The organism is Solitalea canadensis DSM 3403 (assembly GCF_000242635.2).
Taxonomy (GTDB): domain Bacteria; phylum Bacteroidota; class Bacteroidia; order Sphingobacteriales; family Sphingobacteriaceae; genus Solitalea; species Solitalea canadensis.
The window spans coordinates 3,863,988-3,921,658 of sequence record NC_017770.1; the positions used below are offsets into that span (position 1 = coordinate 3,863,988).

Sequence of the window (57,671 nt, forward strand, 5' to 3'; positions counted from 1 at the left end):
AACCGCAAGATCATTTTGTTATCTGCTTAAAATTATTGTTTACCCAGAGTAGGTATTATTCTGAATATCTGATCGGAATGTTGTCCGGTGTAGTACTTTCTGATTTTCATAAAAAAAGAACGAGATTGCGCTTTATCTGGCCATACTTTATTCTCCAGATCATCAATCTCTTTATCTGCGGCTTCAATATCAGCTAAAGATTTATATTCAATCATTTCTACCCAATCTCTGCTATCGTCGCTGTAATAGTGAACCGCAACTCTGGCACTTACGCAATGGGTTACTTTGGAACCTACTTTTTGCCACCATTCGGTTATCAGGGAATCCAGCTCACTCCTGCGGCCATCTATAGGAAAAGCTAATTTATGCGTCGTAATAACCAGTATGTTTCCGGTTGCCTGTGCAAGCAAAAAAGTAGGACAAAGTTCTACAACTATAGCCATTAACAAGGCTATTCCAAAAAATTTAAACGATTTCATTTTTAACCTCCTTTGGTTTTAGAAAAAAACACTTATAATAAAGCTAGATTGTGTATCCTTTATCAATTGGTTAATTAAAATGGGAGGAATATCGCTTAGTAAGGTGGGAAATGTATGTATACAATAAGTAATTTACGCAATTAATAGGCTAAAAATCAATCAATTAATCACTTTGTTGATTTTAACAAAAAAGCGGAATAGCTTGTAGCCCATTCCGCTTAAAATTATTTTTAAAACCTATTAATCGATATATTCAAATCCCGTATAAGGCACTAACGCCGCCGGAATTTTGATACCTTTTTCAGTTTGATTGTTCTCCAATAACGAAGCAACAATACGTGGCAATGCTAATGCACTTCCGTTTAGTGTATGCGCCAATTGAGGCTTGCCTTCTTTACCACGGAAACGTAATTTCAGACGGTTACTTTGGAACGTTTCGAAGTTAGATGCAGAACTTACTTCTAACCATCTGCCCTGCGCAGCGCTGTATACTTCCATGTCATAAGTTAATGCTGAAGTAAAGCTCATATCACCACCGCATAAACGTAATACGCGGTACGGCAATTCAAGCTTTTGAAGTAAGCTCTGAATATAAGTGCTCATTTCTTCCAGCGTTTCGTATGATTTCTCGGGATGTACAATCTGTACAATTTCCACTTTATCAAACTGGTGCAAACGATTTAGGCCGCGTACATGTGCGCCATAAGAACCGGCTTCTCTGCGGAAACATGGCGTGTAAGCAGTATTTTTAATCGGAAGATCCTCTTCTTTTACAATTTCATCTCTGTACAAGTTTGTAACCGGAACTTCTGCTGTCGGAATTAAATAAAGGTTGTCTTCAGTTACATGGTACATCTGTCCTTCTTTATCCGGTAGTTGCCCGGTACCAAAGCCAGACGCCTCGTTAATTAATACCGGAGGCTGAACTTCCTTATATCCTAACTCATTTGCGTTATCTAAAAAGAAGTTGATCAAAGCACGTTGCAGCTTTGCACCTTTTCCTTTATACACAGGAAAACCGGCGCCAGTTATTTTATTACCTAACTCAAAGTCGATAATATCATATTTAGCAGCAAGCTCCCAATGAGGCAAAGCGCCTTCTGGCAGAGAAGGAATAGCTCCATGGGTAAGCACCACATCATTCTCTTCCGGAGTTGATCCAACTGGAACAGAAGCATGTGGTAAATTTGGTAATTGAACCAATTTATTATGCACCAATTGCTCCAATTCTGCTAACTCTTCGCCAAGGGTTTTAATATCTTCTTTTAATAATGAAGTAGTTTCTTTGATTTTTTCAATTTCTTCTTTACGTCCGGACTTCACTAATTCCCCGATGCTTTTGGCCATAGTGTTGGATTGCGAAAGCACATTATCCAACTGCGCCTGCGTAGAGCGGCGTTTATGGTCCAGGTCTAAAATTTCATCTACCAATTCAAGCTGTTTAAAATTCTTTTTGCTTAAACGGGCTAAAACATCCTCTTTGTTCTCTCTGATGTAATTGATTTGTAGCATCGTTTCTCAAATTTTGTGAGCCAAAGATAGAAAATTAATGCGCTGATGCAGAAATGTAGCTTTAACAAAATGCATGCATTTTAATGTCGCAAAAGAAAAATCAGGCTGTAGTGGATTTATTGCTTAAATCTTACTTTTGTAAAACATGAGCGGAAAATTATACCTGATACCTACGCCCGTTGGCAACCTCGAAGATATTACCTTACGTGCACTGCGTATTTTAAAAGAAGTCGATTTGGTTTTAGCCGAAGACACCCGTAACGGAGGCAATCTTTTAAAACATTATGGCATCGATAAAAAGATGTTTTCTCACCATCAGCATAATGAGCACAAGGCCGTTGCTGAAGTGGTAAAGTTTTTAAAAGCCGGACAAAATATTGCTTTAATTAGTGACGCCGGCACTCCCGGAATTTCTGATCCTGGTTTTTTATTAGTTAGAGAATGTATTAAAGAGGAAATTCCCCTTGAAACATTGCCAGGCGCAACTGCTTTTGTTCCGGCTTTGGTAAATTCAGGATTACCATGCGACCGTTTTTGCTTTGAAGGATTTCTTCCTGTAAAGAAAGGACGCCAAACCCGATTAAAGGAATTAGTTTCTGAAAGCCGAACTATAATCTTTTATGAATCCCCTCATCGACTATTGAAAACCCTGGAAGAATTCACCGAGTATTTTGGCAACGACCGACAAGCCTGTGCATCACGCGAAATAAGTAAACTCTTTGAAGAAAATGTTCGAGGATCGCTAAAAGAAATAATATCACATTTTGAGAACAATGTGTTAAAAGGAGAATTTGTGATTTGTGTTGCCGGAAAAGAAGCCAGAGAAAAAAAGAATAAATATAAAGACAATGATGAAGACGACGAGTAATACTGTTCAACACCATTATTCATCGAAAAAACACTTATATTAAGCATGACGAGATTAAAAAATTTACTTCTACCAACTCTTACAGGAATTTTATTATGGCTGGCATGGCCCCCATTAAAATTCACTCCTTTATTATTCTTTGCTTTCGTTCCATTATTGATCTATGCTGACAAAGTAAAGCATGATAAAAAAGCTGGAGGAAAGATTTTCCGCAACAGCTTTTATGCATTCTTTATTTGGAATACTTTATCCCTTTATTGGATTTATAATGCAGGTCAAGAGTTGGGTGTTGCAGGAGCAATCGGTATTGTTAGCGTTCCATTGTTATTGGGTTCATTATTAATGAGTCTCGCATTTTGGGTTTATTATCGAACCCGAAAAAACTTTGGCGAAAACATTGGAATTTTTGCACTGATATGTTCATGGCTTGGTTACGAATATTTGCATCAGGAATGGCAATTAGCCTTCCCTTGGATGACTCTAGGCAATGGATTGGCGGAATGGCATCAACTGGTGCAGTGGTATGAGTACACGGGTGTTTTTGGAGGTTCTTTATGGATATTACTAGCCAATGTTCTTTTATACCATATTTATCGAAAAGCTTCATTACTAAAAGCAGAAGGGGCGTCATTGAAAGGCCTTATTGGACTTGGAATCCGATTTGTACTACATATATCAATACCTATCGTATTTTCCTTATGGATTTACACAAATTATAAGGAGGCCGGAAATCCAAGTAATGTAGTAGTGGTTCAACCAAATGTTAACCCATTCTCTGAAAAATTTGATGGATTGCCGCCCGAAATGCAATTGGAACGCCTAATCAAACTTTCCGATTCATTAGGACAGCCAAATACTGAGTTTTTCATCTGGCCTGAAACAGCTATCATTCCACTTGTTCATGAAGATGAATTACCTTACGACGGCAGTGTGGAAACCATTCAGCGTTTTCTGTCAAAATATAAAAACGGCAATATACTTACCGGAGCTGTAACAGTTAAATGGTATAATGATAAGAAGACGGGAACAGCAAGATACAGCAAGCAAAGCAGTAAATATTATGATGTTTACAACGCCGGATTATTGATCGAAAACTCTCCAAAAGTTCAGGTATATCATAAAAGTAAACTTGTACCCGGTGTTGAATCCTATCCATACTCATCATTACTCGGCTTTTTAGGAAACATTGTGATTGATTTGGGAGGTACATCAGGAGGCTATGGAAAAGATAACCAGAACCCGGTTTTGTATACGCAGAGTGGTATTGGTATAGCTCCCGCTATCTGTTATGAATCTATTTTCGGAGCTTTCATGGCAGACCATGTGCGGAAAGATGCGCAGCTGATTTGTGTAATAACAAACGATGGTTGGTGGAAAAACACGCCGGGTTATAAACAACATTTGATATATGCTAAATTAAGAGCAATTGAAACAAGACGCAGTGTAGCGCGTTCAGCAAATACCGGAATTTCATGTTTTATTAATCAACGCGGAGATATTATAAAGCAAACAGAATGGTGGAAACCTGCTGTAATAAAAGCAGATCTGAATTTAAATACCACTGTCACTTTTTATAGCAGGCATGGTGATTTTATAGCTGTATTAGCGAGTATTTTTGCAGCCGGATTTATCATATTATCGCTGCTTTGGAGATTTATAGGAAAGGCAAAGAAATAATACAAAAGATTACACCGATTAAAGCAGATTACTTAAATTGATGTAATCACTTTTAATCGGTGTAATCCCTAAAATAAATTAATCAAAACATAACGAAGCAGCACCTAACAAGCCTGCATCATTTCCTAATGAAGCAAGACGAATATCGATTGCTTTCAGATAGTAAGGAGTAAGATAATATTGAAGTTGTTTTTTGATACCAGGCTCAATGAATTGGTATGCAGCAGATAAACCACCACCAATAATAATCGTTTTTATATCCATAATACGGACAAACGACACCAGACCTTCGCCTAAGATCTCTCCTACTTCAAAAAACACCTTTCTCGCAAATTCGTCGCCGGAGTTTGCTGCAAGAACTGTTTTTGTTGCAGAAATGGGCTCTTCGCGTGAAATAAGTGTTGGGCCTGAATACTCATCCAGACGTTGTCCGATAAGGTTGATGATTCCCTGTTTGCCGATATTTTGCTCAAGGGTTTTGTCATTTCGTGAAGGGATATGTCCCAATTCCAAACCGTTACCATCGCCGCCAGTGAAAATACGACGATCTATCACTGCCGCACTACCAATACCTGTACCTAAGGTAATAAAGCCATAGGTACCTGGGATTGTTTTTTTTGCAAAATGCAACTCACCTAAAGCAGCTGCATTCGCATCGTTTTCAAGAAAAATGTCCATATCAGGAAAACGTTTTTGAAACGCCTCCTGAAGTTTTACGCCATTAATTTCAGGAATTGCAGTAATCTCTATAGGCGTAGAGCGGTCTTTGGTAATTGTACCTGGCAAACCGATGCCTATCTTATTAATGCCTTTATGATTGATCAATCGGTAAACGATTCGATCTAATAAATTTTCCACGAAACGGCCATTTTTTCTTAACTCAGCCGTTTCAAAACTTTTGAAGTCCTGAATTTCTCCGTCCTTGTCAACGATTCCGGTTTTTACATGGTTTCCCCCCACATCGATACCAAGATATCTTTCCATAAATTTGTGTTTGTGTGAGCGGTAAATTTAATTATTATTATCGTTTTTGAAAGTTCTTGTTGTAAAAAATACACTTTCTAAAATAGATTTTAAAAACCTGAAAATCAGAGTTTTTGAATAATCAAAGACTCAGGAAAGATATTTTCCTACTATCGGCATGCGCCTTCCGACGCCAAAAGCTTTCGGTGAAACACGTAAAATTGGAGGAGTTTGATGACGCTTGTATTCATTGGTATTCACAAGTTTGAGAATTCGCTTTACTAAGGCTTCGTCAAATCCCAAGGCTATAATTTCATTAGAGCTTTTGCGTAACTCAATATACTGATAAAGTACCTTATCTAATACATCATAATCAGGTAAAGAATCGCTATCTTTTTGATCAGGTCGAAGTTCTGCAGAAGGTGCTTTGGTTATGATATTCTTAGGAATAATCACTCCATTTCTATTGATGTATCTTGCCAACGCAAATACTTGCATTTTATACACATCTCCAATTACCGACAAACCTCCGCACATATCACCGTAAAGCGTTCCATATCCAACGGCATTCTCACTCTTGTTAGATGTATTAAGCAGAATGTATCCAAACTTGTTCGACATTGCCATTAACAATACACCTCGTATACGCGCCTGCATATTTTCTTCGGTAAGATTGAAAGGTAAATCTTTAAATTGCGGTGATAACGTAGTTTGAAATACATCAAAAACATCTTTTATCGGAATAATCTCGTGTTTACACCCCAATATATTTATCATTGTCAACGAATCTTCTACAGAATGTCCTGTTGAATATTGAGAGGGCATCAAAACAGGTAAAACATTGTTTTTTCCTAAGGCCTCACAAGCTAAAGCTAAAACCACCGCTGAGTCAATACCTCCCGACATCCCTAATGTGGCCTTTGTAAAACCTGACTTTTGAAAATAATCTTTTATTCCCAGGACCAATGCATTATAGATCCTTTCAATTTTTGAATGGGCTGAAATATCAATAATCTTATCATTATCTTCATTTTGCCATTCTCCTACAATTGCACTTCCCTTCTGATCAGGCGAAGTAATTTCACTATTAAAGTTTATTATTGAGAAGTCCTCTTCAAAATAATCCAGTTCTTCAACAATTTGGCCTTTACTGTTCAGGGCTAAAGAGCCTCCGTCAAAAATTAACTCGGTTTGTGCACCTGTATGATTTACATAAATCAAGGGCAGATTATATTTTTCACAGTTACTTGAAAGTACTTCCAAACGATCTTCACGGTGATGATAATCAAATGGAGAAGCTGCAATATTGATCATCAAATCGGGTTGCTGATGAATAAGTTCGTCCATCGGAGCATTTACATATAATGGATCTTCATCAACATTCCAAAGATCTTCACAGATAGTTAAGGCTATATTATGGCCTTTAAAATTTATGACCTTAAACTCTGTATTAGGTTCGAAATACCTGTATTCATCAAATACGTCATAGGTTGGCAATAAGGTCTTGTTAACTTTAACTTTAACCTTTCCGTTTTCAATAAAATAGGCAGAATTAAAAAGATTTTTCCCTTCGAGCTTCGGGTTTACTGATGGAGCACCAACAATTACAGCAATATCTTTGGCTTCTTTTGCTATCTTATCTACAGCCAAATCGCAAAGCTTAATAAACTCTGAAAATTCAAGGAAATCACGTACCGGATAACCACAAATTGCCAGTTCAGAAAATACTACCAGATCGGCCTGCTGAGCTTTCGCCTTACGAATTGCCTCTATTATTTTACTTGTATTTGATTCGAAATTACCGATATGATAGTTTAACTGCGCAAGTGCGATTTTCATACTATAATTGTTTTACTTTGATATGGTAAAACAAAGATAAATGTTTTGCATTAAGCTTTAGAAACATCGAAAGGGAATCCGGATATTTTAAATAAACGTTACCATTTATACCCTATCGTAGGGTTTTCATTCAATTAAAAGGGCTAAGATTCTTTATCGAACCTTAGCCCTACTTAAAGATTGTAATTACCCTTTAAAAGAATATCCCCAGATTTATAGCCACATAGGAGTTCTTAGCCTCTCCCGCCGAAAACACATCTGTAAAACCATTATTGAGACTTAAACCTGCGGTGATACGTGTTGAATTATCTATATAATATTCATAGCCTCCTCCTATCAATAAAGAAAGTCTGAAAGGATTAATGTTACTACTTATACTTTCATTATCATAATCTCTGGAAACGCCATTCTCAGTAATTGTGCCACTAATTTTTGCTCCAACTTTTATTCCCGGAACAAACCCAAACTGGCCATATAATTGCCCCTCACCGATTTTATTGGTTTTTAATTTTAACGAAATGGGGATCTCTACATACTTGAGTTTATATTCTGTTTCCTCTCCATTTTGTGAATCGCCTTGCTTTATAGAACCACCCATTGTTGTTAAGGCAAACTCCGTACTGAAAGCATATCGTTCTTTTAGATAAAAATCGCCCATCAAACCGTAAGAAAATCCTGTTGTTGCACCATTGCTTTTTCCTTCTTCAGGAACTAACCATCCAAATAATGGATGAACTTTTAAGCCCAAATCAAAATTCTGTGCTTTTGAAGCTAAACTAAAACATATGAAAGCTGCTATTAAGATAATTTTCTTATTCATGGATTAAAATAAAGTTAATGACGTTTACAATGATAACTTTGCTTTGCATTAGAGCCACATTTTATTATGCCTAAAATCAGACTTAAGCAGATACTCTTTTATTTGCCATTATTCGTAATGGTTAGTTGTATTAACGATAAAAAACATCCCGATGTTGCCGACATTGATTTAAACATCAAAATCGATCGTTTTGAGCAAGATCTTTTTAAGGCAGATACGTCCAACCTTTTAAAGGCTTCACAAAAATTAAGGGCCAAATATCCTGATTTCTATGCTATCTATTTCAGAAATATTTTGCGAAACCCCGATCCTGTTGATACTAACAATCTTCAATTAATTAAAATGATTAAGTCAAATCATGATTTCAACCTATTGAAACATGACGTTGACTCTGTGTATCCTGATCTTAAAGACGTTGAAAAACAGTTAACGGATGCATTTAAATATTATAAATATTATTTCCCTCAGGGAAAAGTACCTCAAGTGGTAAGCTATATAGCAGATTTTCAATTAGGTGCCAGTACGGTAAATAATACTTTAGCAATAGAACTTGATCTTTACATGGGGCAGGGATATCGCTTTTACCAATCTAAAAACGTGAACTTTCCAACGTTTATTCAACGTAAACTAAACAAGGATCACATTACTTCAACAGCGTTGAAGGCTTTTGCTCAACAGTTATTTGAACTTGACGAAACTGATAAAACCTTGTTACATCGCATGATCTATCAAGGCAAATTGTTATATTTTATGGACAGGGTTTTACCTGATTCGCCTGATTCTGTAAAAATTGGCTATTCGCAAAAACAATTAGAGTGGTGTAATACTTATAAAGCTGATGTATGGACAGAATTTTTAGGTCAGGGGTTATTATATTCGACAGATGAGCTTAAATATGCTAAATATTTAAATGATGCTCCTTTTACCTCTGGCTTAAACAATGACTCGGCTCCAATGTTGGGAGTTTGGTTAGGATGGCAAATTGTACGCAAGTACATGGACGAGAATCCGGATGTTACTCTGGCACAGTTAATGAGCGAAGCTGATAGTCAAAAGATACTTAAAGAATCGAAGTATAAACCGAAATAAGGTCATAGTTCATAGATCATGGTTCATAGTGACTATGATCTATGAACTATGACCCATGAACAATATATTATGAAGATCGGATTAGTAATGTCGGGAGGGGGAATTCGGGGAATTGCTCATTTAGGTGTGGTTAAGGCCCTCTATGAAGAGGGTTTGACTTTTTCAAAAATCTCAGGAACCAGTGCTGGGGCAATTGTGGGGGCATTTTTAGCCAATGGTTATCAACCTGATTTCATCCTTAATGCGTTTAAAGTAACCAGTTTATTCAGGTATATAAAACCGGTTATCAAAGGTTTCGGACTTCTTTCCTTACAAAATACCAGTATTCTTTATGATCAATTTCTGCCTGCAACATTTGAAGAATTAAAGATACCATTTGTAGTTGCTGCAACTGATTTAGGCAACGCAAGAATAGCTTATTTCTCTTCTGGAAAATTAATAGCTCCCGTGCAAGCTTCAAGTTGTATTCCTGCGGTTTTTAAACCCATCGAAATGGATGGGAAATTATATGTTGATGGTGGAATACTTGATAATTTTCCGGTGGAAGTTATCATGGATGATTGTGATTTTATTATCGGCTCCTGCTGCAATCATTTGGAAAAAATTGACTCTGTAACAGGCATCAAAAATATTATTGAACGATCTGTTGTCATCAGCCTAAACTCACGAACAGAAAGCAAGAAAAGACTGTGTAATGTTATTATTGAGCCGAAAGGACTTGGATCAATAAGTCTTTTTCATGTAAAGCGAACTGACGACATTTTTGAACAAGGATATAAAGCTGCTAAAGAGGAAATTAAAAACAATCCTGAATTAAAAGAGGCGATTAAAAACTTCAAGGAACTTCAACTGGCAAAATAGCACACTGTAATATTTTTATAACTTTTATTATCAAACAAATCCATAGCCAAATTGGTTTCGTAAGTGTAGCTGAAAACAAATTAGACGGCACAATGAATATCTTTAAATTATCCCTTTGCTTTGCTATAGCTTTCTCCGCAATCAGCTTTACAGCCTGTGCACAGAGTAAAAATACGGATCCTAAAACAGAAAAAAAGATGAGTTATAAAGTTCAGAAAACCGAAGAAGAGTGGAAAAAGGAACTCACTCCTGAGCAATATGCTATTTTACGCCAGAAAGGAACAGAACGTCCATTTACCGGCGAATACAATAATTTTTATAAAAAAGGCACTTATGTTTGTGCGGCGTGTGGAACCAAACTCTTTGAGTCGGGGACTAAGTTTGACGGTCACTGCGGATGGCCAAGCTTTGACAAAGCGATTCCCGGTACTGTAGAATACCATAAGGACTTAAGTCATGGAATGATCAGAACTGAAATTTTATGTGCGAATTGCGGTGGACATCTCGGCCATATTTTTGATGATGGCCCAACAGAAACGGGTGATCGCTATTGCGTAAATTCCATATCACTAAAATTTGTTCCTGAACAACAATAAGCAAAAAAGACCTGCAAAAACAGGTCTTTTTTTTGTAAATAATAAAGAGCTGTCAATAAATGACAGCCCTATCCTAATCAATGTAAAAAGAGTTTATCCAGTTGTACCCAGTGCACTCGCAATCGCGTTAATTGAAGTAAGTAAGGTTATTAATGTATCCTCCGTTTCAACTGTGCTTGCGCCGTTTTGTTTCATCGTTCTCCATTGCTTCAACAAACGAATCTGACTTTGATGTAAAGGTTTCAAAGCAACTGCTCGGAGTTGAGTTGAATAATGACGGCTTTTACGACGTTCTTCAAAAGTTCGATCCTGAAGTTTCGCAAACATTAAACGAGTACGATGCAATTCTTCAAGTAATAATGCAAGAATCTCGTCACGAGCTTCAATATTGGTCATTAAATCCGCATACTCTTTGATGATTTCTTCATCCGTAGAATCAAGCGATGACTCTACATTAGTGAATACGTAACGGACCAAAGCATCGCTGCTCAAGGCATCTTTTAACTTCAAAAACTGATCGAATTTCTCCGTAAATAATTTTTCCAAAGTATAGCCCACACCATACCAACTGGTCATATTACAACGAGTTTGATTCCAACTAAATACCCAAGGAATTGCACGCAAATCAGCTAAAGTTCGCTCACCTGTACGACGTGCAGGGCGCGACCCGATGCGACTAGACTCAATGGCATCTATTGGTGTAGCCTGGCTAAAGAAATGAATGAAATTAGGATTGTGGATAAACTGCCCATAGAATTCACAGCTTTCCGTTGCCATCCACTCAAAAATATCTTGTAAAGGATGAGGCTTACGTTCTGATTGTTGTTGTGCAATACTTGAAGCTGCCGTTCCTGCTAACAATAACTCAAGGTTATAGCTGGCATTCATTTTATTAGCATACTTCTGCTCAATAGTTTCACCTTGTTCCGTTTCTCGCAGGTCTCCTTGTAATGATGAATGAGGCAATGCCTGGATAAACCAATTTGCTGGACCCGCACCGCGGCTTACAGACCCTCCTCTTCCATGGAAGAATCGGATACGAACACCATGCTTACGACCAATCTCAGACAAAGCATACTGAGCTTTATATAAGGCCCACTGTGAAGCAAGAATACCTCCATCCTTGTTACTATCACTATAACCCACCATTACCATCTGTACAAGATCAGTTTCGTCTGATTGGCTGCGTTGGTATTCTAAACTACGTTGAGTTACAGGATGAGCCAGGAATGTGTCCATAATAGCAACGCTATTTTCAAGGTCATCAATGGTTTCAAACAAAGGAACAACTGGTAAATGACAAACCAGTCCTTCTGTGGTGAACTCCGACAAACCGGCCTCACGCTCCAGAAGAAATACAGCCAGTAGATCTGAGACACTACGGGTCATACTTACAATCAATGAACCGATAGCAGCAGGGCCATATTTACCCACATGATTTGCTAATTCATCGTATGTTTTTAAAACAGCACTTGCATTATCCTCCAATTTGATCGAAGGATGTACAAAAGGGCGATTGTATTGAAGCTCACAATTTAAAAACATCAGTTTACGATCTTCCGACCAATCAGCATAGTTATCACCATGCAAAGCACTTGCTTGTAATAACTGATCAATTGCTTTATCATGGAATGCTGAGTTCTGACGAACATCAAGTTTTGCAAGATGGAATCCGAATGTATCAACAACTCTGATCGCATTATTTAAATAACCTAATGCCGCACGTTTCGCCCCATATTTAATCATGGAGTCACGTAAAAGCACTAAGTCTTCTAAAAGTTCAGTCGAATACGTATACCCAACCTCTACATCTTTTAGTTCAATAAGGTGATTACGTTTAACCTTTACAGGTAACATTGCCAGGCAAAGATTAACGAACTGGCGGAAAACTTCTCCAGAATTTCTAAAGAACGCTTCATCACCTTCCTTACCTAAAACAGCACGCATTTCAAGCATACGCTGCTGCAATGCAGGTTCTGCTTCATCAAAAGTATAGGTAAAGCTTAACTTACGTAACAGTTCCAGCAATGATCTACGAATAACAACAAACGCATTTAAACGCAAAGTTTTCAGCGTTTCAGCTGTAACCTGGTCTGTTACTAAAGGGTGACCGTCGCGATCACCACCAACCCAATTACCGAAAGATACTTTTGGGCGATTTCTGATATCTTCGATCATCTCTGGAGCAAAACCTGCATCAACCCAAGCCTGTTCAAGGCGACGGTCAAGAATAGGTAATACCTCCGGAAAAACGTTGGTTAAATAGTGTAGAACATTTCTTAGTTCAGACTCCACATTAGGCTTTTCAAGGTAAATCTCCCCTGTTCTCCATAATGTATCCAAAATAAGCTTTATTTCATCACGAATCTGCTCTTGTTCCTGATCAGAAAACATTGAATTATGACGTTGAACCAATAACAGATATAAATGACGATGATGTTCAAGAACTGTAATCCGCTTAGCCTCTGTTGGGTGTGCAGTTAAAACCGGTTCAATTTTAATAGAATGAAGCTTTTGTGCGATGGTTTTCGCATCAAACCCCTCATCTTTCAGAAAATGCAATTTTTGAGCCCATAAGCCATTAGCGCTTGAAAGCTTATCACTTTCCTTCTTTCTTCTGTGTTGAACAGCTCCATTTACCTCAATAAGATTGAGCATATGGAAAACCATGGAATATAATTGAATATGCTTGGTTGTGAAATCCACTCCCACAGGAGTTTCATCCTGGATCCAGGGAATAAAAGCAGCCAATTCCTTGTCGCCACTTTCTTCGATTACCTCTTTTAAACAGGTCAGAATAAATTCCAGATCATGGAATGAATTACCCATTCGCTCTTTAACAAAATGTAGGTCGTTTAGTAGCGTTTCACTCAAGTGTTCCATCTCGATTGTAAGATTGTATTGCAAACGCAAATTAATAATTATTATTAATTTATCAATACAATATCATGTTTATTGTCATTTTTTCATTAAAACTAATTTTTTATTAAAACAGGGAATTGCTCATATATAGATACTTAGTGTAAAATATACAAAAAGCTATATTTTAGCGATCAACGCCCTATTCTGAAGAGCAAAAATTAGATCATACCTCCCATCAAGGGATCACTATAACTATCATTCCCAGTTTCAACCCGACCTGCATAGCGTTTTTCGAAAACATCAAATCCCTCAATCTTTACACTGAAATCATACCAGTTATAACTTTGAACTAAATCAAGTTTTATATGTGCAATGCTTTCCGGAGTTGCAGCTGCATCAATTACTTTCTTAATCGGTTGATTTTTATATGCATTATCTATAATTAACACGGAGTATTTACGTGTTTTGTCAAGATTTGCAATCTTTAAATCAATGCTTCCCGTTAGCTTTTTATTATTAAATCTGTTTCTGCTATACTCACATTGTATTTCGATACCTGGATCACTTTCATTTCCTTTAAATTCTCTGAAAAAGCCATTCGGACCATACACTCTGAGAAAATACTGGTCCTTTTCAAAATTGTGCAGCGCCCATGAATTATTTATCTCATCTCCTGATTTAACAGCATAAGCCCAGGTTTTCACCGACTCAAAATTTAACTGTTTATTAGAACGATAATTTCCCGGAGCATATACATTAAAAGGAGCACCTGCGGATAACTGACCAAAAATTTCATTCTTTGCAGCAAATGTTACCTCCACACTTTTCTTATCCTTACTTAGTTTTGCATCTGCGTATAATTGATAAGGCAACGCACATGATTGTCGTGTACCTTTCTCCTGACGAGGCATAAATTCAGCTGCTAATGGATTTTGATGAGCTTTTGCAATCTCTTCTGTGCTTAGCTCCCTGAATCCCTTAGGTATTTCTTTAAACTTAGCATTGCTAATACTTTCAATAAACGGAACCTTGTCAACAAATGGTGGTAACGTTATTTTTTCTCCATTATAAGGCCTGAAAATTGAAGTTAAATCACCACAAACAGTTCTCCGCCAATTGCTGATATTAGTTTCTTTAATGCTCTTGCCCGTTTTATGACTTAAAAACTTTTCCAGAAACTGCAAAACCGAAGTATGGTCAAATACTTCTGAATTAACCCATCCTCCTCTGCTCCAGGGAGATGCTACCACAAATGGCACACGGTATCCAAGTCCAACCGGACTCTGACGAGCGTCTTTTTTACTTCTTCCATCTCTGAATTCCTGTTCTAACGTTACATAATCAACACCATTATTAATTCCTTCAGAGGTAAAGCCAGTGTCTCTATCCGTTGGATTTGGAGCTACAAAAGGAGGAATATGATCAAAGCTGCCGTCGTTTTCATCATACGTAAGGATAAATATTGTTTTTTTCCATACGTCCGGATTCTGTGTCAGTATATCTATCACTTCCGAAACGTACCATGCACCATACCACGGTGAACTAGGGTGATCAGAAAAGTGCTGAGGAGCAACTAACCAGGATACCGTTGGTAACTTTCCTGTTTTAACATCTTCTCTAAACTGATGCAAAACGTCTCCCTTGGGAACCTTCACCAATCTCTCCACACCATCTTCATGATAGTTTAATGTTTCTACTTGATGGTAATCCGGATCACCATTATTAGTCGTAAATGCTTTATCGTGCAGGTTCTTTTCATATTGAGAAAGCAACTCATAAGCAGCCTGATTCCATTTGGCGTTAGACGTTCCTATTTTAACAAGAGCCTTTTTCTTTTGCTCCAGCTTTTTCTTTGCTTCAGTTAATTCAACTTCTGACAATGAACTCATCTTGGCCTCCAACGTAGCAATCTCTGCAGGAAGTTGCATCTCGCGTTGTTTTAAATAATCAAGGTGAGCTTTAGAAAACCGAACATTGTATTGCTTAAACCATTCAATAGGATTATCGGTAAAATTTGCCAGCCAAACATCCTGATCTTCACTAAATCCAACTCCTACACTTATTTCATTCTGATAAATTTTCCAAGATATTCCATCTTCCTCCAAGCGCTCAGGAAAAGTCGTCCAGTTGGCTTCATTTTCATATTCCACGTCTGAGTTCCAAACATTGGCTTTCCCTTCAACACTTTGTTTATCTCTTAAAGTGCCTGTCCAAAAATAAAGTCGGTTGGGGGTAGTTCCTGTTAAAGAAGAACAGAAATGCTGATCACATACGGTAAAAGCATCGGCCAATGCATAATAAAAAGGTATATCTTCCCGGGTATAATATCCAAGCGTCATCGGAATATCAGGATAACCACCTGAGCGTTTTACATCCAACCATTTATCATATTTACCTTCATTCCTTGCATCAACCTGATTCTCCCAGGAATGAGGCAGAGAACTCATCCATGTAATCTTTGATTCTTTAATATCCATTCGGAAGGGCACATAGGTTTTGCCGTCTTTGTCGGTTTGGAACCATACAAGATTCTTGTCCGGTAGCGTTATTGCTCTGGGGTCATTAAATCCTCGGACTCCTTTAAGGGTACCAAAACAATGATCGAATGATCTGTTTTCCTGCATTAATAACACGATGTGTTCGGCGTCAAGAAAAGTACTCCCTTCTTGCGGATTAATTGCTAAGGCTTTTTGAATAGATAAAGGTAATACGCTGGTAATCCCGGCCGCACCTGATAGCAATGCAGCTTTCTTAAGAAAATCTCTTCTTGTATCCATTATGTATGAGCAGACTGATTAGAGTTAAACAGCCTAAAGAAACTCAATTTTAAGGCAACAGGCAATCAATTATTGAAAAATAGCTATTACCGTATAGGAAATGTAGTACAAAAAAGCCCCGATTCAATTGAATCAGGGCTAAATATTCTGAATAAATCAGTTGCTTTTGATTAACCTTCCGCTAAGGCATTTGCTCCAGAAACGATCTCAAGGATTTCGTTTGTAATAGCAGCCTGACGAGCTTGGTTATATTGCAATGTTAATGATTTCAACAATTCACCAGCATTTTCGGTCGCTTTATCCATGGCAGTCATACGCGCTCCGTGCTCTGCAGCATGTGAGTCTAACAATGCTTTATAGAATTGTAATTTAATCGATTTAGGAATCAATTCTTCTACAATTTCTTCTTTTGAAGGCTCAAACAAATAATCCACTTTGCTTGTGCTTCCGTCCTGAGGTGCTTTAGGCAATGGCAATAATTGCTCAAGGGTAATAATTTGAACAGCCGCATTTTTAAATTGGTTGTAAATCATTTCTACATGATCAACTTTACCTTCAGCAAAACCTTCCATAATCTGCTCAACGATTTGTGAAGCATTAGCAAAATTCAATTTGTTGAATAACTCATTGTTATTGCCAATTACCTGGAAACCATTTTTAGAATAAAAGTCTTGCGATTTTTTACCTACAGCAACAATAAAAAGTTTACCCTTTGTCTTGTGCTCAGCAAATTTTTCAGCGATAAGTGCATTGGTGGCTTTAATTACGCTATTATTGAAAGCTCCTGCCAAACCACGGTTTGAAGTGATAACTACCAGCAACACATTATTTAACTCGCGTTCCTGAGTATAAACATTATCCATATCAGCAACCGAATCACTAAGGTTGGCCAGCATACCTTTCAGCTTGTTTGCATACGGACGCATCTGAACGATAGCGTCAGTAGCTCTGCGGAATTTTGCCGCCGAAACCATTTTCATGGCTTTGGTGATCTGTTGCGTTGATTTAACAGATGCAATTCTTAGACGTACTTCTTTTAAGTTGGCCATTCTATTATTTATTTCGGGTTTTGTGTTACGAGTTACGAGATTTTAAAACCCGTAACCCGCAACTCTTAACTCGGAATTAATTTTGAATTAGTATTTTGATGAAAGTTCTTTTGCTACAGTTTCTAATACATTAGTCACTTCGTCTGTTAATTGACCTTTTTTCAATTGATCAAGAACACCTTTATGACCTGCGTCTAATAACTGTAAGAACTCAGTTTCAAACTCTTTCACTTTATTTACAGGTACCGCACGTAGTAAACCTTTTGTACCTAAGTAAATAATTGCAATTTGTTTCTCTACAGTAACCGGAGAGTACTGACCTTGTTTAAGGATCTCCACGTTACGAGCACCTTTATCTAACACTGCTTTTGTAGAAGCATCAAGGTCTGAACCGAATTTAGAGAAGGCCTCTAACTCACGATATTGAGCCTGGTCAAGTTTTAAAGTACCAGCAACTTTTTTCATCGACTTGATTTGCGCGTTACCACCTACACGTGATACAGAGATACCAACGTTAATTGCAGGACGGATACCAGCGTTAAATAAGTTCGACTCTAAGAAGATCTGACCATCAGTAATTGAAATTACGTTGGTAGGAATATATGCTGATACGTCACCTGCCTGAGTTTCGATAATTGGAAGTGCAGTTAATGAACCACCACCTTTTACTTTACTCTTCAGCGACTCAGGAAGATCGTTCATTTGACGAGCAATCTCATCACTTGAGTTGATCTTAGCAGCACGCTCTAACAAACGTGAGTGTAAGTAGAATACGTCACCTGGATAAGCCTCACGACCTGGTGGACGACGAAGTAATAATGACACCTCACGGTAAGCCACAGCCTGTTTAGATAGATCATCATAAACGATCAATGCCGGACGACCTGTATCACGGAAATATTCACCGATAGCAGCACCTGCAAATGGAGCGTAAAACTGCATAGGAGCAGGATCAGCAGCAGAAGCAGCCACGATTACAGTATAAGCCATTGCACCGTTTTCTGTTAATGTTTTTACGATGTTTGCTACGGTAGAATTTTTCTGACCACAAGCAACATAAATACAAAATACAGGGTTACCAGCTTCGTAGAATTCTTTTTGGTTGATGATAGTATCGATAGCTACCGCAGTTTTACCAATCTGACGGTCACCGATGATCAACTCACGCTGACCACGACCAATTGGAATCATTGCGTCGATAGCTTTAATACCGGTTTGTAAAGGCTCATTTACCGGTTGACGGTAAATTACACCTGGAGCTTTACGCTCTAAAGGCATTTCAAAAGTTTCACCTTCAATAGGACCCTTGCCATCAATTGGCTGACCAAGTGTGTTAACAACACGGCCCAGCATGCCTTCACCTACTTTAATAGATGCAATGCGGCTGGTACGTTTTAATGTGTCACCTTCTTTGATACCTTCTGAAGGACCCAACAATACCACACCCACGTTATCTTCTTCAAGGTTCAATACAACACCTTGTAATCCATTATTGAACTCAACAAGCTCACCAGATTTAACTTTGGTTAAGCCGTATACGCGAGCGATACCATCACCCACTTGCAACACCGTTCCAATCTCCTCTAATTCAGCTTCTGACTTGAAGCCCGCCAATTGCTGACGTAGAATTGCCGAAACTTCGTCGGGTCTTACTTCTGCCATGATTTATTTAGTTATATTTTTTTAAACTATTTAACAATTACAATTGAGCAACAAAATCATTGCTCATAAAATTCTTTTTAAGCTCGTTAAGTTGCTTAGCAATAGTGGTATCAAATTGTTTATCTCCTACAGTTAAAACAAAACCACCAATTAAATCAGCATTAACTTTAGCATTTAAAATCACTCGTTTGTTCAACTCTTTCTCAAGAGCACTAACCAGTTGCTGCTTATTTCCTTCCGATAAAGCTAATGCAGATACCACTTCAGCCTTAACAATACCATTCAACAGGTTATACAACTCATTGAACTGTTTTGAAGTAGCGTATAAAAAGCTTTCACGGCTTTTATTGATCATAAGATCAAAGAAAGCAATAGTGACTTTATCCATCTTGCTCGCAAATAATCCATGAAGAACTGCTTTTTTATCAGATCCTGAAATGATCGGATTAGCCAACACAGCACGAAGCTGCGGATTAGCTTTTACAGTATCACGAAAAAGCTTAACATCATTATTGATCTCTTCTACATTGTTTTGTTCTTTGGCAAGATCAAGCAATGATTTAGCGTACCGTAAAGCAATTTTAATTTCTGACATATATCTTTTAATTACGGGTTTCTTGTTTCGGATTACGGGTTATTTTGTGCAAAACACCTAACTCGCAACACGGAACTCGTAACTTATTAATTTAATTTCACGTCTTTTAACAATTCAGCAACTAATGCTTCCTGATCATTTGCATTTTCAAACTTCTTACGAAGAACTTTTTCTGCAATATCAATAGAAAGAACTGCAACCTGATTTTTCACCTCAGCTAAAGCAGCGTTTTTCTGTGCATTAATTTCTTCATGAGCTTTTGCGATCATTTTAGCGCCTTCTGCCTGAGCATTGTGCTTAGCATCAGCGATAAGATTGTCACCCATTGTTTTTGCTTCTTTCAGGATTTTATCGCGTTCCAAACGTGCTTCTTTAAGCAATTTATCGCTTTCCTGGTTAAGACGAGTTAACTCTTCTTTAGCTTTATCAGCTGCACTAAGAGCATCTTCGATAGAACGCTCGCGTTCATTTAAAGCTGATACAATTGGTTTCCAGGCAAATTTGCCTAAAAGAATGATAAGAAAAATGAAAGTAATGGTGGTCCAAAAAACCAATCCAATGCTAGGGGTAACTAATTCCATTTATATTATGTTTTATATAAAGTTCTTTTAAAAAGCTGTGATTGTTAAAACTAAGCCTGTTGCCAATCGCCGCAGGCTTAGTTTTATTGCAATAAATTAGCGAGTACCTAATAAAGCTACTACCACACCGAATAAAGCAACACCTTCAACAAGTGCAGCCGCGATGATCATTGCAGTTTGAATTTTAGAGGCAGCTTCTGGTTGACGTGCAATACCTTCCATTGCAGAACCACCAATACGTCCGATACCTATACCAGCACCAATTACAGCTAAACCAGCACCAATTGCAGCAATACTTCCGATCATTTTGTTATAAATTTATTTAGTTAAAAAATAATTACTTGTTTTATATAGACCATTGATTATAGACCATGGTCCATGGTCTTATTTTTAGTGATGATGCTCTTCAACAGCAGTACCGATAAATAATGCAGTAAGCATGGTAAAGATGAACGCTTGTAAGAATGCTACCAATAATTCCAATACATCCATGAATAAGACGAATGCTACTGAAACCGGAGCAATATATAATGTTTTGAAAATGAAGATCAATGAAATCAAACTCAAAACAATAATGTGTCCAGCAGTGATGTTCGCAAACAAACGAATGATAAGAGCAAATGGCTTAGACAATAAACCGATAATCTCTACCACTAGCATAATTGGATATAACCACCATGGAACATCAGGTGCTAATATGTGTTTCCAATAATATTTGTTACCGCTAAAATTGGTAATAAGGAAAGTTATGGTTCCTAATACGAAAGTTACTGCGATATTACCTGTTAAGTTTGCTCCTCCTGGGAAAATTGGAATTAAACCCATTAAGTTATTTACCCAAATGAAGAAGAAAACAGTCAATAAGAAAGGCATATAACCAACATACTTATGACCAATATTTGGACGTGCAATTTCATCACGAATAAATACAATGATAGGCTCAATTAGGCTCTGTAAACCCTTAGGTGCTTTGCCTGCACGTTTTTTATAAGCAGCGGCAACACTGAAGAAAATTAAACAAAGGATAATTGCAGATATGAACATTGAAGCAACATTCTTGGTGATTGAAAAATCAAGAGGTTTTGCATTGGTAGGATGCTCTCCTTCAAAAGTCAGGTACTGACCTTTGTCATTTGCAGATTGTCCGGCTAAATAAATTTTGTTTTCAAAACGAACAAAACGTTGACCGTCTTCTTCTACAACATGAGAACCGGTTTGATCGTGGTGAAACTTGCTGGAGTTAAAAGTAACAATACCTGCGTCAGTTTTTAAAATTACCGGTAATCCAATTGAGGTATGCCCCCATAAATGCCAGTCGTGAGCATCGGAAATGTGCTCCATAATAACTTTGGTAGGCTCAAACGGCTCTTCACCATGAGCTGTTCCATGAGAATCACCGGCATCATGCGCTTCAGCAACATGCGCACTGTCTTTATTTACGGTTTCATTATGCTCTGAATTGGCCATAGCACGAAAAGTTGTTCCCGCTACGAAAGCAAAAATTAGAGATAAAACGAAAAGTTTTTTAAGAAAAAGTGGGTTACAGCGCATTTATTTAACGATTTTCTAATTTTTTTTGGTCGCGCAAGTTATATATTAAATTATAAACTTCAAACACTGTGTACAATAAATATAAAAGAAAGAAGTTAGTGATAAATACCCACTTATCCTCTACCATTTGTTTCATGATAAATACAAGGGCTACACTCATACACAACAACATCTTTACTACTATAGTTACTAACACAGCCAACACAGAGGTTTCACCCCCTTTTTTCAATCCATAAGCTGATAGCGCGAATGTAAACAGCGTTATGAGGTTAAAAAAAATAAAGAACACCCAAATTTGCTTTAACAGCAGATTTTTTTCAGAAAAAAAGTATTGAATTCCTGCTATTACTGCTGCAACAATAAAGGAAAAAAGGAGTGTTTTTTTAATAAATGGTTGTAAACTCTGTATCAAAGCGTTTAAAATATCGGCGCAAAGATGCAATTTTTTTTCGAAGGTTATCCTGTTTAAACTTAATGTTTTAGAATTTAAACACAGATGATGTTTTTTTCTAAGGGAAAGGTATTAACAACAAAAGAAAACAGGTTTATGCCATTCTACCATAAACCTGTTTTCTTACTATTATTCTTTTAATTGTTTGATGACTAAGTAAAATGAAATAGCAATGCCAGATAAACATCCCAGAATAGTAAACCAAGGTGTTTGGGCAGCCATCTTTTCATCTAACTTAACTCCGGCAAAGGCAAAAGCGCCAATAACGCCAATCATTTGGAATCCCATGCCTGAGTAACGGGCGTAACTACGCAGTAACGCTTTCCGCTTGTCGTCCGTTTGTTTTTGCATGATCATCAATTTTTGTTGGTTGCTTGATCACAGTACCCATATTACATTTACCTGTAAATATTGCACCTGATTCAACAACCATCTTATTGGTATAAATGTCACCGTGTATACGGGCAGAGGCTTTTAAAAACAATAATTCACTAATCCGGATATCGCCTTGTAACGCTCCAGAGATATCAGCATTAGTGCATACAATACTACCTTCTACTGAGCCGGTGTTACCGATAACAACTTTTGCAGATGAATTAATATTTCCCTTTACAACTCCATCAATACGGATATCGCCTTTACTCTCGACATCTCCTACTATTGTGGTTCCTGCGCCTATAAGGTTAATAGATCCATAAGCGGTTTCTTCTTCATGCTGGTTTTTGTCTTTTTTGAACATGGTTTAGCTAGTTTGATTTAATAATTGTTGGTTTGTTTGTAAATGTAGAAATTAATCTATTTAGAACAGATCAAAATTTCATGTATTCATTAGGATCTACAGAAAATCCGTTATTCCAAAGCTCAAAAGCAAGTTGCGGGCCGCTAAACTCTTTTCCTTTATCTCCGGCAGTAGCAATAACTTCATCCGCTTTAACATAATTTCCAGTTTTTTTATACAGTATTGAGCAATTCTTATAAACAGTAATGATGTTAGCAGTATGCTGCAATACAACCATATAACCTGCATCAACAGTTAAACCTGCATATAATACAATACCGTCAAGTGTGGCCTTAACAGGAGATTGCGCAACTGTTCCAATAATTTGATACAATCGGTTATTTTTGGTGTCATAGCGAGCTACAACGGTTCCTTTTACCGGACTAATAAAGTCCAGGTCCTTTATTGATGATTTCTTTTTAAGGGTAACATCATCCTTTAAACTTATTTTTTCTTCAGACTCAATATACTCTCTGAAATCCTCAACCACTTTGGGGTGTTTTTTATCCACTTCCACATCTTTAACTGCAACCTGTGGAACGGAATCAGCAATCGTAACTCCCGCTTTGCCGTCGATTATACTTTTAATGTTATTTAAATAAGTTTGATTTGCCTTAAACATCATCTCTAACGAATCAGCTTTCATAGCTGCTTCTGCAACATTTATTTTTAAAGAAACATCAGCATAGCCAGGTATATATTCTTTAAGTGGAGTAAAAACAATCAGGAAAGTGGTAAGAATAATTAAAATGATTGCGCCCATTCCTGCGGCCACAAACACATTCATTAAATTCAGGGTAAATGATATTTTTTCTTCAAAAGTATCATCTTTCAGCACTACCAATTTATACTTGGTCTTAAGTTGAGTTAAGAAATCCTTCTTTTTGGATACCATTTTTTTATTTGGTTTGACAAAATCAGCGTTTTAACGCAGTTAATTTGGGTTTAATTGATATTACAATTCTAACAGTTTAGTAAAAGGAAACAAAAAAACTTATCGTTAAATTCCAATTTTGGTTAACATATGTTTGCGCCAATCGTTTATATTTGCTAACAACAAAAAGTACATTTCATTGCAAAAGCCGTTAAAAAACAAGCTGTTTCCACTATTTTGGTGTTTGGCTCTGATTACTGTCGGTGCCTGCAAGATGCGAGATCCCATGGGCAACAGAATCGGAGTAGTAAAAGGTTCGTATCATAATACTACTGCCCGCTTCAATGCCTATTTTAATGCCAAAGAAATTTTCAGAAAAGATGTATCCAATTTTGAAAGCGGTTACACCATATCCTATTCTAACGTTTTGCCATTGCTAAAGTTACCTGATGAAGGTGCTTCTTCCGGTATGGCTGCGAACATGGATCAGATTATTGAAAAGTGTTCGAAAGTCGTTACCCGCCACAAAGTAAGCAAATGGACTGATGACTCCTATATGTTGGTTGGCAAGGCTTATTTTTACAAAGGTGACTATTTTGATGCGGCACAAACGTTCCAATATATCTATAATACATTTCCAAATAAAGATTTAAAAGAAGAAGCATTGGCTTGGATCGGTTTATCAAAAATGCAGGATAAAATGGCCGAAGATGCTACTGCTGCTTTTGAAATGGCAGAGGCTAATATCGCAGATGCCAAAAAATCAAAACGTTTCGTATATACCGCAATGGCTCAGTATTACATTAACCGTAAAAGCTATGACAAAGCTGCTTCGTCTCTGGAAAATGCAATTAAAGCCATAAAAAAAGATAAGCTCGCCAAAATAAATTATTCCTACGTTTTGGGGCAGATTTATGAGAAACAAGGTGATTATGCTAAAGCGGTAGAATCCTTCAAGAAAGTACAAGGCTTAAGGGCCCCTTATGAAATGGAATTAGCAGCAAAAATAAATGCATTCAGGCTGACTAATTTAACTGAAGGTGGCAATACAAGCGATCTGATAAGAAAACTAAATGACTTATTGGATGATGAGAAAAACAGTGAATATAAAGACCAAATCTATTTTGTTTTAGGAGCTATTGCGCAACGCACCAATCAACCTGATTCAGCTATTTCTTTATATAAGCTTTCAGCTGCCAATACAGGCCGGAATCTTAATCAAAAAGCGTTGTCTTATTCACAAATTGCAGAGATTTACTTTAATCGCAAAGATTATGATAAAGCACACTTGTATTACGATAGTACAAGAGTTTTTGTGCAAAGAGATCACCCTGATTATGAAAAAATAATTGAGCGTGATAATAAATTGGATGACCTGATTGCAAACATAAAAATTATTGACAGGGAGGACAGTTTACAACATGTTGCTGCTTTACCAGAGCCGGAGCGGACAAAAATTATTGATGAACAAGTAGCTAAAATCCAAAGCAAAATACGGGAAAGTAAGGTTGATCAAAGTCAATATTCATCTTCCTATAATACATTAGCTATTAACCGTTTTAACAATGCCGAGAGTGGTGGTTCCAGCTGGTACTTTTATAATAATAATGCTGTAGCATCCGGTTATAATGAATTTATAAGACGTTGGGGAAATAGGCAATTAGCTGATAACTGGCGAATAAGCTCACAAGGAGTTGCTAACACTAAAATATTTGACACAGATCCTGGATTTGATTTAAAAAGCATAGATGCAGCGCAACCTGATAAAATAAAAGCCTTTTTAGTTAAGAACCTGCCATTAACTCCAGCTAAGCTTGATTCTTCGAATCAGATAAAACAAAATGCAGCATTAAAACTTGCCGCTATTTATAGTGATGACCTGGAAGAATATGCGAGTGCCATCAAATATTATGAATTAGCACTTAATACTCCTCCTCCATTACATAATGCCGATGAAATCATCTATAACCTGAGCTATATAAATGAACTTGCGGGAAATAAAGAACAATCTGCCGCCTATAAAAACAGGCTATTAAATCAGTATCCAGGTTCATCTTTTGCAAATGCATTAAGAAATCCTGAAGCGTCTCAGGTTGTTGATATTACGCAGACACAAGCAGAGCAGCAATATGAAATGGCTTATAAAGATTACCTTAACAGAGATTATGAAAAGGTAATTGCATCCAACAAAGATTTTCAATTGTCCAAAGCAAATACTTACTTAAAATCAAAATTCGCCTTTCTGTCTGCTTTGGCTGTTGGTAAAACCCAAAAAGTAGGATCTTTTGAGGCTGAACTTAAAAAAGTTCAACAAGAGTATCCCAATGAAGAAGCAAGTAAGCAGGCTGGCCAGTTTATTGCTTCTATCGATAACAATCGAGCTGAATTCGATTCGAGAGAGATTGCATTAGAGGAACGCTCAATAGCTACGGCAACTGATGCCGCTTCTATAAGTAAACGATATGAAGACCAAAGAAGATTAGAAGATCAAAAAAGAGAACAAGAACTTGCAGAAGCAGAATCAAAAAGTTATTTCAAGAAACCGGCTCCTAATGCATCCTATGTTTTAGTTGTTGCTGTTAATAATGCAACAGCAAATCTAAACCGTATTCGTTTAGGAATCGGACAATTTAACCGGACACTTTTTGCTGATAAAAATTACACCCATAATAGTAAAACGATTAATAACGAAACCCAGTTAATATCTGTTAATCAATTTGCCGACATGGAGACTGCAAAAGCGTATTATAAAAAGTTCATGGAATATAGGAATGATGTAATCGGATTACCTGATGAAAAATATACTGTTTTCTTCATCACAACCGATAACTTTGCAAGACTGATCAACCAAACAACTGTAGAAGAATACAGGGATTACTTTAGAATTAACTTTTAATATCAATAATGACCAAATCGCAGTTAAGCAAAGAAGATTTACGCAGGTACATTAAGAACTTTTGGCTCGTTGTAATAGGAGGAATTGCTTTTGTAAGCTTATTAATTCTTTCCATAGCGCTAGGATTATTTGGCAAAATGCCATCCTTCCGTGATCTTGAAAACCCAAAGAGCAATATTGCATCGGAAGTGATTTCAGGAGATGGAAAAACCATCGGCACGTATTATCTGGAAAACCGTTCTTTTGTTAAATACAATGAACTTTCTCCCAATATTGTAAATGCGCTTATAGCAACTGAAGATGAGCGTTTCTATGAACATTCAGGTATTGATTTCAGCCGTACCTTTACCATTGTTTTTTACAATCTTATTGGTAAAAGACAAGGAGCAAGTACCATTACCCAACAGTTAGCTAAAAAACTATTTGGACGCCAAAAAACCAACATTTTTATCACTAAAATGAAGGAATGGGTAACTGCGGTTAAACTTGAACGCAATTACACCAAACAAGAAATTTTAGCGATGTACCTTAATACCGTTGATTTTGGAAGTAATGCTTACGGTATTAAAACAGCCTCAAGAACATTTTTTAATACAACACCGGATAAATTAACAGTTGAACAAGCTGCTTTATTGATTGGAATTCTTAAAGGTCCTTCTTACTACTCTCCTGTTCGTTACCCTGAGCGTGCTTTGTCTCGTCGTAATACCGTGTTACAACAAATGTACAAAGACGAAGTATTGGATAGTAAAAATTTAGAAATAGCTAAGGCTAAACCAATAAAACTGGATTACAACCCTGAAAGTCATAATGAAGGTTTAGGTGCTTATTTCCGTGAATATTTACGTGGAGAACTAACAAAGTTACTTGACAATGGAACCATAAAATCAAAGGCTGACGGAACACCTTACGACCTTTATCGTGATGGCTTAAAGATTTATTCGACTATTGATTCACGTATGCAGGAGTATGCCGAACAAGCCGAACGTGAACATTTACCTTATTTGCAAAGCCAGTTTAATCAACACTGGAAAGGAATGAGACGTGATCCTTTATCTGATCTCTCTCCCGGAACACTTGAGCAGGCAATGCGTCGTACCGATCGTTACCGTGAACTGAAAGATTTAGGAAAATCTGATGATGAGATTAATAAAGAGTTCAAAACTCCGGTTAAAATGACCATTTTTAGCTGGAAGGGCGAGATTGACACCACAATGAGTCCATTGGATTCAATCAAATACTATAAGCGTTTCTTGCGTTCCGCAATGATGGCAATGGACCCTCACACGGGTTATGTTAAAGCTTGGGTTGGGGGTGACGACTTTAAATATTTTAAATATGACCAAGTAGCACAAGGCGCTCGTCAGGTAGGCTCTACGTTTAAACCATTTGTATATACTGCAGCTATTGACAATGGGTTTTCACCATGTATGAAGGTACCTAATGAACCTGTAGTTTTTGAGGATTTCGACAACTACTCTCCTAAAAACGCAGATGGTAAAACCGGAGGTATGTATACTCTTCGTGAGGGACTAGCTCAATCGAAAAACCTTATCACCATGTACCTGATGAAGCAGCTTGGACCAAAAATAGTGGCTAAGTATGCACATGACATGGGTATTACAGCGAATATTGACCCTTATCCTTCTATCGGTTTAGGTGTAGCGGATGTTACATTATATGAAATGGTGGGAGCCTATAGCACCTTTGCCAATAAAGGAATTTGGACGAAGCCTATCTACTTGCTTCGTGTGGAAGATAAAAACGGCAATATCATTTACGAAAACAAACCTGAAATCAAACAAGCTATTAGCGCTCAAACCGCTTATGTTATGTGTTATATGCTTCAGGGAACAACCACTCTGCCAGGTGGAACTGGCTTAAGATTGAGAGGCAGTAAATATAAATTCGATATGCCGATTGCGGCAAAAACAGGTACAACTCAAAATCAAAGTGACGGTTGGTTTATGGGTGTAACCCCTGATTTAGTTGGAGGTGTATGGACAGGCTGTGAAGACAGAAGTGTACGTTTCCACTCCTTAAATTTAGGAGGAGGTGCTAACATGGCTTTACCTGTATGGGCCTTATTTATGAAGAGAGTGTATGCAGATCCAACTTTAAAAATCTCAAAAGGCAACTTTGAGAAGCCTGCAGACTTAACTATTGAATTGGATTGTTCTGTTTATGTAGGAGATAGTACCGACGTTGATCATGATGAGCATGAACCCCCTCCATCGGATAGTAAGGATAAAGACCGTTTAGGTTTTTAAAAAATATAAATCTACTAATGCAAAAAGCGCAAAACTGAAATTCAGTTTTGCGCTTTTATTATAACTACAGTTGTTAATTACCTAGATTATTTCTTTAAACCTATTTCGCGTAAACGTTCATCAAGGTACTCTCCTGCTGTCATATCAGAGAATTGTTTTGGATGCTGAGCATCGATGCATGAATCTAAACTGGTTAAATCCATAGCTGATTTTGGATGCAGGAAGAATGGAACAGAAAAACGCGAAGTTTTCATTAGCTCTCGAGGTGGGTTTACTACACGGTGTGTTGTAGAAACTAATTTACCATTTGTTAATCGTTGCAACATATCACCAACATTTACTACGATATCCTGTTGTCCAGCTTTGATTGGGAACCATGAGCCATCACGCGTTAAAACCTCTAAACCATCAGCACTTGCTCCAATTAATAACGTAATCAGGTTGATGTCTTCATGGGCCCCTGCTCTAACAGCATCAGCTGGAATGCTATCAGGATCTTCAATAGGAAAATAGTGGATACAACGCAAAATACTGTTGCCATTCCATACTTTCTGATCGAAATAGGTTTCATTCAAACCTAAATAAGCAGCAATGGCTTTCAAGAGTTGCGTCCCAGCAACTTCAAGTTTTTTGTAAACCTCCTTGGTAATTGTATTAAACTGCGGTAATTCACTAACTTCTAAATTATCAGGATAATCCTCTTTGCTTAAGGTTTCTCCTTCTACATATTGTCCTATCTGCCAGAATTCTTTCAAATCAGGAGTTTTGGCTCCTTTTGCCTGTTCACGGCCTTTACTGGTATACCCACGTTGTCCGGCCAACTCTACTTTTTCATAGCCTTTTTTAACTTCCTCCGGTAAACCAAAAATTGATTTCACCTGAACATATAAAGCATCGATTAGTTCTGGACTTAAGCCATGATTTTTAATTGTTACAAAACCTGTTTCATTAAATGCTTTACCAATTTCATCTGAAAATTTCTTGCGTTGTTCCGGAGAACCATTCACAAAATCATTTAGGTCTAAACAAGGAATATTTACTGACATAGTTTAAATTTAATTGGATCTATACTTAAAAATACGGTATTTATCGAAATGTTAATAACTGCCCAAAAATACGCCTATATTTTAATATTCATTTATGAATCAGGAAGAACGCCAGAAAGAGTTTTCCACATCTTAAACTCCTAAAGCCTTATACTTTTTTAACCCTATACTATTAAATCTTATTTTTTGGCACTATCTTTAATTCAATCTTATGATCAATACCCAAAAATGCCATGAAAAAAATAACGCTAATACTGTTAATGCTAGTTCCGACATTTTCATTCGCGCAAATGAAAATGAGTTGTTGTTCAACTCCGGGTACACAAGAGTTTGCCATGCTGTCCAAGGACAAGGATTTTGTTAAATCACATGAAGAACCTCTCCCCTTGAACTTCAAGAGTGATCTTGGGAAAGACATTATGTTACCTTCAGCAGACGGAAAAGAAGCCCATATTTATGAGTTAAAAGCAGCAAAGCCTACTAATAACTACCTTTTTGTCATTCATGAATGGTGGGGACTCAATGATTACATTAAAAGGGAATCGGAGAAGCTATATCATGATTTAGGAAATGTAACTGTTATCGCCATCGATCTTTACGATAAACAGATTGCAACTACTCGCGAAGAAGCAGCAAACTATATGAACACTGTTACCGAAGCAAGAGCGAAAGCAATTATCAATGCGACAATAAAGTATGTGGGAGCTAATGCTCAAATAGCTACTGTAGGTTGGTGTTTTGGAGGAGGATGGTCATTGCAAACTTCTTTATTGGCAGGAAAACAAGCTGCCGGATGCATCATGTACTATGGAATGCCTGAAAAGGATGAAGCTAAACTAGCTACACTTCATGCAGACGTTTTAGGAATATTTGCCAAAGAGGACAAATGGATTACACCCCAGGTAGTCGATGAATTTGCCACTAAAATGAAGGCTGCGGGAAAGAAAATAACGGTAAAAATTTACGAGGCCGATCATGCATTTGCCAACCCAAGTAACCCTAAATTTAATAAAGCAGCAACTGAAGATGCTTATGCTACTAGCTTAACTTTTCTGAAAGATAGGCTGAAATAGATATAAAAAAGGGATTTGAGAAATTACTCTCAAATCCCTTCTTTATATGAAAATAGATTAGAATTGTTTTAACCCTTTCAAAGCGTCTTTATCGGTTACTTCGATTATGCTAATAGCATAACCTCCTCCCGGAGCTGCTTTAAGTGTTAATTTGGTTTTATTCGTTACAATTCCTTTGATAATCGTATATGCCTGAGGATTGGTTTCATAATGAGCATCCTTTGCATCCGCATAAATAGTTGCAACGTATTTCTTACCCGGATCAAGGAAATTAAGCGTCAAATTAGATATATGTCCATTTTCATCGCTGGTGCACCCAACAAACCAATTATTTGTTCCTTTTGCCTTACGAGCAGCAGTAATATAATCTCCAGGCTCAGCCTCTAAATACTTGCTTTCATCCCAGTCAACCGCAACATCTTTTATAAACTGGAATGCATCCATGTGCTTCTTATAGTTTTCAACTAAATCAGCAGCCATTTGCAATGGACTGTACATCGTAACGTACAATGCTAACTGGCGACTTAAAGTACTACGTACATAAGATTTATTCTCAGGGTTAACGTTACTGATCTTTGTTTCAAAGATTCCAGGTGTATAATCCATCGGACCGCCCATTAAGCGGGTAAACGGAAGAATTGTAGTATGATCAGGATTACTTCCTCCAAAAGCTTCGTATTCTGTTCCACGAGCAGACTCATTCCCAATCAGGTTAGGATAAGTGCGGCACAATCCGGTGGGACGAACAGCCTCATGGGCATTTACCATGATTTTATATTCCGCGGCTTTGGTAATCGCGTACAAATAATGATTGACCATATATTGGTTATAATGGTTTTCCCCAAGCGGGAGAATATTACCTACATAACCACTTTTCACAGCATTATAGCCATTATCAACCATAAACTGATACGCTTTATCCATATGTCTTTCATAGTTTCTTACTGAACCTGAAGTTTCATGGTGCATGATCAGTCGAACCCCTTTACTTTTTGCATACTCATGCAATCCTTTAACATCGAAATCTGGATATGGAGTTAAGAAATCGAAAACATAGTCCTTGTTTTTTCCGAACCAATCTTCCCATCCTTCATTCCAACCTTCAACCAACACCGCATCTAATCCGTTTTCAGCGGCAAAGTCAATATACTCCTTAACATGAGCAGTGTTCGCCGCGTGTTTTCCGTTAGGTTGAGTTTTAGCGTAATCAATCTCTCCTAATTTTACAGAGGTAAGGTTGTTATAAGCCCAGGTGCTTTTACCGGTGATCATTTCCCACCATACACCAACATATTTAACAGGTTTGATCCACGACACATCTTCATATTTACATGGATCATTAAGATTAAGGATCAGTTTGGATGCTAAAATCTCACGTGCATCATCACTTACCATTACTGTACGCCAAGGGGATTTACAAGGAGTTTGCATGTATCCTTTATCACCTATGGCATCAGGAGTTAACCATGATTCAAAAACCATATTTTTATCATCAAGGTTAAGGTGCATACATGAATAGTCTACAAGTGCTGCTTCATGAATATTAATGTACAAACCATCTTTACTTTTCATCATTAATGAGGTTTGAACACCGGTAGGTGAAAATGGCTGTTGAGAGGCATTAGGAGTAATGGATTCTTTCATCTTTACCCTGATTTCCGACAAATTGGAGGTTACAGTGCTATACTCTTGTGTATCGTAATCGCCTGGAAGCCAAAATGCTTTATGATCGCCATTCATTGCGAATTGGGTTCTCTCTTCTTTAATAACAAAATAATTCAAACTATCCTGCAGAGGGAATTCATATCTAAAGCCTAAACCATCATTATATAAGCGAAAACGTATTTGGATGAATCTTTTTTGTGCTTTTTGATCTAAGGTCACCAACATTTCTTTGTAATGGTTGCGAATAGTCCTCTCTTCTCCCCAAACTGGCGACCAAGTTTCATTCGCTTCATTGTAATCAGCTTTTCTAACATCAAAACCGTTTAATAATGATGCTCCTTCTTTAAGCTCTAACCCTAGTTTACTGGTTTTAACAACCTCTTTTCCCTTATAACTTAACTGATAAGTAGGAGTTCCATTCTGAATCTTAAAAGATAGCTTTAGATTACCGTTCGGGGAAGTAAGGTCTTGTGCTGATGAACTTATTGTAATGGCCAATAACACCACCGCACTTAATAATAGTTTCCTCATAATTAAAAGATTTTATTCTTAATATGTATATACATCGTGTACTAAGTACACTTTTGGCTGTTCGCGAATATGTAGAAAAAAGTACGGATAAAAAATGTTTTTATTATCAAAAATGCGAAAAGAGGACAGAAAGAGTAATAAGCAATGTAGAATTACAGTGAAGGATATTTTTCTAATAAAAATTATTTAGGATCACCGGAAAAGCTTTAGAATATCAGCGGTTGCTCCATAGGAGCAAAAGATCCGTAATAAATAGCCGTTTATAAAAGCCTTTAGACGCAAGACCATAACCACAAAGTTCAGCCGTATGTTATTAAATTAAAGAGATTCAACCAACATTAGTCTTTTTGAAGAAATCCAACATTTGGGAAACCATTGTTAGTCAAAAGCCGCGGCAATTAGCTTACTAAAACCAAAAAAGCGTCTCGATTTATCATCGAAACGCTTTTTAGTGTGGGAGATACTGGGTTCGAACCAGTGACCCCCTGCTTGTAAGGCAGGTGCTCTGAACCAGCTGAGCTAATCTCCCTAAAAGGGGTAATCTTAAAATTGGTGGGAGATACTGGGTTCGAACCAGTGACCCCCTGCTTGTAAGGCAGGTGCTCTGAACCAGCTGAGCTAATCTCCCTAAAGGTTCTATTTTAAGATTGTGAGATAGTTAATCTCTTTGAAAGAACTATTCAAAATTGGTGGGAGATACTGGGTTCGAACCAGTGACCCCCTGCTTGTAAGGCAGGTGCTCTGAACCAGCTGAGCTAATCTCCCCTCGTTTTGGGACTGCAAATATGAGGTCTTTTTTATTAACAACAAAATGTTTTTGAAAAAAACTGTTTCACCCAAAAAACACGTTGATTATCAATAAGAATAATTTTATTGTGTGATTATCAACCTAGCACTTCCTCTAACACTTCATAAGATTTCACCTTTCCAAAACTATCAATATGAAGTTCATAGTAATCGATCAGTGCGTGAAGCAGCACTTTTCTCTCAGCTGATGAAATTTTAAGTTGTTCCATCGACTCAAAATTCAAACTCATCAACTTGGCAATATAACCGCTATAAGGCTGCACTACAGTTTGGGAATGTGTGGGTCTTAGGGGGGTAAAAACACCATCACGCAAATCAAAATACTCCTGAGAATTGTAAATGAAGTTATCTGGATAAAAACCAAGAAATTTAGAGAAATGAATCAGAAATGTAAGGTGAAAATTAGCGACACTCCCCTGATGTAGGTCTAAAAACTGCAAGGCACTATACAGAAAAGAAAATAGCTGAGGTTCTTCCGTTTCTTGTTTACACGACTTATACACTACTTCATTTAAAAACAGCAGAATTGTGCTTTTAACTGTATCATAAGGAATTGATGTATAACAAGGAAGATTTCTAATTTCTGAAATACGTTGCAGGCCGGTAGTCGGCTTATGATAAGCTATCAACTCAACTAAGTTCAATGGCTGAAACAAACTCATAGGGTGTTTTGCTTTGCTCTTGCGCACGCCATTTACTATAAACGATTGCAGGCCAAAATGCTCAGTGAATATCTGAACCACAATGCTACTTTCAGCATAATTGGTAACTTTTAAAACTACACCCTTTGTTTTGTGTAAAGAACCCATTAATACTCCATTTTTTTAATACTAATCTTTAGCATTCAAACTTAAATCAAAAATTACAAATCAAACTAAATCCGTACTTTCGCAGGGTTTTATTTTTACAAAAAATATGTGGACTCCTATTTCGAAATTCATTCTTAAATACCGCTATATACTAATTACAGTCATTTTGTGTGTCACCACTTTTATGGGATATCATAGTAAAGACTTACAACTGGCTTATGCAGGGAGCAAAGTTCTTCCGCTTGATGATCCTTCTTATGTAGAATACAATGAATTTAAGGCAAAGTTTGGAGAAGATGGAGCCGTGCTTGTAATCGGACTAAACGACAAACGCATCTGGCAAAAAGATGTATTCAACGATTGGTCAAAATTAAGTAATGATATTAAAGCCATTAAAGGTATTCAGGAAGTATTATCGGTTGGACGCATTTATGAGTTAAAAAAGGATACTACTGAACGGAAATTTGTCTTAAACAAAGTGATCTCGGCTCCTGCTACATCACAAGCAGAAGTTGATTCGTTAAAACAGAAAATTGAAGGCTTGAAGTTTTATGATGGCTTATTGTTTAACACTAAAAATGGATCAACATTAATGGCGATCACATTTGATAGACAAATCCTTAATTCCAAATATCGAGGCAAGATTGTTAATAAGATAAACGACCTTGCCCAAACTTTTTCTGAAAAAAATAAAGTAGAATTACATTATTCAGGATTACCTTGGGTAAGGAGTAAGTTATCTGATAAAATTGCCAAAGAATTCGTGCTTTTTCTTGTTTTAGCGTTAGCTACAACAGGATTAGTATTAGCCATATTCTTTAAACAATTCCATGCTGTATTTTTCCCGCTCTTAGTGGTAATAAATGGAGTGGTTTGGGCATTGGGTATTATTGCGTTGTTTGGTTACCAAATATCACTTTTACTTGGAATTATACCCGCACTAATCGTTATCATTGGTATCCCTAATAGTGTATTGCTGCTAAATAAATACCATAATGAATTTCGAAAAACAGGTGATAAAATGCACTCGCTTGAGGTTGCCATTCAAAAAATTGGCCCTACTGCTTTGTTAGCAAACGTTTCTGCTGCAATTGGGTTTGGCGTATTTTCATTTACAAACAGTGCAATACTTGAAGAATTCGGACATATTGCATCAATCAATATCATTGCTACTTATATCTGTTCAATTATATTGGTGCCTATAATCTTTAGCTTCCTTCCTGCTCCTTCAGCTAAGCACACTAAACACTTAGACAGCAAAAAGCTTACTGCTTTTCTTCAGAAGATAGATTACTTGGTTTTCCATCATAGAAAAGCTATTTATATTTCATCGGCAGTAATTGTACTTATCGCATTATATGGAGTTACCAAAATGCATGCTAACGGTTATGTAGTGGACGACCTCCCTAAAAAAGACCCTATTTATAAAGACCTTAAATTCTTTGAGAAAAATTTTGATGGCGTACTACCTCTGGAAGTAAGCATTGATACAAAAAAGAAGAATGGAGTTATGAATGCTTCATTTATTAAACGTATTGACAAGTTTCAAGAGATGGTTTCTGCTTACCCGGAAATTTCACGAGCCCTTTCATTAGATGAGGTCTTAAAAATGGCTACACAGGGATTCTATAATGGAAATCCTTCTCAATATCGCTTACCCAATACAATGGAGCAAGCTTTCATTTTGTCTTATGCCGGAAAATCAGCCGGTAAAGGTTCTGGTGATATGTTGAAAGCGTTTTTAAATAAGGACAAAAGCGAAACTCGCGTAAGCTTCCAGATGGCAGATATCGGTTCAGAAAAAATGAATGTATTGCTAAAAGAACTGGAGGTCCGTACTGATTCAATTTTTCCGAAAGAAAAATTCAATGTTGTATTTACCGGGTCCAGCAGGATTTTTGTAAAAGGAACGGACTATTTAGTAGAAAACCTAAAGGAAAGTTTATTATTAGCCATTGGCTTAATTTCGATTATCATTTTTATTCTGTTCAGATCATTACGTATGAACGGAATTGCCCTGATACCTAACATAATTTCGTTAATATTTACTGCCGGAATAATGGGCTATGTGGGAATTAATCTAAAACCTTCCACTATTCTGATCTTTAGTGTGGCATTTGGCTTGGCTAATGACCAAACTATATATTTCCTTACAAAATATCGTCAGGAGTTGGAAAATCCTGCAAATAGTATTTCCAAAGCAATTTCCTTAGCCTTAAGTGAAACAGGTGTAAGCATGATCTACGCGGCAGGAATCTTATTCTTTGGATTTGGAATTTTTGCAGCGTCAAACTTTGAAGGCACTATGTGGCTTGGCATACTGGTATCCATCACCCTATTAGTAGCTTTATTATCCAACTTAATATTGGTTCCTGCACTGCTCTTAAGCTTAGAGCAGCGCATTAACCGCAAAAAGGTTGCTAAGCCATTAATTCAAATGGATATGGATCTTGTGGACGAAGATGACAACAATAAAGTCTAACTTTTTTCAAGCAAGGAGATTACTTTCTTTTGAAGTTCAATTATTTCAGCTTCACGAAGGGCGAGTTTGTCCTTCAGTTGTTGTAATTCACTATTATACTTTTTCTGTTCCTCCTGATTGTGATATGTAATCAATTCAACTGCAGAAAGACCAAAAAGCTGAGCGATTTGATCTAACCGGGAGAAATTAATGTCAGTGAACCCGCTTTCAATTTTTGAAAAAGCAGGAGCCGTAATGCCAAGCTTTGTTGCCACTTGTTCCTGTGACCAGTTCCGCGACTGTCGGAGCGATTTGATATTTTTACCTATCGAGTTCATTAAGGCAGAATTAGAGCGTTATAAACTATATTAGTTTTTAGATAATACTTAAAAAACAAAATTATTGGTTCATACTAAAACAACAAACTTTGAACAAATAACATTATATAAATACTTAGTATTAAGTTAATTAATTTCTATCTAAAAAAGTAATACCTGTAAAATAAAAGTTAATTGTATACTAATTTAACGATTTATAGTAACTAATAGTTTGTCTTTATTCATAATTTTTACAATTAGCGGGATATCTATTATTATTTAAACCAAAACGTATCTGTAGTTTTACAATAGAGAACAAAAATTTCTCCACTTTTTCTTCTTCAAAAAGAAACTCAAAAATCTACCCTAAAAATCTTAACTTTGCGACCAATTTTAAACGCACATCAGATTAGTATTTAAGGCTTTGAAATACAGAGAATATAAACAGTTAGACTTATCCGGAATAGGAAATGAGGTATTGTCCTTCTGGAAAGAACATAAGATTTTTGAAAAAAGCGTTAGTTCACGTCCAGCGTCGAAACCGTACAACTTTTATGAAGGCCCTCCCTCTGCAAACGGAATGCCTGGTATTCACCACGTTATGGCTCGTGCCATCAAAGATATTTTCTGTCGTTATAAAACTCTTAAAGGATATCAGGTTAAACGTAAAGCAGGCTGGGATACCCATGGATTACCAATTGAGCTAGCAGTTGAAAAAGCATTAGGCATCACAAAAGAAGATATTGGTAAGAAAATATCTGTGGATGATTATAACCATGCTTGCCGCAAAGAGGTAATGCGTTACACAGATGTATGGAATGACCTAACTGTTAAAATGGGCTATTGGGTTGATATTGAACATCCATATATCACTTATGAAAATAACTATATAGAAACCCTTTGGTTCCTGTTAAGTGAACTTTATAAAAAGGGACTGTTGTATAAAGGCTACACTATTCAGCCGTTTTCACCAGCTGCGGGTACAGGTTTAAGTTCGCATGAGTTAAACCAACCGGGAACCTACAAAATGGTAAAAGATACTACCATAGTGGCTCAGTTCAAGGTTCCTCAGCAAGGAATGGAAAAGCTGCAGCAATTTGCTGATGCTAAGCTTTCGGAAGAAAGTTTCTTCTTAGCCTGGACAACTACCCCATGGACACTTCCATCGAACACGGCACTTGCCGTAGGCAAAAATATTGAGTACTTAATTATTAATACCTACAACCAATACACTTTTAAATCGATAACTGTTGTAATGGCCAAAGATCTTTTCAGAAAATTCTTCTCTGAAAAAAATGAAGATCTTCCATTGGACGGTTACAAAGAAGGCGATAAAGTAATTCCTTATAAAGTTATTGGAACCGCAAAAGGAAGTGATTTAGACGGTATCCGTTATGAACAACTATTGCCTTACGAACAACCTGCTGACGGTGATGCTTTCAGAGTGATTGTTGGTGATTTTGTTACTACTGAAGATGGTACCGGTATCGTACACATTGCTCCGTCTTTTGGAGCAGACGACTTTAGAGTTGCCAAACAAAATGGCATTGGTTCATTAACCTTGGTTGATAAGCAAGGTCGTTTTATTGATTCCGTTGGAGAATTTGCTGGCAGTTATGTAAAAGAAGAATATTATTCGGATGCTGAACGTAGTGCTGAAGATTTTAAGCCTACAGATGTTCTTATTGCCATCAAACTGAAAGAAGAGAATCGTGCTTTCAAAGTTGAGAAATACGAACACAGTTATCCGCACTGCTGGCGTACCGATAAACCAGTATTATATTACCCGCTAGATTCATGGTTCATTAAAACCACTGCCTTAAAAGATCGCATGGTTGAATTGAACAAAACCATTAACTGGAAACCTGAATCAACTGGAACTGGGCGTTTTGGCAATTGGCTTGAAAACCTGGTTGACTGGAATTTATCACGTTCGCGCTACTGGGGAACTCCTCTCCCGATCTGGAGAAGTTTAGACGAGACTGAAGAAGTTTGTATTGGCGCTGTTGCTGAATTGCAGAAATACCTGGAAGAAGCAGTTGCTTCCGGTTTACTTTCGGCAGAAGAAACTAAAGCTAATATTACTTACCTGGAGAAAATTCAGGTAAATGGTCATGATTTACACCGTCCGTACGTTGATGATATCGTATTCGTTAAAAACGGCAAAAATTTATACCGCGAATCCGATCTGATTGACGTTTGGTTCGACTCAGGGGCAATGCCGTACGCACAATGGCATTATCCATTTGAGAATAATGAAGACTTTAAAAATGCATATCCGGCAGACTTCATTGCTGAAGGTGTTGACCAAACTCGTGGCTGGTTTTTCACGCTGCATGCAATTGCCGTAATGTTATTTGATTCGGTAGCATTCAAAAACGTTGTTTCAAATGGTTTAGTATTGGATAAAAACGGCAATAAGATGTCTAAACGTTTAGGCAATGCCGTTGATCCTTTCGAAACCATTAACAAATACAGTGCTGACGCTACCCGTTGGTATATGATTTCAAACGCTTCACCTTGGGATAACCTTAAATTTAATATTGAAGGTCTAGATGAAGTTAGACGTAAATTCTTTGGAACTCTATATAACACCTATTCGTTCTTTACTTTATACGCCAATATTGATGGATTTAAGTACTCGGATGCAGAAGTTCCATTAGAAGATCGTCCTGAGATCGATCGTTGGATCATTTCTTTATTAAATTCATTGATCAAAGAAGTAGATGAATGTTATGCTGATTATGAACCAACTAAAGCAGCTCGCGCTATCCAGAATTTTGTTGATGAGCATTTAAGTAACTGGTACGTTCGTTTATGTCGCCGTCGTTTCTGGAAGGGAGAGTATTCTCAGGATAAAGTATCTGCTTATCAAACGCTTTACCGTTGTCTGGAAACTATCGCGCAATTAATGTCTCCGGTAGCTCCATTCTACAGTGACCGCTTATTTACCGACTTAAATGCTGTAACAGGCCGTCATAAATCTGAATCGGTGCACTTAACAGATTTCCCTGCAGTAAACGAAAGCGAAATCGATAAAGAGTTGGAAGAGCGTATGGCAATGGCTCAAGATATTTCATCGATGGTATTGTCGTTGCGTAAAAAAGTAGACATCAAAGTTCGTCAGCCGCTGAACAAAATTTTACTGCCTGTTCTTGACAATGAGTTTCAAGCTAAAGTGGAAAAAGTAAAAGACTTAATCCTCTCTGAAACAAATATTAAGGAAATTCAGTATATAAATGACACGGCAGGAATTCTTGTCAAGAAAATCAGACCTAACTTTAAAGCCTTAGGCCCTAAAGTAGGTAAGATGATGAAAGAAGTTAGCAATGCTGCTAACAATTTCACTCAAGAAGATATCACTGCAATTGAACGCGACGGCTTCTTTAACCTACACTTAAATGGTGAAGTGTTTAAGCTGGAGTTAGTTGATGTAGAAATTCTTTCGGAAGATATTCCGGGATGGTTGGTAACAAGTATTGGCAAACTAACTGTGGCTTTAGATGTTACAATAACAGAAGAGTTAAAACAGGAAGGTATTGCACGTGAGCTAATTAACAGAATTCAAAACCTCCGTAAAGACAAAGGTTTTGAAGTAACCGACAAGATTGCAGTAACACTTCAGTCGCATGAGTTGGTTGACACAGCTGTAAAGAACTTCTTACCATACATTAGTGCAGAGATTTTAGGCACTAATTTTGATTTGACAGAGGCAGATTTTAGCTCAACAGACAATATTGAAATTGATGACATTAGCTTAAAAATCGAGATCGAGCGAATTTAACTTTTAACTAAAGGAGAGGAAATTACTATGGACAACAACGGAACACAGGTAACTGAAAAAACCAGATACTCGGATGTAGAGCTGCTGGAGTTTAAAGAGCTTATTATTGATAAGCTTGAGAAAGCTAAGTCAGAATTACATACGCTTGTAGCCAGCTTAAGTAACCCTAATGAGAACGGCACGGATGATACCGCCGGAACCTTTAAAGCACTTGAGGATGGTTCTGCAACACTTGAAAAAGAACACATAAATCAATTAGCTGCGCGCCAGAAAAAGTTTATTGAAAACCTGGAAGCTGCATTAGTGCGCATTGAAAATAAAACATATGGTATTTGCCGTGAAACAGGCAAGTTAATACCTAAAGAACGATTACGTGCCGTGCCACATACCACGTTAAGTATGGAAGCTAAGTTAAAACAATCATAGCCTGGTGGTTATTGATAAAATTTTACGCGTTTGAAAAGATCACTTAAAGCAATCTTAATCATCACATTAGTGGTGTTGGCAGATCAGTTATTGAAAACCTGGATCAAGAATAACATGTATATTGGTCAGGAGTTCAATATTATTGGTAATTGGTTTATCATTCACTTCACCGAAAACAATGGTATGGCTTTCGGGATGGAATTTGCAGGTGAATATGGGAAATTATTCCTCACTTTATTCCGTATAGCTGCTGTTGCAGGTATAGGTTATGGTATTCATTATGTAATCAAACATCGTTACCCGTTTGGATTAGTCATTGCTGCCAGTCTTATTTTTGCAGGAGCATTAGGAAATATTATCGATAGTGTGTTTTATGGTGTTATCTACGGATATTCAACATTATTACATGGACGTGTTGTGGATATGTTTTATTTCCCGGTTGTACAAGGACATTTTCCTTCGTGGTTCCCATTATGGGGCGATCAGGAATTTGTATTCTTCCGCCCTGTATTTAATATCGCTGACGCGGCAATTTCGACTGGTGTAGCCATGATACTGGTATTTCAAAAGAAATATTTTCGAGTTATGGAAAAGCCTCCCATTGAAGAAGACGACACCCAATCAGAAGTGGTAGAAGCATAGTTGGTACAAAAAATATTTTCAAAAAAACGAGAACAGTTCATGTTCTCGTTTTTTTATTTTATGCTGTATCGTTTACCTATTCAGTTCCGTATAGGATTGAAAAACATGTTAAAGTTTATTTCATCTTTCTGGATTTTTTGCTGAATTTCGGACCTTATTAAAAACTAACACCTATTTCCCATCGTATGAGTACCGAAAATTTCAACAACGAAAATTCATTAGAAAGTAACGATCTATCAGCTCAGGATTCATCTGTAAAGCCAAAAAACAAATGGTTACTGCCTTCAATATTTGTTATTGTAGGGATTGTGATAACAGTATTATTCTTTAAAGCAGGTGATTTAAAAAAATTATGGTCAGGTCAGGCACCAGATAGTCTTAAATGTGGACTTTCTCAAACGGAGATTTACGAAAAATATAAGAACAGTGTCGTATTGGTTGCCAATAGCTACGTTTATGAAGTCAAGGTTAAAGGATCTTCACCTTTCTATCTGACCATAACAGAAAACGGAGAACTGGCTCCTTACGATGAGAATTTGAATAATCCGATTACAATTACTGGCACTGGCTTTTTTGTTAGTAAGGATGGTAAACTGGTAACTAATCGTCATGTTGCCTCTCCGTGGGTCACCAATCAATCGGAAGCTTTTACGGCAATTAAGCAAACAGTAAGCTACATGGTTCCAGATGATGTTAATCCGGCTCAGGTTGGCAAATATATCACCCAACATTGGACAGATGAAATTACAGAAGGAAATGAGGAAGAATGGGAAGCGGTGCATACCACAGACAGCGCAGCTGTTGCTTCCGACTCAACTGCATCCGAGATAACCATCAATATTCCCGAGAATAAAAGCTCAAACCCTACAGACACCAGTCAGATTGTTGTAACAGGTAAAATTGTACGCCTTGGAATTGCTATGCACAACAGCAAAGTAAAAGAAATCAGAGACTTTATTCCTTGTGAATATATTACTGAAGCTACTGATCCAAATGTGGACGTGGCTATTATCCAAACCATCAGTCATAACCTGCCTGCTAAAGTTAAAAATGTGATTAATCTTAACCAGGCAGCTAACGACGATACCGATATTAAGCCGGGAACAAAAGCAATTATGATTGGTTATCCAATGGGTATGCAACTTGCCGGAACCCAAAAGGGTGTAAAGGTGCAGGTATATGAAGGAGAGATCAACAAAGAATCGGACGGTTTCGCCATTCAATATAATATTACTTCTACCCATGGTGCAAGTGGTTCTCCTGTATTTGATGATTGCGGACGCTTAGTAGCTGTTAATTACGCCGGATATGATCAAACGCAAGGTTTTAATTTTGGCGTAGTTGCCAAACATGCGCTTGCCTTATATCAGGCTGAATAATTTTTTTAATTAAATTATGGAATCTGTGAGGTTCCGACATCTATATATTAAATTGAAATCGATATGAAGAGAATAATCGCAAGTTTAGCAATGGTGGTGGCAGGTTTTACTGCAATGGCGCAAACAACAACAAATGTAGCTCCCGTGAAAAAGATCGAAGTAACCGGCAATGCCGAAATGGAAATAATTCCGGATATCATTTATTTGAATATTTCGCTTAAAGAATATTACAAAGACAATAACAATAAGAACAAAGTATCAATTGATGCGGTAGAAAAACAATTACAACAAGCTGTTATTGATGCAGGTATTCCAAAGGAGAACTTCATGCTTGATAACGTTTACGGTTATAACTATGATTGGAATGTTCGTGATAAAAAACGTGATCCTAATTTCTTAGCTCGTAAACAATACAAGCTTAAATTAACTAAGCTTGATAAAGTAAATGATATTCTTTCTGCTGTTGATCCAAAGGGAATTGAAAGTGTAAACGTTGCTGAGTTCACACATAGCAAAATCGAGGAATTTAAAAAAGAGCTTAAGATCAAGGCGATGAAAGATGCTAAAGAAAAAGCAACCTATTTAACGGCAGCGATTGGAGAGCAAGTTAGTGGAATATTAGAAATCTATGATAATGAGTCACAGCCAAGCTATTATCCTCGTCCTATGGCAATGTATAAATCTGCTGCAATGGAAATGGATGCAGCAGGAGCAATGCCTGAAATTGATTTTAAAACAATCAAACTAAGATCTGATGTTCGATTGATCTTCAGCATCAAATAAAGAATTCGATCTTCTAATGATCCTAAAAAGGTTCGGAAATTACTTCCGGACCTTTTTGGTTATACTTCCCATGACACCTGTCATCAAAATCATCGCATTAAAAAGCCTATATTCGTAATATGAGTAACATATTTGGTTTTAGGTCGAATGTGCCTTCAAAAAAGAAGTTGTATTATCCTATAAAAGAAGAATTGCGTGAATACCTGGTAAAACACGGCAGGGAAATAAAGCTGCCTATCCAGTATACAGACATGCTTCGCTTTAACCTTGAAGTACCTTTATTGGATAAAAACGGAAAAGATACCCTCTGGAAAACAGTTTATTATGATGAGAGTGATATGCGGGAATTGTTTCCGGCACTTACCTATATTTATGCTTTACTTACAACCGATGGCGATATAGCACTAATGGATAACCTGTCGGTTGCACGAATTGATTTTTGTGCGTTTGGTAATTCAAAGCCTTTCAGAGTTCGCATTATCAATCGACTGAATGATAACTATGACCACTTTTATGTTAAAGTTGCAGATGCATCCCGTATTTACGGATTGGAATTAGAACATATCCTCTCCCCTAACCGTATTACGTATATTACGGATAAAGACACGCTAATAGAGGAGCATATTATCGGTTTACCGGGCGATGTTTTTATCGAACATCACTTAGATGATATCCCATTTAACCAAATACGGATCAGTAAGGAATTTGTAAAATTTAATGAACGTTGCTTTGTACGTCTTTTAGGCGATATGCGAGCCTATAATTTCGTAATGGACATAACCCCCGACATAGAGGGATTACAGTACCGTATACGCGCTATTGACTTCGATCAGCAATCCTACGAGGGTAAAAAGAATTTTTATTTACCACATTACTTTAAAGAAAATAATAAACTGGTGTTTATGGGGATGAAGCATATGAACCATAAAACGATGAGCCAATATCAGGAAGAAGAGCGAACGTTGATATCTAATCGTATTAAATCTTCACCACGAAGAATCAATGAACTGTTTGCGGTGCTTGAACAAGACGAAATATCTCCAAAGGCCAAAACGGAAATGCTAAAACAAGAACTTGCAGAACACCATAAAAAAGATATTTTTCTGCACTGCCAGAACATGGGACAAGTGGTAATAGAACATATTACCGGATGTCTGGCAAAGAAGTTATAATTGTAATATCATCCAAAACCGTCGGCCAATACTTAAATTTGCAGCATGTCTGTTGAGTTCGATTACAAAAAAGCATTACAAAAAATACCACATAAACCAGGTATCTATCAGTACTTTGATAGTGAAAATAAGCTTATCTATGTTGGAAAGGCCAAAGACCTGCGTAACCGTGTTTCGTCCTATTTTGTAAACGACCGTATGCTGAACGCTAAAACTCGCGTATTAGTAAGCAAAATACGTGACGTTAAGTTTACAATAGTAGATAGTGAGATCGAGGCCTTGTTATTGGAAAACAACCTAATTAAAGAGCACCAGCCCCGCTATAATGTAATGCTAAAGGATGATAAAACGTATCCTTCCATTGTAATCAAAAATGAATCCTTTCCCCGAATTTATGGCACCCGGAAAATTATAAGAGATGGTTCTAAGTATTATGGTCCTTATGCTTCTGTAACCATGATGAAAACCATGCTCGAAATGATTAAAGGGCTGTATCCCTTGCGTACATGTAATCTTGCATTAACAGATCCGAATATCAAAGCAGGAAAATTCAGAGTCTGCCTTGAGTATCAAATTGGAAACTGTAAAGGACCTTGTGAAGGATTACAATCGCGAGCTGATTATGAATCCAGTATTGCTGACATTAAAAATATCCTGAAGGGCAATACAGGAGCTGTGCTTAAACATATACGTGATCAAATAACTGAAGCGGCAAACAATATGGACTTTGAACAAGCTCATAAGCTAAAGTTCAAACTTGATAAATTAGAAAACTATCAAAGTAAGTCGACAGTTGTAAGCACCATCTTGCATGATATTGATGTGGTTTCAATTGCATCGGATCCTAAATATGCCTTTGTGAACTATTTAAAAGTTTCAAATGGTAGCATTGTTCAAACTCAAACCATTGAACTAAAAAAGAAACTTGACGAAAGTGACCGAGAGCTTCTTGAATTAGCAATTGCAGAATTCAGAAACCGTTTTGAAAGCGATGCAAAAGAAATAGTAGTTCCATTTGAGGTTGAAATCGACGACTCTAACATTAAGTTTACAGTTCCAAAATTAGGCGACAAGAAGAAACTCCTGGAGCTTTCTCAAAAGAATGTATTGTTCTTTAAGAAGTCTAAACTAGAGCAGTATGAAAAATTAAATCCTGAATTAAGAACAGAACGTGTGTTAACACAAATGCAAAAAGACCTGCATTTGTCAAGCCCGCCACGCCATATCGAATGTTTCGATAATTCAAACTTCCAGGGAAAATATCCTGTTTCCGCTATGGTGGTCTTTAAAGATGGAAAACCTTCTAAAAAAGATTACCGCCACTTTAATGTTCGGACAGTTGAGGGACCAAATGACTTTGCCACCATGAAAGAAGTAATTGGCAGACGTTATGGACGGGTTATAGAAGAACAGCAACCACTCCCCGATCTTATCATTGTTGATGGTGGCAAGGGACAATTATCATCAGCAGTTGAAGTTCTAAAACAACTCGATATTTATCATAAAGTGCCAATCATTGGAATTGCGAAGCGACTGGAAGAAATTTATTATCCGAACGATTCTGTTCCGCTATATATCGATAAGAAATCCGAAAGCTTAAAGATTATTCAACATTTGCGCGATGAAGCACACCGCTTCGGAATTACTCACCATCGAAAACGTAGAGATAAAGGAACACTGGTTACAGAATTGGAATTAATTGAAGGTATAGGCCCTAAAACAGCAGAAAGTTTGTTAAAGTATTTTAAGTCTGTTAAAAAGATCAAGGAGGCTACAAAAGAAGACCTGCTGGAGATTGTTAATCTAAAACAAGCACAGGCCTTATTATCCTACTTTGGGAAAGGCGAATAATCTCTTAATGCTTTATCTCTGGGGAGATTAACCTTAGAAGTGTTATACATCAGGACCTAAAAACAAGCTTTGTATGGAACGAAGCTATACTCTCTTTAGTTTCTTTCCATTCGAAAATTATTTTTCAAATCACCTCATAACTTCTCCGAAGCTTCTCTCTTAGGATGAAATAATCTCCTAAATTTTAAGGTTGACCCACCATTAACTATATTAGAAGAGGTATTAAACCGCTATAAACAAACAACGGGCATCTTTTCAGACGCCCGTTGAAATTGTATTAGGTTAATCTTTAGTATTCCCACAGATCCTGTTCGTAATCCATGAGCTTTTTCTTGATTCTGTCACCTTCATATAGTTTGTCTATGCCTTTAGCATAATCTTCAATACGTAGATCTTCAGAATTAGATTCTTTTGTGATGTAACTTGTAAACAAGCGTTTGATGAAGAAATCGTCGAAGCTTAAATTAGAAGCATCGTTGAAACGGTTGAACATTTCAGAATTTGCAAACACCTGGCGAGCTTCCGGATAGTATACCCAGAAAATTGGGGTTACACCGATCGTATCACCAGAAGTTTTACTGATGTTCAGTTTACAAGGTGCAATACCGATAATTCTAGGTTCGAAAATTGAACGTTGTTTATCAAAAATCCAGTCTTCTTTAACACGATATTTCACGATCTGATCAGGGTTAAAGTTCTCGCGAACTACTGTATCACGCATGATACTAGGATCGATCATATCAGGAATCTGGATGGTATCAGCACGACCACCTGCCAAATTAGCAACTTGCTCAACAGACATAATATCTCTGAATGTGCTATCACTACCATCATCAGGATTACGGTAAGCTGTTAATTCACCAGCAGTAATTGCCTTCATGATCACGTTGATTAAACGTGAATTTGGATGATTTAATGGTCTGTTAATTTTCTCACGAACATCGATCTCTCTCCAAATACGCTTAGACCACATAACATCAGCCTGACGAACATAAGGATAAGGGATAACCTGAACGTTTACATTATTTTCCTTCTTGTAAACACCATCTATTACGTCGCCAAACAACGAGCCTGTAGCCGACGGACGCTTCTTAGTAGTGTCTACTGGTTTAGGAGCAGGAGCCGTAGCTTTTGGAGGAGTAACCGCAGCTAAAGTAGCTGCAGGAGCTGCCTTCTTTTTTGCAGTTGTTTTTTTTGCTACAGCAGTTTTAGTGCTTTTAGCTTTTGTGCCTGTAGATTTCTTTTTCTTGGCCTGACCAAGAACCACAGTGCAGCTTAAAAGCAGTGCTAAGGCGACTAAATAAAATCTCTTCATCTTTTTAATTATTGAACAGTGAGCGAAACACCTGTAGATAATCTACGAGAGTTACCTTTAGGGTCGCGAACGGTAATATCTTCAATAGTGATCTTATCGCCAGCAGTAACAGATGCTAATGCCTGACGTAAACGTGCAGTTAAAGCCGGACCGTTAACTGATTCGAAAATCGGGTCAGTACGTTTTTTAACAACATACATAGTATAACCGGTTACACTAAACTTCATATCAAAGTCGAAGTTTTCAAGTACTGCAAATACACCTGGTTGAGCTTTCGCTGCAGCCGAACTTACACGGCCAGTTGAAAGACCTGCAAATTTAGGTGTAGGAGGAGGTACTTGTTTAACACGATATAAGCGAGAACCCATATTGGTCATTTTACCATTAATCTCAGCACTAACATTGATTGTAACCTGACCAGGAGTAGTTACCTGTGCAATGTATTTACCATTTCCACCTGATAAAGAACCTGCTCCGCTTAAGCTTGCACGAACTTTACTGCTTGGAACACCTGCAGCTGAAACTGAAACAGGGTTTTCAACCCCAATATAAAGAACATTCATTTTATCCGCGCTTACGTTAGCAGAAGGAGCCGCAGCTTCATACTTAGCTGTATAAGGGTAATCTTTAGTAGTACCATCTGGTTGAACTACTACAATTTTACCTCCCCAAGTATGCTCACCAACGCTTGAAGCTGTAGTGCTAAATTTAGCGATACCGTCTGCATCAACAGGTAATTTACTGCCACCTGCATAAACATCAGGTTTTAAGGTAGAACTAGTTGCTGTTAAGAATACTTCAGCAGTATAAGGTTGCCCTACTAATACATAGCTTGAAGGAGCAACAGCTACTGCTTTAAGTTTATCAAACTTAACATCACTTGCATAAATTGAGCTTTGAAGATATTTCAAAATCTCAACTTCTGAGTTTTTAACATCACCCTCTAATTTCGTAAGAATAGTTACAGCAGCAGTAACAGGAACACTCGAAAATTGAGCATTTTCCCATGACTTATCTTTTGCATCTTTTGCGTCAAGGCTGATGATGATCCTTTCTTTATCCTCAGGTTTCACCAATGACAACAACTGTTCACGAGCTTCTCTGATTTTTTTCTTCATCTCAGGACCTTTTGCTTCAGAAGGTCTTTCTTCGTTAAGCATAATACGGCTTGCAACATCAAGATCATCATTATTTTTGATATCTCCTGTTTCTGGATTGATGTTTCCAGCTTGCTTCACCATCTCTTCTTTAACACCTTTAATATAAGCACTTAAATCGTTGCTAATCTTAACGGCTTGTTGAGCTTTATCGTACCATTCTTTGGTTTTACCAGGATCCGTTTCCATACTTTTCTGGAAAGCTTCCATGGTTTTACTTATTGTTTGATCAAGATTAGTTGATGATTCATCTAAACCATCTCTTACAGTCTTAAATGCGTTTAATACTTCCGCACTTACGTTCAACGCCAACATCGCAGTGAGTACCAGATACATCAGGTTGATCATCTGCTGACGTGCCGTTTGTTTACCACCGGCCATATTCTAAAATTCTTAAGGTTTGATTTACTTTAAAAAACAGTTAATCTAAAAAATTAACAAGGAAATTATGCTCTTTGCACGTTCATTGCTGAAAGCATGTTTCCGTAAACTGAGTTAAGAGAAGTTAAGTTCTTAGCCAATTTACCGATCTCCTCTTTGTATACCTTAGAATAGTTAAGCGTTTCGTTGAAACCTTGCATTGTTTCATTGATGTTAGCATAGTATTTACCCATAGATTTCAGGTGGTTGTTAGACTCCTGTAATTCCATTTCGTAAACTGCGTTAAGAGCCGCAAGGTTTTTAACCATTAAGTTAATTTGTTCGTTGTATGCTTTAGTATCAACATTGGTACCAGCCATCTCAACTAATGATTGAGAAGCTTTCTGATAAGAAACCACTAATTGGTTTACAGAATCAGTACCACGTTTTAAGCTATCTGACAATGCAGTAGTATCAATCGATACGTTCGCAATATTAGAGATTGCGCTAACTTTGTCACCGAAAGTTCTTAAGCCATTACCTAAATTGTTCACCATGTCTGGAGTAATATTAGCTTCAGCCAACATTTTGTCCAATGCGTTAGAGCTACCTGCTCCTACTGCGCCACGTGAAGAGTATGAACTAACTTCAACTGGCTCATTTTCTGGCAATAACTCAGGGTAAACTCTTGACCAATCTGGTTCATCATATTGAGGTTGGAAAGCCATTGCAATAAAGATGATCGCCTCACATCCCATACCGATCATTAGCATTTCCCTTGCTCCTTCCCAGTGTAAGATTTTAAATAAAGCTCCCAAGATTACTGGTGCAGCGAACAATGACGCAAAGAAATTCAGATTAAATTTAATTTTACCTTTCATAATAATTCGATCAGTCTAGTTGTAATTGTTATATTATTTTGGTTAGTTATTTAGTACCTAATTGTTTTCCCATGTGTTGAGCAACACAACGGAAACCAATGTAAGATTTTGCTGTGTCTAAATATTCATACGCACGAGTTCCGTTCTGAAGGAAGAAACCGATATCTTTCCATGAACCACCTCTTACTACCTTGCGACGTTGTGCCATTGGAGTAGTTTCATTTACTTCAGAAGTATAAGTAGGATTCATGTCGTGTACGAATGTATATGACGACTCATCATAAGTTGAACTAGTCCACTCAGATACGTTACCCGCCATATTGTATAAGCCGTAATCGTTAGGGAAATACGATTTAACATGCACTGTGTAGAAACCGCCATCATCAGCATAATTACCGCGACCAGGTTTGAAGTTTGCCAAGATACAACCTTTACTGTTGCGAATATAAGGACCACCCCAAGGATAGTCAGCACCTAATCTTCCTCCACGTGCAGCATACTCAAACTGGGCTTCAGTTGGTAAGCTTACAACACCACGACGAGGCTTTTTCATTTTATCGCGGTAGGTGTTATTGAATTCAGTTCTCCATGCACAGAAAGCATTAGCTTGTTTCCAAGTTACACCAACAACAGGATAATCATCAAATGCAGGGTGTGAGAAATACTGTTCAACCATAGGTTCATTCTGAGCATAGCTAAAATCAGCAAGCCAAACCAAAGTATCTGGATAAATAGCTATTTTTTCACGTTTAATGAACGAAGACCTAGGTTTTGTACGATTCTGTTTCAATGCAGCTGAACGAATATCAAACCAAGTATATTGGTAAACCAACTGTCTTACGTCAAAATCATTTCTACCTGTGATTTTATCATCACCCTGGTAGTACATACCTTTTAGCGTTTCTGCGTTAGGGTTGTTTTTAGATGTGTAAGTAACCTTTTGCTTAGGATTGATGAATTCAGTACCATCTTCTGCCTTTACAACAAAATTACCACCCATCGTTTTAGCCGCAATAGAGTCACGAACCCATAATACGAACTGGCGATACTCATTGTTTGAGATCTCGGTTTCGTCCATGTAGAATGGAGCAATCGTTACCTGACGATTTTGAGAAACGCGGGAAGCAGTTACATCCTGATCACCCTGGCCCATAATGAAAGTACCAGCAGGAATATACACCATACCATAAGGGACGTCTTGCTTGTACGGCTTACGGCCCTGAACGCCTACTAACTCTCCCTTAGCTCCGGAAGAACCACATCCGCTTAGGGAAAACAGAAGTGCTGAAGAACAAAGCAGCAACAAATATTTCATAAAATTTAAGTTGTAAAGGTTTGGCAAATAGTAATACTAAATTTAGTTATATTTTTTCTCTATCGAAAAACTATTCCTTAATCCGTTTAAACGAAAGAAAATTTTAATTGTTACGCAACATACAAAAATAATTAACAAAAAAAATCGTTAAAACGTGGGAAAAAAATTTTCTTTACGCTTTAACGATTCAGCAAAAATAGTAGAAATTTAACTATTATTTAAATTTTTTTATTTGTTACTAACCTTAATATATTCTTCAATAGCCATGGTCATTGAAGGCGATTGAGGGGTAGGTGCTTGAACGTCTAAATAGAGCCCAGCTTCCAAAACTGCCTTGTGTGTCGTTGAACCAAATGCCGCAATTCGAGTATTATTCTGCTCAAAATCGGGGAAATTCTGATACAAGGACTTAATTCCAGAGGGACTGAAAAAAGCTATCATATCATATTTAACCTCAGCTAAGTCAGATAAATCGCTACAAACTGTGCGATACATTACTGCTTCTGTAACGTCATATCCAACCTCTCTCATCTTCGATGGAATCTCTTCCTTACTTACATCCGAACATGGGAATAAATACTTTTCACCCTGGTGTTTTTTAAACTGTTCCATCAGGTCGGCAGTTGTTTGTTTGCCAAAAAATATTTTTCGTTTTCTGTACTGAATGTACTTTTGAAGATACAGTGCTGTAGACTCTGTATTACAGAAATACTTCATTTCAGCAGGCACTTCGTACCGCATTTCTTCACATAAACGGAAATACTGATCGATTCCGTGGCGACTTGTAAAGATAATTGCCGAGTAATCTGGCAAATTGATCTTTCCCTTTCTAAATTCCTTGGCGGGAACCCCCTCCACATGAATGAATGGTCTGAAATCAAGTTTCAAACTGTATTTCTTAGCCAACTCCGTGTATGGATTCTTATCGCTCTCTGGTTTTGGCTGCGTAATTAAAATACTTTTAACCTTTATTTTCCTCTCTGTCATGATAAATATAACCCCTTACTTCAGCTGAGACTTTAATTCAAAAGTACTTTATACAATATTATTAACGGACAAATTTCAAAGGCGCAAAGATAAACAATAAAATAAAATTTTGGAAATTGAAAATTTGACGAAATGAATATTGCCCCCCGAATATATTGATAGGCAAAACTTAATATCAGAATTGCCATAAAAATCAACATTAAATTATTTATAATCGCAGCAGTACCCAATGCATGCAAAATAAGCAAAGGTATTAACAGCAATGTAAAAGTGCCGAAGGATATGTAAATAATGGAGATGTAATTATTGACCATGTTCTTCACTGAAAACACAACTCCTGCTAATCTTAACAGTATTGTTTTTGCCAGGAAAAACAGCATTACTAATAAGGATAACAGGCAGTAACCTCCAACCCCTTCCATTCCAAAAACTTCATTTATCCCAAAGAGAACTTGTAGCAAGTATCCAAATGTAAATCCTATCAGGGTGGCAATAAATATAAACGACTCCGAGTTCAGGAGGTTATTATCCCGAATAAGCTGGTTAAGCGTTCTATTATTGACAAAACCTTGCACCATAATGGAGATATCTCTTGCAAAGAAATAGCTGATTAGCACAAACAACAAAAACAAGGCAAACGTAACGTACACCCCTTCCCTATCTTTAAATTTTCGTTCCACCTGGTCTACATACTCAATGTTTGAGACCTTTTTCATCTTAGTTTTTAGCAGCAGAAGTTCATTGAACGCTTTGTTATAGGAAACAGTAAATGAATCTAGCGATTTATTCTGTTTAGTTTTATCGATCAATAACGGAACCGATCGAAGTTTAACTAAAGTTATACTATCCTTAATTCTCACCGAATCAGGTATTTTTACAGTTCTTACAGGCCTTCTAAAAGTAACCGAATCTTGTGCATTGGTATTTGCGCCAAAGAGTATTAATACCGTAAATACACCTAAAAATGTAAAGATCTGTCTCAACATGTATAATTGTTTGGCAGCAAAATTACCTGATTTTCATTTATTTTTAAATAGGATACTGTATTAAGTACTTATTTTTTATAAATAAGTGAACCTTTAACATTAAGTGTTTATCATCTGTGCAATTAATTAAGTCTATAAAGAGTAGCAATTAGACCTATAATATGAATAAATACAGGCCGTAGGGATTTACAAACCTTAGGACATTATTATTATAGACCTATATAAAACAAAATATCAGATTTATTTGTCATCTCTAACATGGAATCATTACAAGGAAAAAATGCGCTTATTACTGGTGCAGGAAAAGGTATAGGAAAAGCAGTGGCTTTACAATTGGCTCAGGAAGGTGTGAACGTTGCATTACTGGCAAGAACTGTCTCTGATCTGGAAGCTGTAGCCACTGAAATAAAGGCCTTAGGTGTAAAAGCTTTAGTTATATCAGCTGATGTTGCTGATATCGACAGTGTAAACAAAGCCGTTTCACAAGTAGAGAATGAATTCGGGTACATAGACATTCTGATTAATAATGCAGGGATCGCTTCTTTCGGCAAGTTCCTGGAATTAACCCCGACAGATTGGGAAAAGATTGTACAGGTTAATCTTTTTGGAACTTACTACGTAACACGCGCTGCTCTGCCTAAAATGATTGAACGCCAAACCGGAGATATCATTAACATATCTTCAACTGCTGGACAACGTGGGGCTGCATTAACGAGTGCGTACAGTGCTTCAAAATTTGGCGTATTAGGTTTAACTGAATCCTTAATGCAAGAAGTTCGCAAACATAATATCAGGGTAACAGCATTAACTCCAAGTACGATTGCAACTGATATGGCAAAAGACCTTAATCTAACAGACGGTAATCCTGAAAAAGTAATGCAGCCAGAAGACTTCGCAGAGCTGATTGTTGCGCAGTTAAAATTAAACCGTCGTGTTTTTGTAAAAGAAGCTGGTTTATGGTCAACAAATCCGTAAGAAGTTTGTTAAGTATTATAGCGAGTCAATGAACGATTCTACAAATTAATCGTTCGTTCATGAAAATTCCCGATAATCTGATTACCGGGAATTTCTGTTATAGGTGGTTAGTTTAATTTGAGTTTGAGCACTCAGCGGTGTTTTGCTGTGTTTCTCCCCCTTCAGTCCCTGTAAAGTTATACTCTACAACAATTCGTGAGCTGGTCCTACCTTTTGCCGAAACATTAATAGAAGTTCCTGCCTTAGTGTTCACAGCTATTTCAAATGGCAATTCCGGTTCATTAACTGTTACCTGACCGTTGGCTCCCTGGTAGGTAATTGTAGTTACTTCCGAATTACCAATTTTAGGAACCGTATATTTTACTGTTCCATCGCTTTTTGTTGTATAAGCCGTTGTAGAAACATCACAGTCCCTGATATTACTTTTTTCATCATTATCTGTACAGGATATTACAGCTCCACTTAACAATATGGCAAGTAAAAAAGTAGAAAAGCGTTTGTTCATAATTATTGATTTTAAAAAATAGGTATTCGACAAAATTGAGATCTGTAGCCCTTTAACAGCAAACCAGTGGCCATTAAATCATCTATTTCGAGAACTTATTTACAGTAGATAATTTTTTAAAAAAAATTCTGTAACGAATTGTAATGCTTGAATACATACTGTGTATAAAAGTTAAAAAATTAAAGCATTATGAAAAGAACATTATTAACCCTGGCTACAATTGCGACATTTTTAATCTCTCTACATTCAAACGCTCAAAGTAAACAACCGCTAGAAAATTCATTATTATGGGAAATTAGTGGTAATGGTCTGCAAAAATCTTCATACCTATATGGAACAATTCACATGATCTGTGAAAAAGATTTCTCAATCTCTGAGAAACTAAAAAATACCATTTCGAAAACAACACGCTTAACTTTAGAAGTAGACTTAAGCGATCCGAATGAATTACAGGAAATGCAAAAATCTGCAATGGGCGAAATTCCATTGAGTAAAGAATTAACTTCGCAACAATATAAATCGCTGGATTCAATCCTAACGTTAAAAACACCTATGACGCTTAAGCAATTAGACAATTTTAATTTAATGGGCATAAATAGCATATTGATAGCGTCTACATTACCTTGCAAGTCATTAAAAGTGTATGAGTTTGAACTTATCGCGTTGGCTAAACAACAAAAAATGACAATAGGCAAGCTGGAAACGATTAAGGATCAAGCATATTTCTTCAGCAAAGCATTCAATAAAGACTTCTTGTTCACACAACTGATAAAAACTGACAGTTATGGAGAGATGTTTATTAAAATGATTGACGATTATAAAAACGAACGTTTGACCGACATCGGTGCAAAACTAAACGATGAGAGATTCTCCAATGCTGATACTAAAAAATGGTTATTAACCGAAAGAAACCTTAATTGGGTAAGTGAAATGCCGTCAATGATGAAAGCTGAAAGTGTATTTTTTGCCGTGGGAGCAGCTCATTTACCTGGCGAGAATGGTGTAATTGAATTATTAAAAGCAAAGGGTTACACTGTTAAACCTGTTTTAAATTAATAATGTCTATTCAAAAGGAAAAAGAATTTCTCGTTCTGGTTGAAAAGCATAAAGGGATTATCCATAAGATTTCTAAAATGTACATGGATAATAGTGATGATCAAAAGGATCTATTTCAAGAGATTGTTCTCCAACTTTGGAAATCATATGATTCCTTTAACAAACAGAGCCAGTTTTCAACTTGGATGTATCGGGTAGCATTAAACACTGCAATCCTTTATTTTAAAAAGGATAAACGTAAGCCTGATACCGCTTTTGAGAATATTCCAGATACTATTGCAAACATAGATGATGATGCTGAAACGAAAGAGATTCAATTAGCTCATTTCTATAAAGCG

Annotated in this window: 47 protein-coding genes and 3 tRNA genes (1 of these 50 only partly in view); 19 read left to right on the forward strand and 31 right to left on the reverse strand. The window is 37.1% G+C overall.

The features are described from left to right. Positions 1-32 precede the first annotated feature (32 nt). Together SOLCA_RS16060 and serS are read right to left on the reverse strand one after the other, a co-directional pair. Positions 33-479: a hypothetical protein gene (locus SOLCA_RS16060; protein WP_014681513.1), complete on the reverse strand. Its 447-nt coding sequence runs from the start codon at positions 477-479 to the stop codon at positions 33-35. Between the two features lie 240 nt (positions 480-719). Continuing rightward, positions 720-1,991 carry a serine--tRNA ligase gene (gene serS / locus SOLCA_RS16065; protein ID WP_014681514.1) on the reverse strand — a complete coding sequence of 424 codons (1,272 nt, stop codon included), beginning with the start codon at positions 1,989-1,991 and terminating at the stop codon, positions 720-722. Between the two features lie 145 nt (positions 1,992-2,136). Here serS and rsmI point away from each other — a divergent pair, with 145 nt between their 5' ends. Both rsmI and lnt read left to right on the forward strand, forming a co-directional pair. Further along, positions 2,137-2,859 (forward strand): 16S rRNA (cytidine(1402)-2'-O)-methyltransferase, encoded by a 723-nt coding sequence (gene rsmI, locus SOLCA_RS16070; RefSeq protein WP_014681515.1) that lies wholly within the window; start codon positions 2,137-2,139, stop codon positions 2,857-2,859. A gap of 45 nt (positions 2,860-2,904) precedes the next feature. Beyond that, positions 2,905-4,536: an apolipoprotein N-acyltransferase gene (gene lnt, locus SOLCA_RS16075; protein ID WP_014681516.1), complete on the forward strand. Its 1,632-nt coding sequence runs from the start codon at positions 2,905-2,907 to the stop codon at positions 4,534-4,536. Positions 4,537-4,614: 78 nt separating this feature from the next. On the opposite strand, the gene SOLCA_RS16080 is transcribed toward lnt, so the two are convergent. From SOLCA_RS16080 to SOLCA_RS16090, 3 genes are all read right to left on the reverse strand, one after another. Next, positions 4,615-5,520 carry an ROK family protein gene (locus tag SOLCA_RS16080; protein WP_014681517.1) on the reverse strand — a complete coding sequence of 302 codons (906 nt, stop codon included), beginning with the start codon at positions 5,518-5,520 and terminating at the stop codon, positions 4,615-4,617. A 129-nt stretch (positions 5,521-5,649) separates the two neighbouring features. Then, complete coding sequence (locus SOLCA_RS16085) at positions 5,650-7,338, reverse strand: NAD+ synthase (protein ID WP_014681518.1); 1,689 nt, start codon at positions 7,336-7,338, stop codon at positions 5,650-5,652. Positions 7,339-7,531: 193 nt separating this feature from the next. Further along, positions 7,532-8,158, reverse strand: a complete 627-nt coding sequence (locus tag SOLCA_RS16090; protein WP_014681519.1) for a porin family protein — start codon at positions 8,156-8,158, stop codon at positions 7,532-7,534. Between the two features lie 66 nt (positions 8,159-8,224). On the opposite strand from SOLCA_RS16090, the gene gldB reads away from it, so the two are divergent. From gldB to msrB, 3 genes are all read left to right on the forward strand, one after another. Continuing rightward, positions 8,225-9,247, forward strand: coding sequence for a gliding motility lipoprotein GldB (gene gldB / locus SOLCA_RS16095; protein ID WP_014681520.1), 1,023 nt, complete (start codon positions 8,225-8,227; stop codon positions 9,245-9,247). A gap of 69 nt (positions 9,248-9,316) precedes the next feature. Beyond that, positions 9,317-10,108 (forward strand): patatin-like phospholipase family protein, encoded by a 792-nt coding sequence (locus tag SOLCA_RS16100; protein ID WP_157604593.1) that lies wholly within the window; start codon positions 9,317-9,319, stop codon positions 10,106-10,108. A 92-nt stretch (positions 10,109-10,200) separates the two neighbouring features. Continuing rightward, a complete protein-coding gene (msrB, locus tag SOLCA_RS16105; RefSeq protein ID WP_014681522.1) occupies positions 10,201-10,704 on the forward strand; it encodes a peptide-methionine (R)-S-oxide reductase MsrB in 504 nt (167 codons plus the stop codon). 93 nt (positions 10,705-10,797) lie between these two features. On the opposite strand, the gene SOLCA_RS16110 is transcribed toward msrB, so the two are convergent. The 12 genes from SOLCA_RS16110 to SOLCA_RS16165 all read right to left on the reverse strand — a co-directional run bounded on the left by SOLCA_RS16110 (position 10,798) and on the right by SOLCA_RS16165 (position 23,905). Beyond that, a complete protein-coding gene (locus tag SOLCA_RS16110) occupies positions 10,798-13,587 on the reverse strand; it encodes a phosphoenolpyruvate carboxylase (RefSeq protein WP_042479983.1) in 2,790 nt (929 codons plus the stop codon). Between the two features lie 197 nt (positions 13,588-13,784). Continuing rightward, complete coding sequence (locus SOLCA_RS16115) at positions 13,785-16,343, reverse strand: phosphocholine-specific phospholipase C (protein ID WP_014681524.1); 2,559 nt, start codon at positions 16,341-16,343, stop codon at positions 13,785-13,787. 170 nt (positions 16,344-16,513) lie between these two features. Continuing rightward, the gene (gene atpG / locus SOLCA_RS16120; protein WP_014681525.1) at positions 16,514-17,392 is read right to left on the reverse strand and encodes an ATP synthase F1 subunit gamma; all 879 of its coding nucleotides are present in this window, start codon (positions 17,390-17,392) and stop codon (positions 16,514-16,516) included. Between the two features lie 87 nt (positions 17,393-17,479). Further along, positions 17,480-19,054, reverse strand: coding sequence for a F0F1 ATP synthase subunit alpha (gene atpA / locus SOLCA_RS16125; RefSeq protein ID WP_014681526.1), 1,575 nt, complete (start codon positions 19,052-19,054; stop codon positions 17,480-17,482). 37 nt (positions 19,055-19,091) lie between these two features. After that, positions 19,092-19,649, reverse strand: a complete 558-nt coding sequence (gene atpH, locus SOLCA_RS16130) for an ATP synthase F1 subunit delta (protein ID WP_014681527.1) — start codon at positions 19,647-19,649, stop codon at positions 19,092-19,094. A gap of 86 nt (positions 19,650-19,735) precedes the next feature. Then, positions 19,736-20,230, reverse strand: coding sequence for a F0F1 ATP synthase subunit B (locus tag SOLCA_RS16135; RefSeq protein WP_014681528.1), 495 nt, complete (start codon positions 20,228-20,230; stop codon positions 19,736-19,738). 96 nt (positions 20,231-20,326) lie between these two features. Next, positions 20,327-20,536 (reverse strand): ATP synthase F0 subunit C, encoded by a 210-nt coding sequence (gene atpE / locus SOLCA_RS16140; protein WP_014681529.1) that lies wholly within the window; start codon positions 20,534-20,536, stop codon positions 20,327-20,329. 84 nt (positions 20,537-20,620) lie between these two features. After that, positions 20,621-21,781, reverse strand: coding sequence for a F0F1 ATP synthase subunit A (atpB, locus tag SOLCA_RS16145; protein WP_014681530.1), 1,161 nt, complete (start codon positions 21,779-21,781; stop codon positions 20,621-20,623). Between the two features lie 4 nt (positions 21,782-21,785). Then, positions 21,786-22,193 (reverse strand): hypothetical protein, encoded by a 408-nt coding sequence (locus SOLCA_RS16150; RefSeq protein ID WP_052308609.1) that lies wholly within the window; start codon positions 22,191-22,193, stop codon positions 21,786-21,788. Between the two features lie 168 nt (positions 22,194-22,361). Then, the gene (locus tag SOLCA_RS16155) at positions 22,362-22,583 is read right to left on the reverse strand and encodes an AtpZ/AtpI family protein (RefSeq protein WP_245536721.1); all 222 of its coding nucleotides are present in this window, start codon (positions 22,581-22,583) and stop codon (positions 22,362-22,364) included. Continuing rightward, positions 22,540-22,971 carry a bactofilin family protein gene (locus SOLCA_RS16160; protein ID WP_014681533.1) on the reverse strand — a complete coding sequence of 144 codons (432 nt, stop codon included), beginning with the start codon at positions 22,969-22,971 and terminating at the stop codon, positions 22,540-22,542. Before SOLCA_RS16160 ends, SOLCA_RS16155 begins: the two co-directional genes overlap by 44 nt. A gap of 70 nt (positions 22,972-23,041) precedes the next feature. Further along, complete coding sequence (locus SOLCA_RS16165) at positions 23,042-23,905, reverse strand: murein hydrolase activator EnvC family protein (RefSeq protein ID WP_014681534.1); 864 nt, start codon at positions 23,903-23,905, stop codon at positions 23,042-23,044. 265 nt (positions 23,906-24,170) lie between these two features. Here SOLCA_RS16165 and porW point away from each other — a divergent pair, with 265 nt between their 5' ends. Next, on the forward strand, positions 24,171-26,780 hold the full coding sequence (gene porW, locus SOLCA_RS16170; RefSeq protein ID WP_042479989.1) for a type IX secretion system periplasmic lipoprotein PorW/SprE: 2,610 nt from the start codon (positions 24,171-24,173) through the stop codon (positions 26,778-26,780). A gap of 8 nt (positions 26,781-26,788) precedes the next feature. Next, on the forward strand, positions 26,789-29,050 hold the full coding sequence (locus SOLCA_RS16175; protein ID WP_014681536.1) for a penicillin-binding protein 1A: 2,262 nt from the start codon (positions 26,789-26,791) through the stop codon (positions 29,048-29,050). 86 nt (positions 29,051-29,136) lie between these two features. Here SOLCA_RS16175 and SOLCA_RS16180 read toward each other — a convergent pair whose 3' ends face one another. Beyond that, a complete protein-coding gene (locus SOLCA_RS16180; protein ID WP_014681537.1) occupies positions 29,137-30,096 on the reverse strand; it encodes an isopenicillin N synthase family dioxygenase in 960 nt (319 codons plus the stop codon). Between the two features lie 233 nt (positions 30,097-30,329). Between SOLCA_RS16180 and SOLCA_RS16185 the strand changes: the two genes are divergently transcribed. After that, complete coding sequence (locus SOLCA_RS16185) at positions 30,330-31,169, forward strand: dienelactone hydrolase family protein (protein WP_042479992.1); 840 nt, start codon at positions 30,330-30,332, stop codon at positions 31,167-31,169. Between the two features lie 57 nt (positions 31,170-31,226). Here the strand turns inward: SOLCA_RS16185 and SOLCA_RS16190 are convergent, their stop codons facing one another. The 5 genes from SOLCA_RS16190 to recO form a co-directional block, all read right to left on the reverse strand. Continuing rightward, positions 31,227-33,365, reverse strand: a complete 2,139-nt coding sequence (locus SOLCA_RS16190; RefSeq protein ID WP_014681539.1) for a glycoside hydrolase family 97 protein — start codon at positions 33,363-33,365, stop codon at positions 31,227-31,229. Between the two features lie 454 nt (positions 33,366-33,819). Beyond that, positions 33,820-33,894, reverse strand: a tRNA-Val gene (locus SOLCA_RS16195). Positions 33,895-33,915: 21 nt separating this feature from the next. After that, positions 33,916-33,993, reverse strand: a tRNA-Val gene (locus SOLCA_RS16200). A gap of 59 nt (positions 33,994-34,052) precedes the next feature. Continuing rightward, positions 34,053-34,130, reverse strand: a tRNA-Val gene (locus tag SOLCA_RS16205). A gap of 119 nt (positions 34,131-34,249) precedes the next feature. Next, positions 34,250-34,981 (reverse strand): DNA repair protein RecO, encoded by a 732-nt coding sequence (recO, locus tag SOLCA_RS16210; RefSeq protein WP_014681540.1) that lies wholly within the window; start codon positions 34,979-34,981, stop codon positions 34,250-34,252. Positions 34,982-35,165: 184 nt separating this feature from the next. On the opposite strand from recO, the gene SOLCA_RS16215 reads away from it, so the two are divergent. Further along, positions 35,166-37,463, forward strand: coding sequence for an efflux RND transporter permease subunit (locus tag SOLCA_RS16215; RefSeq protein WP_245536722.1), 2,298 nt, complete (start codon positions 35,166-35,168; stop codon positions 37,461-37,463). Here the strand turns inward: SOLCA_RS16215 and SOLCA_RS16220 are convergent. Continuing rightward, positions 37,460-37,780: a helix-turn-helix domain-containing protein gene (locus tag SOLCA_RS16220; protein ID WP_014681542.1), complete on the reverse strand. Its 321-nt coding sequence runs from the start codon at positions 37,778-37,780 to the stop codon at positions 37,460-37,462. The genes SOLCA_RS16215 and SOLCA_RS16220 overlap by 4 nt on opposite strands. A gap of 403 nt (positions 37,781-38,183) precedes the next feature. Between SOLCA_RS16220 and ileS the strand changes: the two genes are divergently transcribed. From ileS to uvrC, 7 genes are all read left to right on the forward strand, one after another. Then, complete coding sequence (gene ileS / locus SOLCA_RS16225; RefSeq protein WP_014681543.1) at positions 38,184-41,543, forward strand: isoleucine--tRNA ligase; 3,360 nt, start codon at positions 38,184-38,186, stop codon at positions 41,541-41,543. A 27-nt stretch (positions 41,544-41,570) separates the two neighbouring features. Next, the gene (locus SOLCA_RS16230) at positions 41,571-41,969 is read left to right on the forward strand and encodes a TraR/DksA family transcriptional regulator (protein ID WP_014681544.1); all 399 of its coding nucleotides are present in this window, start codon (positions 41,571-41,573) and stop codon (positions 41,967-41,969) included. A 30-nt stretch (positions 41,970-41,999) separates the two neighbouring features. Beyond that, a complete protein-coding gene (locus SOLCA_RS16235) occupies positions 42,000-42,611 on the forward strand; it encodes a lipoprotein signal peptidase (RefSeq protein WP_014681545.1) in 612 nt (203 codons plus the stop codon). 185 nt (positions 42,612-42,796) lie between these two features. Next, on the forward strand, positions 42,797-43,990 hold the full coding sequence (locus SOLCA_RS16240) for a S1 family peptidase (RefSeq protein ID WP_014681546.1): 1,194 nt from the start codon (positions 42,797-42,799) through the stop codon (positions 43,988-43,990). 63 nt (positions 43,991-44,053) lie between these two features. Continuing rightward, positions 44,054-44,773 (forward strand): SIMPL domain-containing protein, encoded by a 720-nt coding sequence (locus tag SOLCA_RS16245; protein WP_014681547.1) that lies wholly within the window; start codon positions 44,054-44,056, stop codon positions 44,771-44,773. A 119-nt stretch (positions 44,774-44,892) separates the two neighbouring features. Continuing rightward, on the forward strand, positions 44,893-45,945 hold the full coding sequence (locus SOLCA_RS16250; RefSeq protein WP_014681548.1) for a hypothetical protein: 1,053 nt from the start codon (positions 44,893-44,895) through the stop codon (positions 45,943-45,945). Between the two features lie 45 nt (positions 45,946-45,990). After that, the gene (gene uvrC, locus SOLCA_RS16255; protein WP_014681549.1) at positions 45,991-47,796 is read left to right on the forward strand and encodes an excinuclease ABC subunit UvrC; all 1,806 of its coding nucleotides are present in this window, start codon (positions 45,991-45,993) and stop codon (positions 47,794-47,796) included. A 289-nt stretch (positions 47,797-48,085) separates the two neighbouring features. On the opposite strand, the gene porN is transcribed toward uvrC, so the two are convergent. The 6 genes from porN to SOLCA_RS16285 form a co-directional block, all read right to left on the reverse strand. Next, entirely contained in the window at positions 48,086-49,111 is a 1,026-nt protein-coding gene (porN, locus tag SOLCA_RS16260; protein ID WP_014681550.1) for a type IX secretion system ring subunit PorN/GldN, read from the reverse strand. An 8-nt stretch (positions 49,112-49,119) separates the two neighbouring features. Beyond that, a complete protein-coding gene (gene porM, locus SOLCA_RS16265; RefSeq protein WP_014681551.1) occupies positions 49,120-50,649 on the reverse strand; it encodes a type IX secretion system motor protein PorM/GldM in 1,530 nt (509 codons plus the stop codon). A 65-nt stretch (positions 50,650-50,714) separates the two neighbouring features. Further along, on the reverse strand, positions 50,715-51,509 hold the full coding sequence (gene porL / locus SOLCA_RS16270) for a type IX secretion system motor protein PorL/GldL (RefSeq protein ID WP_014681552.1): 795 nt from the start codon (positions 51,507-51,509) through the stop codon (positions 50,715-50,717). A 46-nt stretch (positions 51,510-51,555) separates the two neighbouring features. Continuing rightward, positions 51,556-52,824: a gliding motility-associated lipoprotein gene (locus SOLCA_RS16275; RefSeq protein WP_014681553.1), complete on the reverse strand. Its 1,269-nt coding sequence runs from the start codon at positions 52,822-52,824 to the stop codon at positions 51,556-51,558. 228 nt (positions 52,825-53,052) lie between these two features. Further along, positions 53,053-53,811, reverse strand: a complete 759-nt coding sequence (locus SOLCA_RS16280) for a uroporphyrinogen-III synthase (RefSeq protein ID WP_014681554.1) — start codon at positions 53,809-53,811, stop codon at positions 53,053-53,055. A gap of 32 nt (positions 53,812-53,843) precedes the next feature. Beyond that, on the reverse strand, positions 53,844-54,797 hold the full coding sequence (locus tag SOLCA_RS16285; RefSeq protein ID WP_014681555.1) for a DUF4271 domain-containing protein: 954 nt from the start codon (positions 54,795-54,797) through the stop codon (positions 53,844-53,846). 258 nt (positions 54,798-55,055) lie between these two features. Here SOLCA_RS16285 and SOLCA_RS16290 point away from each other — a divergent pair, with 258 nt between their 5' ends. Then, complete coding sequence (locus SOLCA_RS16290) at positions 55,056-55,772, forward strand: 3-ketoacyl-ACP reductase (protein ID WP_014681556.1); 717 nt, start codon at positions 55,056-55,058, stop codon at positions 55,770-55,772. Between the two features lie 112 nt (positions 55,773-55,884). Here the strand turns inward: SOLCA_RS16290 and SOLCA_RS16295 are convergent, their stop codons facing one another. Further along, complete coding sequence (locus SOLCA_RS16295) at positions 55,885-56,277, reverse strand: hypothetical protein (protein ID WP_014681557.1); 393 nt, start codon at positions 56,275-56,277, stop codon at positions 55,885-55,887. A 189-nt stretch (positions 56,278-56,466) separates the two neighbouring features. On the opposite strand from SOLCA_RS16295, the gene SOLCA_RS16300 reads away from it, so the two are divergent. Next, on the forward strand, positions 56,467-57,333 hold the full coding sequence (locus tag SOLCA_RS16300) for a TraB/GumN family protein (RefSeq protein WP_014681558.1): 867 nt from the start codon (positions 56,467-56,469) through the stop codon (positions 57,331-57,333). Between the two features lie 2 nt (positions 57,334-57,335). Continuing rightward, positions 57,336-57,671, forward strand: partial view of an RNA polymerase sigma factor gene (locus SOLCA_RS16305; protein ID WP_014681559.1) — the 5' portion only. The gene runs 174 nt beyond the window's last position; 336 of the gene's 510 nt are visible here — the first part of the coding sequence; its start codon is at positions 57,336-57,338; its stop codon lies off the right edge, out of view.

Coding starts and splice junctions, on each gene's coding strand:
- SOLCA_RS16060 (WP_014681513.1), bottom strand. CDS start 479: ATGAAATCGTTTAAATTTTTTGGAATAGCCTTGTTAATGGCTATAGTT.
- serS (WP_014681514.1), bottom strand. CDS start 1,991: ATGCTACAAATCAATTACATCAGAGAGAACAAAGAGGATGTTTTAGCC.
- rsmI (WP_014681515.1), top strand. CDS start 2,137: ATGAGCGGAAAATTATACCTGATACCTACGCCCGTTGGCAACCTCGAA.
- lnt (WP_014681516.1), top strand. CDS start 2,905: ATGACGAGATTAAAAAATTTACTTCTACCAACTCTTACAGGAATTTTA.
- SOLCA_RS16080 (WP_014681517.1), bottom strand. CDS start 5,520: ATGGAAAGATATCTTGGTATCGATGTGGGGGGAAACCATGTAAAAACC.
- SOLCA_RS16085 (WP_014681518.1), bottom strand. CDS start 7,338: ATGAAAATCGCACTTGCGCAGTTAAACTATCATATCGGTAATTTCGAA.
- SOLCA_RS16090 (WP_014681519.1), bottom strand. CDS start 8,158: ATGAATAAGAAAATTATCTTAATAGCAGCTTTCATATGTTTTAGTTTA.
- gldB (WP_014681520.1), top strand. CDS start 8,225: ATGCCTAAAATCAGACTTAAGCAGATACTCTTTTATTTGCCATTATTC.
- SOLCA_RS16100 (WP_157604593.1), top strand. CDS start 9,317: ATGAAGATCGGATTAGTAATGTCGGGAGGGGGAATTCGGGGAATTGCT.
- msrB (WP_014681522.1), top strand. CDS start 10,201: ATGAATATCTTTAAATTATCCCTTTGCTTTGCTATAGCTTTCTCCGCA.
- SOLCA_RS16110 (WP_042479983.1), bottom strand. CDS start 13,587: ATGGAACACTTGAGTGAAACGCTACTAAACGACCTACATTTTGTTAAA.
- SOLCA_RS16115 (WP_014681524.1), bottom strand. CDS start 16,343: ATGGATACAAGAAGAGATTTTCTTAAGAAAGCTGCATTGCTATCAGGT.
- atpG (WP_014681525.1), bottom strand. CDS start 17,392: ATGGCCAACTTAAAAGAAGTACGTCTAAGAATTGCATCTGTTAAATCA.
- atpA (WP_014681526.1), bottom strand. CDS start 19,054: ATGGCAGAAGTAAGACCCGACGAAGTTTCGGCAATTCTACGTCAGCAA.
- atpH (WP_014681527.1), bottom strand. CDS start 19,649: ATGTCAGAAATTAAAATTGCTTTACGGTACGCTAAATCATTGCTTGAT.
- SOLCA_RS16135 (WP_014681528.1), bottom strand. CDS start 20,230: ATGGAATTAGTTACCCCTAGCATTGGATTGGTTTTTTGGACCACCATT.
- atpE (WP_014681529.1), bottom strand. CDS start 20,536: ATGATCGGAAGTATTGCTGCAATTGGTGCTGGTTTAGCTGTAATTGGT.
- atpB (WP_014681530.1), bottom strand. CDS start 21,781: ATGCGCTGTAACCCACTTTTTCTTAAAAAACTTTTCGTTTTATCTCTA.
- SOLCA_RS16155 (WP_245536721.1), bottom strand. CDS start 22,583: ATGCAAAAACAAACGGACGACAAGCGGAAAGCGTTACTGCGTAGTTAC.
- SOLCA_RS16160 (WP_014681533.1), bottom strand. CDS start 22,971: ATGTTCAAAAAAGACAAAAACCAGCATGAAGAAGAAACCGCTTATGGA.
- SOLCA_RS16165 (WP_014681534.1), bottom strand. CDS start 23,905: ATGGTATCCAAAAAGAAGGATTTCTTAACTCAACTTAAGACCAAGTAT.
- porW (WP_042479989.1), top strand. CDS start 24,171: ATGGGCAACAGAATCGGAGTAGTAAAAGGTTCGTATCATAATACTACT.
- SOLCA_RS16175 (WP_014681536.1), top strand. CDS start 26,789: ATGACCAAATCGCAGTTAAGCAAAGAAGATTTACGCAGGTACATTAAG.
- SOLCA_RS16180 (WP_014681537.1), bottom strand. CDS start 30,096: ATGTCAGTAAATATTCCTTGTTTAGACCTAAATGATTTTGTGAATGGT.
- SOLCA_RS16185 (WP_042479992.1), top strand. CDS start 30,330: ATGAAAAAAATAACGCTAATACTGTTAATGCTAGTTCCGACATTTTCA.
- SOLCA_RS16190 (WP_014681539.1), bottom strand. CDS start 33,365: ATGAGGAAACTATTATTAAGTGCGGTGGTGTTATTGGCCATTACAATA.
- recO (WP_014681540.1), bottom strand. CDS start 34,981: ATGGGTTCTTTACACAAAACAAAGGGTGTAGTTTTAAAAGTTACCAAT.
- SOLCA_RS16215 (WP_245536722.1), top strand. CDS start 35,166: ATGGGATATCATAGTAAAGACTTACAACTGGCTTATGCAGGGAGCAAA.
- SOLCA_RS16220 (WP_014681542.1), bottom strand. CDS start 37,780: ATGAACTCGATAGGTAAAAATATCAAATCGCTCCGACAGTCGCGGAAC.
- SOLCA_RS16230 (WP_014681544.1), top strand. CDS start 41,571: ATGGACAACAACGGAACACAGGTAACTGAAAAAACCAGATACTCGGAT.
- SOLCA_RS16240 (WP_014681546.1), top strand. CDS start 42,797: ATGAGTACCGAAAATTTCAACAACGAAAATTCATTAGAAAGTAACGAT.
- SOLCA_RS16245 (WP_014681547.1), top strand. CDS start 44,054: ATGAAGAGAATAATCGCAAGTTTAGCAATGGTGGTGGCAGGTTTTACT.
- SOLCA_RS16250 (WP_014681548.1), top strand. CDS start 44,893: ATGAGTAACATATTTGGTTTTAGGTCGAATGTGCCTTCAAAAAAGAAG.
- uvrC (WP_014681549.1), top strand. CDS start 45,991: ATGTCTGTTGAGTTCGATTACAAAAAAGCATTACAAAAAATACCACAT.
- porN (WP_014681550.1), bottom strand. CDS start 49,111: ATGAAGAGATTTTATTTAGTCGCCTTAGCACTGCTTTTAAGCTGCACT.
- porM (WP_014681551.1), bottom strand. CDS start 50,649: ATGGCCGGTGGTAAACAAACGGCACGTCAGCAGATGATCAACCTGATG.
- porL (WP_014681552.1), bottom strand. CDS start 51,509: ATGAAAGGTAAAATTAAATTTAATCTGAATTTCTTTGCGTCATTGTTC.
- SOLCA_RS16275 (WP_014681553.1), bottom strand. CDS start 52,824: ATGAAATATTTGTTGCTGCTTTGTTCTTCAGCACTTCTGTTTTCCCTA.
- SOLCA_RS16280 (WP_014681554.1), bottom strand. CDS start 53,811: ATGACAGAGAGGAAAATAAAGGTTAAAAGTATTTTAATTACGCAGCCA.
- SOLCA_RS16285 (WP_014681555.1), bottom strand. CDS start 54,797: ATGTTGAGACAGATCTTTACATTTTTAGGTGTATTTACGGTATTAATA.
- SOLCA_RS16290 (WP_014681556.1), top strand. CDS start 55,056: ATGGAATCATTACAAGGAAAAAATGCGCTTATTACTGGTGCAGGAAAA.
- SOLCA_RS16295 (WP_014681557.1), bottom strand. CDS start 56,277: ATGAACAAACGCTTTTCTACTTTTTTACTTGCCATATTGTTAAGTGGA.
- SOLCA_RS16300 (WP_014681558.1), top strand. CDS start 56,467: ATGAAAAGAACATTATTAACCCTGGCTACAATTGCGACATTTTTAATC.